Here is a 57,671-nt window from a genome sequence, read left to right on the forward strand (position 1 = left end):
GCGCCATCGTCTTTCTCAAGGTGATGGCATTCGTGAAGCGCGCCTCCGCGCGCCTGCCGGTCCCCGATTGGGCGCGTCCCGGCGTCGGCGGCCTCGCGCTCGGGCTCGTGGCGGTGCCTCTGCTCTTGCTCCTCGGCGCGCGGCACGTCCTGCCGGAGGGGCAGGGGATCGGCGTCCTCGGTGGCGGTTATGGCGCCGCGCAAGTGGCCATCACGGGCGCCTCGTGGCTCCCCGAGGGCTGGCAGGGCATCGAGCTGCTCGTCGCGCTCGCGGCGATCAAGATCGTCGCGGCCTCGCTCACCATTGGCACGGGCGGCAGCGCGGGTGATTTCGCGCCCTCGCTGGCGATCGGCGGGCTCGTCGGGGGCGCGTTCGGCCGCATCGCGGCGCTCTCGATCGGCGACCCGCGGATCGATCCCGGAGCGTTCGCGCTCGTCGGCATGGGCACGTTTTACGGGGGCGTCGCGCACGTGCCGCTCGGCTCGCTCGTCATGGTCTGCGAGCTCGCGGGCAGCTACGACCTCCTCGTCCCGCTCATGCTCGCCGAGGGCATTGCATTCGTGGCGCTGCGCGACCGCTCGCTTTATTCGGCGCAGGTCCCCACGCAGCGCGACTCCCCCGCGCATCCGCCGGGCGTGCTCGACGTGCTTCGCTCCCTCAAGGTCGCCGACGTCATGATCGCCGGCCGACCGTATGTTCGTTTCGGCCTCGCGACGCCCGTGCCCGAGGTCCTCCGCCTCGCGGCGGACACGGGCTGGCAGGACGTGTTTCCCGTGCTCGACGAGCAGGGCAAAATGGCCGGGGTCATCACGAGCGACGTCGTGCGCCTGCTCGCCACGGAGCGGGACCTCGAGGTATTGACCCTCGCGGTCGACGCCATGCAGCCGCCGGTCGCCGTGCGGCCGGACGACGATTTGAGGACGGCGACCGAGGTGCTGCTCGCGCAAGGCGTGCGGGAAGTGCCCGTCGTCGACGATTCCGGCAGGATCGTGGGTTTCCTCGACGAATCCGAGGTAGGGCGCGCTTATCTGGAGGCGACGCCGCGCGAAGAGCGGGCGGCTTGAAGCTCGTTCGACCCGGGGCGCGGAGAGGTCCGAGGGCGCCCTCGCTCCGCTTCCCTTTCGCTCTCCGAGCCTTGCGGGGTCACGATTGCTGCGCGTCACGTTCACGCGGCGAGCGGCATCGGACTCGCATGTGCGGGGCGGGAGCCTTCCGCGAAGACCGCGGCAGGCATTCAACCGGAAGGAGACGATCAATGACACGTATACTCCGGCCCCTCCTCGCCTCGCTCGCGCTCGGGCTGCTCGCGTCGCCCGCCATTGCGACGGCCGACGAACACGCCCAGTCGCTCCACGAGCAGTACAAGGACGCCAAGAAGGACGAGATCGCGTTCGCGAACCTGCCCACCGCGGCACAGAACGCCATCCGGACCTGGGCCGAAGGCGGCGAGATCAAGAAGGTCGAGCAGGTCACGCTCAAGAACGGCCAGGTTCAATACAAGGCCGAGATCAAAAAAGGGAAAGAGAAGCTCGAGGTCGCCGTGACCCCGGACGGCAAGACCGTCGCCCGCGGCGAGGACATCGATTAGCAGAGCCTCCGAGCCCCGTTGAAGCGAGCTCGCGGGACCCGCGGGCTCGCTCCCGTATGCCGGAAGTTGACTTGAACGACCAGTTGAGTCATCTTGGTCGTGATGGTCGCACGACGCAGCCAGAAGCCTCGTGATCCTGCGCGGCGCCAGCGCATCCTCGAAGCGGCGCGGCGGCACTTCACCCAGCACGGCTTCAAGGGGACGAACCTCGACGCGGTCGCGGCCGAGGCGGGCTGCGCGAAGGGCGCGCTCTACCTCGAGTTCGCCGACAAGGAGTCGCTCCTGCGCGAGGTCGTCGAGCAGGCGTTCGCGGCGATCGGCGCTCGGTATGCCGAGGAGGTCATGTCGATCGAGTCGCCGCTCGAGCGGCTCGTGGCCACGCTGCGTTTCGCGTATCGACAGCTCCTCGCCGACCCGATGTTCGGCAAGTTGCTCCGCGAGGACCCGGATTTCCGCGCGCTCGGGCTCACCTCCGATTCGCAGAAGATCGAGCAAGGCAAGGCGCAGCTCGCCATGATCCGCGGCTGGGTCGACGAGGGAATCGCGCGCGGTGAGATTCGCGCCGACATCGATCGCGACGCGGTCCCGATCGTGATCGGGGTCCTGCGCTTCGCGCCGCAGCACCTCGGCATGATCGCCGAGCTCGGCCTCTTTTCGACCGAGCGCGCGCTCGACGCGATCGTCGACGTCTTCCGCGCGGGCCTCTCCGCGCCGAAGAGCCCACCGCCCGCGAAACGCGCGGCGCCCACACCCACGAGGAGATCCAAGCGATGAACACCACGCATGCAATCGAGGTAGAGGGCCTGACGAAGCGGTTCGGCAAGGTCACGGCCGTCGACGGTGTCACGTTCGCGGTCGAGCCCGGCGAGGTCTTCGGGTTCATGGGCCACAACGGCGCGGGGAAAACCACGACGCTCCGCATGCTCCTCGGCCTCACGCCGATCACGTCCGGCGCGGCGCGCGTGCTCGGCCGGGAGGTCGGTCGCGAGACGCTCGAGGTTCGCCGGACCGCCGGGTATTTGCCGGCGAACTACACGCTCCCGCCGGACATGACGGCCCGCCAGTTCTTGCATTACGTGGGCGCCATGTTCGCGCTCCCGCGCGGCGTCGTCACGGAGCGGGCCGAGGCGCTCCTCCGGCGCTTCGACCTCGTGCGCGATGCGGATCGAGCTCTCCGCGGCTTTTCCACCGGCATGGCGCAGAAAGTGGGGCTCGCCCAGGCGCTCATCAACGAGCCGCGCGTTCTCCTGCTCGACGAGCCCACCTCGGGCCTCGATCCGCTCGGCCGCCACGAGCTTCTGGAGCTCCTCCGCGAGCTCGCGCGCGATAGGGGCGTCACCGTCGTCTTTTCATCGCACATCCTCTCCGACGTCGAGGCGCTTTGCCGGCGCGTCGCGGTCCTGCATCGCGCGCGGCTCGTCGCATTCGGCGACGTCGATCGCCTCAAAGCGCAGCACGCGGCGCGCACGATGGATGACCTCTACCTCGCGCTCGTGCGCAAGGAGGCCGCATGATCCGGCTTCTGTGGCTCGACTATCTGGCGACGCTGCGCGAGCGCAAGACGTGGCTCTCTGGGGCCATGCTGCTCTATGCGGTGCTCTCCATTCCGGTGCTCCTCGCGCGCCCGCCCGCGCACGTGGAGGACGCGATCGCCACGTGGTTCGGCCACGGCGGCCCGTTCGTGATCTTCATGTACGTGTGGATCGACCTCGCGATGAACAAGGTGATCGCGTTCCTCCCGGTCGTCCTCGCGAGCGGCATCGTCCTGCGAGAGCGTGACGTCGGCGTCCTGCCGATCCTCGCGGCGAAACCCCTCACGATGTCGCGGTATTTCGCGCTCCGCGCCGTAAGCGTGTGCGCCGTCATGGCCACGCTCCACGTGGGCGCGCAGCTCGTCGGCCTCGTTTATTTCACCGCGCGTGTGCCAGGCTTTCGTCCCTCGACCTTCCTCGCTGCGATGACCCCGCACCTCTTCGCGGCGATCTTCTCGACCGGGCTTTCGGCCGCCATTGCAGGCTGGGTGAAGCATCGTGGTGCTTCCGCGCTGATCGGGCTCGCCGTACTCGGCCTGCTCCTCGGTTTGTCCCTCGTCGGGTTTTACCAGCCCGCGTGGCGGACCCTGACGCTCGTGAATCCGATGTCGCTCGGCGCGCTCGCCCTAGGAAACCTCGATCACCTCGGCCCGGCCGACCTCGCGCCGCCGATGCTCGTGCTCTCGCTTCTCTCGGTCGCCGCGATCGCGATCGGCGCCGCCGGTGTGCGCCGCATGGAGGCTTGATCATGTCCGAGACCGCTTCGCTCCGTGATTATTTTCTCCTCGAGGCACGGCACACGCCGCGCCGCGCGCCGGTCGCGGCCGCGATCCTCGGCGCCCTCGGCGTGCTCGGCACGCACGCGATCCTCGTGCGTTTTCCCCCGCGCGCGATCCACTTCCTCGAACAGGCCTTCGACCTCCGAGGGATCGCGGCGGTCCTGCTCATCAACGACCTGATGGCCGCCTATTTCGCACCCTTTTTCGTGGGGCTCGCGGGCCTGCTCGGCGCCGTCGTCACGGCGCGGGAGGAGGATCAGCTCGAAGTCCTGCTCGCGAAGCCCATCCGCGCCCGCGTGCTCCTCGCCGCGCGCGTCTGGCCCATTCTCGGCGTCGCAACCGCGACCGGCGCGGCCGTCTCGATCGCCACGGCGCTCTCGATCGTCCCCTATCTCGCGCCGGGCGACATGGTCAGCGCGGCCGGCGCGCTCGGCGGCGGGCTCTTTCTGACCGCGTTCGCTTTGCTCCTCCTCGTGATGCTCCTGCCGCTCCTCGTGCGCATGCGCGACGCCTTCCACGCGCTGCTCGTCGGATCGCTCGTGTGGCTCGCGCCGCTCATGCCGTCCGCCGTCATGATCTATCGCCCGGATGTCTATGAAGGCCGCGCGGCCTTGCGATCCGCGATCACTCTCCCGAGCCTCGTCTGGCACGACGCCGCGGCGGCCTGGATCGGACCTTTGGCGCTCATATTGGTGGCCCCGCTCTGCGCGCTCTTCGTGCGGATCGCGGGGAGCGTTCTCGAACGGACCGACACCCGGTGACGTGACTCGACGAAATGCCCAGCCGTGGCCTTGACGTGCGCCGGCCGGTGCTGTCCGATGCGGGGCTGAACGCCCCGGACGGTCCCGGCTTCGTCGAGCCGCGGCAACGTAGGGCGGGGCGAGCATTCACCTGGTGGGAGACATGCAATCTCGAACGGTTCCACGCACGCGCGCCGCGTGCAGAAGGCTCCGCGGCGCGACGGTCGGCTGGTTTGTCCACGGCCTGATCCTCGCCGCGCTCGCAGGGTGTAGCAGCGAAGGCCGCGACGCGGGCACATCGCAAAACCCGGGCGCGAGCGCGCCGCCCGCGGCCACGACAAACCCGACCGAGGCGATCGATCTCGACACCGTCATGCGGCGGACGCATTTCGGTTATCGCGCCGAGGGCGGCGTGTTCTCGGCGGGGCACGCGACGTATGCCGTCAAGGCGAGCCCCGAGGCGCTCACGGTGTGGCCGAGCGAGAGTGACCTCGCCGCGCCGGACGAGGGCGCGACGGCGCCGTTCGTCGCGTCGCTCGAGAGCATCACCCGCGGCGGACGATCGATCGCGGAGGGGCGCGGCGGAAAGGCCGCGGTCCGGCCCGACGCGAGCCTCGGTATCCAGCGCGGCGCCGTGGTCGAGCACCTCGAGAACGACGAGGAGGGCGTCGAGCAGAGCTTCGAATTCGCCGAGCGCCCGGCGGGCGAGGGCGATCTCGAGGTCAAGATCGCCGTGACGGGCGAAGAGTTCCTCGGCGAAACCGAGGGTGGCTTGCACTTCGCGGATCCTGCGACCGGGCTCGGCGTGCGTTACGGCGTGGCCACGTGGATCGACGCGAAGGGCGTGCGCACGCACGTCGACGCGGATTTCGTGGACGGTCGCATCGTGCTGCGCGTGCCGTCTTCGGTGCTCGACGCGAGCGCGTACCCGGCGGTGCTCGATCCCGTGATCGGGCCCGAGATCGCGATCGACACGCCCGTGTATGCCCCGGCGACCCGGGACGAGTACGAAACGGCCGTCTCGTACGCGGGCGGCACCTACCTCGTCGTCTGGTCGGACACTCGGTATCTGGGCGCCGAGGATGTGTACGGCGTGCGCGTGTCGGCGGCCGGCACCGTGCTCGATACGTCGGGCATCCCGATCGCGATCGCGAAGTACTACCAATACTCGCCGGCGGTGGCATCCAACGGCACGGACTGGATGGTCACCTGGGTCGACAGTCGCACCGGCAGCGACGACATCTACGCCGCTCGCGTCACCGCGGCCGGCGTCGTGCAGGATCCGAACGGGATCGTACTGACCACGGGCGGCAGCAAGGGCCACCCGTCGATCGCGTTCGACGGCACGAACTACTTCATCGCCTACGTGCAGAGCAGCCAGGTCCGCGGCAACTTCGTCGGGACGAACGGCACCGTGAACGCGAACACGGTGAACATCGCGTCCCTCGCGTACACCGTGTACGACACGGCGGTCTCCTTCAATGGGACGAACTACCTGGTCGCGTTCGACTACTTCACGGGGGCGACGTATTACCGCCTCGCCGCCCGGCGCGTGAATCCGGCCGGCACCGTGCTCGACGCGAGCGACATCCTCGCGTGCAACAACAGCACGACGTGCCCGCGCAGCCCGATCGGAGTCGCGTCGGACGGGGTGAACTGGCTGCTCGCGTGGGACACCTCGAGCTCCTCGAACTACATCTACGGCCAGCGGATCTCGGCGGCCGGGGTCCCGATGGACGCGTCGAACGGGTTCCAGATCGGGGGCGGCGTCACTACGGCCGATCCCATGAACGTCAACGTCACGTTCGCGGGCAACGGCTACGGCGTGTTCTGGGACGACGATAACCAGGTGTTCGGCGCGCGCGTGAGCTCGGGCGCGGCGGTGCTCGTCCCGGCGACCGCGTTGACGAACGAGATGGGCAGCCGCAGCTACCCCGGCGTGGCGCACGACGGGACGAACTTCTACGTGGCCTTCCGCGATACGCGCGGCGCCACGGCGAGCAGCCCGGCCGACATCTACGGGCTGCGCGTGTCGGGCGCGCTCGTGAAGGTCGACGCCACGAGCACGCTGCTCTCCCGCACGGCGAACGACGAGCGCTCCCCGCGCGCCGCTTTCAACGGGACGAACTGGCTCGTCGTCTGGGAGGATCAGCGCCCGGGCACCACGACCGACATCTGGGGCGCGCGCCTCTCCGGCACGGGCACCGTGCTCGACCCGGCGGGCTTCGCGATCTCGCAAGGGACGAGCTCGCAGTACGTGCCTGCGGTCGCGGCGAACGGCGTCGACTGGCTCGTCGTCTGGCAGGACCGTCGCAATGGCAGCGGCAACGACGACATCTTCGCCTCGCGTGTCTCCAGTACCGGCGCCGTGCTCGACGCCGGCGGAATCCCGGTGAACGCGGGGAGCGGCACCCAGACGAACCCCGCCGTCGCCGCGGACGGGACGAACTGGTTCGTCACGTGGCGCGACGCGACGAGCACGGAGGTCTGGGGCGCGCGCATCGCGCCGTCGTCGACCGTGCTCGATCCCGCGGGCATCAAGATCTCGACCGGCGGCGGGTCGTTGCCCGCGGTCGCGTACAACGGCACGAACTACCTCGTCGCCTGGACCAAGGCGTCGAACGCGAACGACATCTTCGCGTCGCGCGTGACGCCTGCCGGCGCGGTCCTCGACGCGGGGGCGCTCGCGATCCCCGTCTCGGCCGTCGTGGGCGCGGCGGAGACGAATGCCTCGGTCGCGTCGAACGGAACAGACTGGTTCGTCGCGTGGAACGACGTCTCCGACGTGCGCGGCGCCCGCGTCAACGCCGCGGGCACGGTGCTCGACGTCGTGGGCATCAACGTGAGCAACGCGACGAACACCCAGAACTTCCCCAGCACGGTCTGGGATGGCACGCAGTACTGGGTCGCCTGGCAGGACGATCGTACGACGGTGAACTATCAAGACGTCTACGCCGCCCGCATCACGAGCACCGGCACGAACAAGGATCCGAGCGGGTTCGTCGTGTCGAACGACGTGCTCCAGCTCGAGCTCCGGCCGCAGCTCGCGGCGGGCAAGCCGCAGGAGGTCCTCGCGGCGTATCACCGGTTCGATCCGCAGCAGCCGTATGGATCGGATCGGGCCCGCGCGCGTGTCCTCTCGGACGTCTCGCCGGGCGCGAACGGCGCGTCTTGCTCGATCGGCGCGCAATGCGTGAGCGGCTTCTGCGTGGACGGCGTCTGCTGCGACGCGGCCTGCACGAGCACCTGCCAGGCGTGCACCGCGGCAAAGAAGGGCGCGGGCGCCGACGGCGTCTGTGGACCGATCAAGGTCGACACCGATCCCGACAACGAGTGCACCGACCAGGGCGCGAGCTCGTGCGGCACGAACGGCAGCTGCAACGGCGCGGCCGCGTGCAAGCTCTACCCCTCGGGCACGAGCTGCGGCGCGACCTGCAATGCCGGCTCGCTCCAGCCGCAGACCTGCGATGGCGCCGGGACGTGCGCGGCGAACGGCATGCCGACGAGCTGCGCGCCCTACGCGTGCGGGGCGAACATGTGCAAGACCTCGTGCACGACGGGCGCGGATTGCGCGTCCGGCTTCTCGTGCGTGGGCGGCGCGTGCGTGGGCCTGCTCGGCAACGGCGCGCAGTGCACGGCGAACTCCGATTGCCAGTCGGCGAACTGCGTCGACGGCGTCTGCTGCAACACGAGCTGCACGGGCACGTGCCAGGCGTGCTCGGCGGGCAAGAAGGGCGCGGGCGCGGACGGCACGTGCGGGCCGATCGTGGCCGGCGCCGATCCGGATAGCGACTGCTCGGCCGAAGCCGCCGCGACCTGCGGCCGGACGGGGCAATGCAATGGTTCCGGCGCTTGCCAGCTCCACACGGCGGGCACGTCCTGCGGCAGCCCGCTTTGCCAGGGCACGGTGCTCAAGGGTCAGGTCTGCGACGGTGTGGGCACGTGCATCCCGTCCGCGACGGGGCAAGACTGCGCGCCGTACGCGTGCTCGGGCGGCGCTTGCCAGGGCGCGTGCACGATGAACGCCGATTGCGCGGCGGGCAACGCCTGCGTCATGGGCGCGTGTGTCCCGCCGCTCGCGAACGGCGGCGCTTGCATGACGGATGCCCAGTGCGCGTCGGGCTCCTGCGTCGACGGCGTCTGTTGCAACACGGCGTGCGGCGGCCTCTGCCAGGCGTGCACCGTGGCGAAGAAGGGCAGCGGCACGGACGGCGTGTGCGGGCCGATCGCGCTCGGCGTCGATCCCGACAACGAGTGCGTGACGCAGGCGGCGTCGAGCTGCGGACAAACCGGCGTTTGCAATGGCTCGGGCGCTTGCCAGCTCCACCCGCAGGGCACCTCCTGCGGCGTGAGCACCTGCCAGGGCAGCGTGGTCACGGGCCAGATCTGCAATGGCTCGGGCCAGTGCGTGAACGACGCGATGGGGCAGGACTGCGCGCCGTATGTCTGCTCGGGCGGCACGTGCAAGAACCCCTGCACGAACAGCAACGAATGCTTGCCGGGCAACGTCTGCTCGGCCGGCGCTTGCAAGCCCGCGGGCTCGCCGGGCGCGCCTTGCTCGAACGCGTCGGAGTGCGGCTCGGGCTTCTGCGTCGACGGCGTCTGCTGCGACGCGGCGTGCAATGGCGGGTGCGAGGCTTGCTCCACGGCGAAGAAGGGCCAGGGCGCGGACGGCGCGTGCGGCCCGATCAAGAACGGCACGGATCCCGATAACGAGTGCGCGGCCCAGGTGCCCACGACCTGCGGCCAGAACGGCCAGTGCAACGGCAATGGCGCGTGCGCCCTCTACGCGTCCGGCACGCAATGCGCGTCGGGCACGTGCACCGGGACCACGCAGACGAACCCGTCCCAGTGCGACGGCAGCGGCACGTGCGTCGCGGGCACGGAGACCTCGTGCGTGCCCGGGTATGCGTGCGACGGGACGAAGTGCGCGACGAGCTGCACGACGAACAGCCAATGCGCCCCGGAGTACGAGTGTGATCCGGTCATGGAGTGGTGCGTGCCCTCGATGAGCGGCGTCGGCGGCGGCGGTGGCGCGGGCGGTGGCGGCGGCGCCGGTGGCAATGGCGGCGCCGGCGGCGCCGGTGGCAATGGCGGCGCGGGCGGCAATGGCGGCGCCGGCGGTGCCGGTGGCAATGGTGGTGCCGGCGGCGCCGGTGGTGAAGGCGGCATGGGCGGCCGTCCGGCGGGCGCCGGCGGCGGACAGACGACCGACGACGGCGGCGGCTGCGGCTGCCGGACGGCGTCGGAGCCCTCCACGGCCGGCGGCATGGGCGCTCTGCTCGTCGTCGCGGCCTTCGGCCTGCGTCGTCGCCGTCGCTCCGCCTGATTCTCCCCCTCTCGTTCTCCCTCCTCGCCGCGCCCTGACCGGGGCGCGGCCTCCCTCCCCCGAAAGCCGAGATCGAGGTCACGCCGACGCGATCGTCGCGATCTTTTGTCCTCCACGGGTAACATTAGGTAACATCCGACCACCTTGGGTAACGACGCACCTCCCCGACGGCCCGCGGCCTTGCTCACGACGAACGAGGTCGCGGCGCTGCTTCGTGTTCATCCGAAGCACGTCTACCGGCTCCTCAAACGCGGGCTCCCCGCGCGCCGCGTCGGCGACGAATGGCGTTACGACGAGGCCGATGTGCTCGCGTGGAGCCGGGGCGCGCCGGAAGCGGAGCCTGCGGAGGCGCCGGAGGCTTCCCCTCCGCCTTTGCTCGCGGCGAACGGTGACCTCGCGATCGAGGCCTTGTTCGACGAGGGCCGCGAGCGCTCGGCGCCGCTCGTGGGGTTCGTCCTCGCGGATCATGCGACGGGCCTCGTCCGGCTGGAGAGCGGCGCCGTGCTCGGCGCGGGCTGCCACGGCGACCATGCTCCGGCATCGCTCGGCGGTGAGAAGCTCGCGTGGCTCCACCTCGCCGTGCGGGAGCTCGGCATCGCGCATCGAAAGGGCCTGCGCCTGCGCAGGATCTCCGGCATCGTGGGGCGCAAGCTCGCGTCGCGGCCGAGGACCGCGGGCATTCGCCACCACGTCGACGAGGCCTTGTCCCGCGAGGGAGTCGAGCCCGAGCGCGCTTATGCGCACGCCGAGGAGTATCGATCCCACAGGGATGCGGTCATGGCCGTCGCGCGCGGGGACGCCGAGGTCGCGCTCGCGTCGCGCGCGTGGGCCGCGCACGCGGGGCTCGGGTTCACGCCCGTCGTGGCGGAGGCGTATGGCCTCGTATTTCGTGCCGGGCACCTCGGCGACCCCCGCGTCCTCGCGCTCTGCGAACTCGCGCAGAGCGGGAAATACCGCGAAAGACTCGCGCGGCATGCGGGGTACGACACGACGAGCGCCGGGCATTTGCAGTTCGGAAGGAGCAGATCTTGAAATCGATCCGACAAACCATGGTGGCAGGCGTGCTCGCGGCGCTCCTTTCGCCGCGACCGGCGCTCGCGCTGGATTGCAGTGCCCTGCCAAACCCCGTCTACATCCAGAGCGGGGACACGCAGGAGCCGCTCCTCAAGGCGCTCGGCCAGAAGCTCCGCGCCTCGCAGGCGAGCCCGATGACGCTCATCTACAAGACGAGCGGCTCGTGCACGAACATCGACGCGATGTACAAGGGCACGAAGCTCACGACGAACCCGCTTTACATCCCCTCGGTCGCCGAGGATCCGACCTGGAATCCGAGCAAGCCCGCGCCCCAGTGCACGATCGACCCGAATGGCGTCCCGCTCGACCTCGCCATCTCGGCGCTCTTCGTGAGCGCCTGCGAACCCTCGCCGCCGCCCTCCGGAATCGGCCTCTTCCGGGGGCCCGTGCAGCCGTATGTCTTCATCGTCCCGGAGGCGAGCTCGCAGCGCGCGATCACGGCGGAGGAGGCGTATTTCGTCTTTGGCTTCGGCTCTTCGGGGAAGGTCGAGCCCTGGACCGACGAGTCGCTTTCTTTCATCCGCACGACGACGAAGAGCACACTGCTCACGATGGCCGCGGCCATCGGCGTGCCGGGCGCGAAATGGAAAGGGGTGATGCTCGACAAGTCCTCCGAGGTCCTGAACGGCGTCGCCACCTCGCCGAGCCCCGAAAAGACGATCGGCATCCTCGGCGCCGAGATCTACGACGGCAACCGGGACAAGGTCGAAGCGCTCGCGTTCCAGGCCTTCAAGCAAAAACACGCCTACTACCCCGACTCCACGGCGACGTCCTTCGACAAACGCAACGTGCGGGACGGCCATTACACGATCTGGTCTCCGACAGAGTATCTCGCACCGGTCGATGCGCAGAGGACCGTGTCGAACCCCCGCGTTCGCTACCTCGTCGACATGATCCTCTCGAAGACCGTCTCTCCCGCGCCGGAGTTCGATCCGCTCGACGTCGTCATCTCGAAGGGGCTCGTCCCCGACTGCGCGATGAAAGTCACGCGTTCTTTCGAGGGCGGCGACCTCTCGCTCTACACCCCTGCCGAGCCGTGCGGGTGTTTTTACGAGAGCCGCGTGGGACAGCCGAGCGCCACGTGCAAGACGTGCGGCGGGGACGGCGAATGCGGCGGGGGCAAGTGCCGGCATGGCTTCTGCGAGGCGAAATGAGCACCAGATATTTCATGTCGAGTCTTTTCGTCCTCGTTTTGCTCGCGGGCGCGTGCGGCGAGGACAATCCGCCGGCAGACCCCTCGGGGAGCTCGTCGAGCAGCGGCGCGGGCGGGGCCGGCGGGGCCGGGCCCGAATGTTTCACCGAGCCCACGAGCCACGTGGAGATCATCAACGCCTGCACCGACGCGGAGAAGGTGGACAAGACCGTGAACCTGCCGCTCCTGAATGCCGATGGCTCGTTGCCGCCGCTTCCCTGACCGTGCATTTCGGCGGCTCGTCGCGCTCGCGAGCCTGCTCGTCGCGAGCGCGTCCGGATCCGCGCAAGCCGAGCCGAAGCCAAAGCCGCCCGCGTCGCCCGTGCGCCTTCGCCTCTCGGGCTACGTGCAGGCCGACGCCGTGGCGTATCGGCAATCGTCCCAGGACGAGATCAACCCTGCGACCGGCGCGCCGCTCAACGAGGATCGATTCACGATCACGCGGGCGCGCCTGCGCGCCGAGGCGAGCGCGGACATCGTGAGCGGCGCGCTCGAGCTCGACGCGAACACCGTCGAGGGGCCCGCCGCGCGTGTCATCGAGGCCGAGGTCTCGGCGCGCTGGCAAGGCGCGAACGCCGAGGCGCCGCCTTACGTCATGGCGACGCTCGGCCTCTTCAAGATTCCTTTCGGTGTCGAAGGACCGGAGCGCGAGCGGAGCCGCCTCTTCCTCGAACGAAGCATGACGAGCCGCGCGCTGTTTCCGGGCAACTACGACCTGGGCTTCCGCCTCTCGGGCGGATATCGTGTCTTTCGGTATGCCGTGGCCCTCATGAACGGCGAGCCGGTCGGGCAGGTGTTTTTCCCGGCGCGTGATCCGAACGGCGGCAAGGACGTCCTCGGTCGCATCGGCGTCGATACCACGCCGCTCGCGAGGCTACGCGTGCAGGGCGGTTTTTCGGCCCTCTCCGGCACGGGCCTGCACCGGGGAACACCGAGCACGAAGGACGTCCTCGTGTGGCGCGACGAGAATGAAAATGGCCTCGTGGAGGGGACCGAGATCCGCGCGATCCCCGGGACCGCGGCCACGCCCTCCGAGAACTTCGACCGCTTCGCGCTCGGCGCCGACCTGCGGCTCACGGCGAAACTCCCGGTCGTCGGCGAGTCGTGCCTCTTCGGGGAAATCGTGCGCGCGCAAAACCTCGACCGCGGCGTCGAGCCCGCCGATCCGATCGGCGCGGGCCGTGATCTGCGCGAGCTCGGCTTTCACGTCGGCATCACCCAGGAGCTCGGTCGGTATGCGATGGTCGGCGTGCGTTACGATCGGTACAACCCCGACCAGGACGCGAGCGAGCAACGCGGCAAGGACCTCGTGCCCCGAGATAGCACGTATTCCACCTTCTCGATTGCCGCCGCGCTCCGGTACACGCCGCCCACGTGGACGTTTGCCCGGGACAACCCGTTTCCCGCCCTGCGTGTCGTGGTCGAATACGATCATCGGAACAACGCGCTCGGCCGCACGGCGGGCGGGCTGCCGACCACGCTCGGGGACGACTCGTTCGCGGTCCGCGGGGAGGTGTCGTTTTGAATCGATGGCACGCGCTCGTCCTCGTTGGCCCCGTTCTCTCGGGCTGCGGCGGTGTCCCCTCCGATCCCGGGCTCTTTGCGGACATGCGCGTCGCGCCCGGCTCGTACGTGGAGGGGCCGATGCCAGAGGAGAATGGCGGGCCCGGCGTTGTCGCCGTGGACCTCGGCACGAATCGCGTGCGGGCCGGGCAGATCGACAAACCCTTGCGAGGTTCCCTCACCCCGGAGGCCACGTCGGTCGCGCTCGGCCTCGCCGGGGATACCGGGTACTGGATCGTCCCCGCGGGCTTACCCGACGTGCAATCGCCGGCATTTCCCACGTTCGACGTATCCCTCTCGTTTTCACCCGACATGCGCGCAGGTTCGCACGAGCTCCTCGTGCGCGCCGTCGACGCGGACGACCACTTCGGCCCCGCCAGCCGTCACCCGCTCGAAGCCACGGCGATCGCCGCGCCCGAGGGAGAACTCGTCGTCTCGCTTCGCTGGGATCGCGAGGCCGACCTCGATCTGCACGTCGTCGATCCCCACGGCGTGGAGATCTACAAGCGCAACATCAACTCGTACGAATTGCCGCCGCCCGGACAGCCTGTCGATCCCACGGCGTGGCAATCCGGCGCGATCCTCGATTTCGACTCCAATGCGGGATGCGTCATCGACGGCAGGCGCATGGAGAACGTCGTCTGGAAGGACGAACCGCCGTCCGGCCATTACATCGTCCGTGTCGACACGTTTTCTCTCTGCGGCGAGGCCTTCGCGAACTGGTCGGTCGACGTCCTCCGGAGCGGCGTCTCGCTCGCGCGGTCCACAGGACAGAGCGGACCCACGGACGAGGCCATGCCGCACGACAGGGGAGCGGGCGTCCTCGCGGTGGAGTTCGATCTCCCGTGAGGGGACGCGCCGCGCTCGTGATGGCGGCGCTGGCCGTGTGCTCATTTTCGAGGGCGGCCCATTCTGACGAACCTCGAGAGGTCACCGTTCGCGCGGCGCCACGCAAGCGGGATCCCGGACGCACGACGGTTCGCGCAGACGAGGCCCGGCGCGTGGCGGGGACCCGGGACGATGCGCTTCGAATCGTCGAGAGCCTGCCGGGTGTCGCGCGCGGCGGGTATTTCGGAGGAGGGCTCGTCCTCTGGGGCGCCGCACCCGGCGATAGCCGCGTCACCGTGGACGGCGTGGAGATCCCGCTCCTCTATCATGGCAATGGCCTTCGTGGTGTGCTTCCCTCGGGCCTCGTGCAGGCCATCGACCTCGCGCCGGGCGCATACGGCGCCGAGTACGGTCGCGCGCTCGGCGGCCTCGTCCGCGTGACCACGCGTGACCTTCCGGCGGAGGGTATCCACGGCTCGATCGGCGCGGATCTCCTCGATGCCGCGGGCATGGTGAGCGCTGCCGTGGGCGATCGCGTGCGCGTCGCGGCCGCGGCGCGCGCGAGCCATTTCGATCGGCTCGTCTCCGCCGTCGCGCCGCCGAGCGTCCTCGATGTCGTGCCCATCCCTCGGTATCACGATTATCAGCTCAAGGCCACGCTTGCGCTCCGGGAGGACGAGGAGCTCTCGGCGGTGCTCCTCGGCGCGGGGGACGCGCTCACGCGCGCGCAGCCGTCGTCCGACCCCGCGAAGACACGTATCGAATCGACCGAGACCTCCTTTCAACGATTCTATCTGCGTTACACGCGCGCCCTGCCTGAAGGCGCGAACGTCGTCATCGTCCCATTTTTCGGCCGGGATCGCGAGCGTCGAGACGCCTCGTTCGGCGGAGTACCACAGGCGCGGGACGCGCTCACGTGGCGGTATGGCCTGCGCGCATCGTATCGCGCCCCGATCACGGACGCCGTCGTCGTGACGGCCGGCGTGGATGCCCTCGCGTCCCGCGCGAGCCTGTTCCGACAGGGCTCGCTCACGCTGCCTCCGAGGGAAGGGGATCTTTACGTCTTTGGCCAACCGCCTGGGAGTGACGTCAATGCCGATGATTGGAGCACCAACGTCGTCGACGTCGGCCCGTTCCTCGTCGCGGAGCTGCGGTTCGGACCTTTTCTCGTTACGCCGGGGCTGCGTGCCGACCTTTTCCTGGTGGAGGGTTCCCGCAGCACCCCGCGCGTGGGACAACCTCCCGGCATTGGCTCGTCTCGCCTGTTGCCAGCGCTGGATCCGCGGCTCTCGGTGAGTGTCTCCCCCGTGCAGCACGTGACGCTCTCCGCGAGCGGCGGCCTCTACCACCAGCCGCCCGCGGCCGAGGACCTCGGCCCGGTGTTCGGCACGCCAAACCTCACGCTCGCGCGGTCCGTGCACGCGAGTGCCGGCGCGTCCGTGCGCCTGCCCGCGGGCCTCGGCGTCGAGGTGACCGGCTTTTTCGTGTCGCTTGACGACCTCGTGGTCCGCAGCCGGCTCCCCACCCCGAAGCTCGCCGCCGCCCTCACGCAGGAAGGCGAGGGTGAGAACTTCGGCGTGCAGGTCCTCGCGCGAAGGCAACTCCAGAATGGGATTTACGGATGGATCGCCTATACCGCGAGCCGTAGCGAACGGCGCTACGCGGGGGACGCGTCCTCGCGGCGCTTCGATCACGATCAGACGCACGTGCTCACGGCGACGGCCGGCTACGAATGGCGCGGATGGACCTTCGGCATCCGGTTTCGCCACGCGACAGGCGCGCCACGCACGCCCGTCGTGGGCTCGTTCGACGACGTGACGACCGGCCGCTTTCAGCCGATTTTCGGCGTGCAGAACGGAACCCGCCTCCCGAGCTTCCAGGCCCTGGATCTCCGCGTGCAAAAGGCGATCGCCGTGCGCCGCGCCTCGGTCGTCCTTTCCCTCGACGTCACGAACGCGACGAACCAGGAGAACCCCGAGGAGATCGTTTATAACTACGATTTCAGTCGCAAGAGCTTCATCTCGGGTTTGCCCGCGCTGGCCATTCTCGGTGCGAGGGTCGAGCTGTGAAGAGCCCCTTTTCGTGTTTGACGATACTTCTTGTCCTCGCGGGGTGCCTTCCCGTCGAAACCGAGCGCGAGTCGCTCGTGACAGGCCCGCGGATCCTCGCGGTGCGCAGCGAGCCGCCCGAGTCGAAGCCCGGTGAATCCGTCACGTACGAGGCGCTCGTGGTGACGCCGGACGGCGAGCCCGAGGGCGCCGCGATGCGCTGGGCTTTTTGCGCGGCGCCGAAGCCACTCACCGAAAACGGCTCGGTCAGCACCGCGTGCCTAGGAGACGCCGTCCGGCCGATCGTGGGCGCTTCCGCGAGCGTGACGGCCGCGACACCTCCCGACGCGTGCTCGCTCTTTGGTCCCGAGGCGCCGCCCGGCGATTTCCGCCCGCGGGACCCGGACGCGACGGGCGGGTTTTACCAGCCAGTCCGCGTGGAAGCCATGCAGCGGACCGCGTTCGTGCTGGAGCGGATCACGTGCAACTTGCCGAATGCGCCGCTCGACGTCGCGGTGGAGCTCGCCGAGCGCCACGTCCCCAATCGAAATCCGAAGCTCCTTCCGCTGCACGCGTTCGTGAACGGCGCGTCCGCGTCGCTCGACGCATTGCCCGCGGGCGCGGACGTTCGATTCGAGGTCGGCTGGCGCGCCGAGGACGCCGAGGTGTATCCCACCTTCGATCCGAGAAAGCAGGTGCTCGTGGATCAGCGGGAAGCCTTGCGTGTCTCCTGGTATGCGACCGCGGGGGCCTTCGAGAGCGACGTGAACGGGCGGGCGACGAACGACATGGAGACGACGGTGTCGAACGGATGGCGTGCGCCCGACGAGCCTACGCGTGTGTTTTTATGGCTCGTATTGCGGGACGGGCGCGGTGGGACCGATTTCGCGGGGTATGCCCTCGATGTGACCCCGCCGTGAAGCGGGCATCTACTCTTCCAGCGGGGGGATACGGAGCAACGCGAACGGATCGGGGACGCCATGCGGGCACTCCCAGACCTTGAACTGGAGCTCGACTTCCATCTCTCGCGCGATCGTTCGCACGGCCTGCACGCCCTCGATCAGATCACGGAAGACCACGGCAACGTGCCTGCTTCCCCATTCCCCGTGATGCCACGCCGGCTCGATCGGCGGGCGGCTATCCCCTTCGCGGCGCCTCGTCCAGGAAGGTAGCTCCTCCGCGAGCCGCGCCTCGAAGGCGTCGAGTTTCTCCCGCCGAACCTCTTTGTCCTTGTATTGTTCATGCACGATCCAGTAGGCGAACTCGATGGCGATCTCCTCGTGCGCATGGTCGAGCTCCATCTGGACGCGGCCGCCGCGCGCATAAAAAAGCTCGCCGATGACCGCCGGGATCGTCAAAGTGAACGAGGAATGGAAGAGCACCTGCAGCCCCGCGGCGACGACCTGCGGGGGATCGTCGTAGTCGGGCCAATCGTCGTAGCGGCCTGGTTTGTCGCCCCGCAAGCCCTCGCGCTGCACCAGTTCGTCGAGCGGGGAGGGGCCGTCGTCGACCCCGCAGGTACGTTCGAGCCACGCGGAATGCGCCGCGCTCACCTCCGCGAGCAAGCGCGCGACCTCCTCGGCCGTGGCCTCGTCCTTGAACGTGCCGACGAGGGTATAGCTGCCGCTGTTGTTGCTGGCGAATGCCTGGAAGAGGTAGATACGCATGGGAGTCAGCCCGTCATCGGTAATCGTCGTGGGGAGCCGTCGAGGCCATACCCTGGCGTCCGCGCGCAACCAGGCTCGCGCGCGGGTTCGGCGAGCGCGGATGCGTGCGTCTCCCAGACGCGCAGCACGTCCGCGGCGGTCTCCGCGGGAAAATGCAGATGGTGGAAGCTGCAGGGGCTCACCTGTTTGTCGCTCGTGATCACCACGAATTCGCGACCCGCGGGGCAGGGGCGCCCGCCGAAGAGACGCGGCACGGCCTCCATGCGATCGCCCCAGCACACGTCGAGCTTGAGCGTCGCGCGCCCCGCGAGCGCGCGCCCGAGCACACGCGCGACGCGGGCAAGCTCCGACGCCTCGGCAGGATCGAGGTGCAGGGCGTGATCCGGGCCATTGTAGGAGAGGAGCAGGATGTCCCGACAACCCGCTTCCACGAGATCGAGGACGAACGCCGCGAGCCCGGGGAGGCGCGCGGGCGTGACGAGCCAGTTCACGCCGAAGCGCACGCCGCTTCCGGCGAGCCGCGAAAGGATGGGCCGGTGGTCGACGTCGTCGTAGACCGAAAGTCGAATTTGCCCGACGTGCGGCGCGAGCGCCGTGATCGTCGCGTCGTCGAGTCGCGTACCGTTGGTCGTCAAACTGACCGCGAGCCGCGTCTCCGTGTCGAGGCGCCGCACGAGCGCCGCGAATCCCTTGAACACGAGCGGCTCGCCGCCCCCGAACGCGACCTCCAGCACGCCGGCACGATCGAGATCACGCAAGAGGGCGAACGCCTCCTCCGCCGTCCAGGCGCTTCGAGCCGCGATGTCGCGCGAGCAGAACGTGCAGGAGAGATTGCACGCGTTCGTGATCGCGAACTGCACGACGCGCGGCGCGCGCATGCGGAGATGCGCCGTCTCGGGCCCCTCGCAGACGGCCGTGAGCCCCGTGCGCCGATCGAAGCAGAGGAGCGCGCCGTCGAGCGCGAAACGTCGCATCGGCGCGAGCGCCCTCGGCAGCGGAATCTCGTCTTCGGGGCGCGGGAGCACGCCTCGAGGCTATCCGAACGCAGCCGCGAGGGGAAGGGGACCCGGGCGCGTGAAACGACGGCGCGTTTCGGGTAAACTTCGCCGCGCATGACGGCGCCCACGCACCTCCTCGTCGCGAACCCCATGGCCCAGAGCGGGCGTAATGCGGCGCGTATCGAGGTCGCATTGCGCCTGCTTCGTGCGGCAGGGCTCCACGCCCGACTTTTGCCGACGGAGCCCGGCGGACGCACCGTGCAGGCGGTGCGGGACGCGCTCGCGGAGGCGCCCTATCGATGCGTCATTGCCATGGGCGGAGACGGGACGTTCCGCGAGGTCGCCGAGGGGCTGCTCGAGAGCCCGCGAAGGGAGGCGGTCGCGCTCGGAATGCTGCCCGCGGGGACCGCGAACAACCATGGCCGGAGCTTCGGGTTGCGTGCGGGGGAGGGCGCGCTCGCGCGGAACGTCCGGGTCCTCGCGGCCGCCCGGGAGACGCGGCTCGACGCGGGGAAGCTCCATGCGATGGATGGCACGGGCGGAACGATCGCGCGGGCGACGTTCTTCGATTCGGTAGGTTTTGGCATCGGAGCCGCGGTGATTGCGGCGCGTAACGTGGATCGGGATCGTGTCCGGCGTTTCGGCCGGGCCTTCGCACTTTATCGCGACGAACTCGTGTACGCGGGTGCCCTGGTCCGCACGCTCGTTTCTGCGCCGAGCACCGACGTCGATTTCGTTGCCGACATCGTCGCCGATGGATCCCACGACGAGGCGCGGCTCACGGAGCTCTTGATTCGAGGGACGCGCGTCTACGCAGGCGGGTGGGTGGTCGATCCGACGTCACGCCACGACGATGGCCTCTTCGAGGTGTTCCCATTTCCCACCCGGCGCGATTGGCTCCGGCGCGCCACGCTCGGCCTCTCCGTCGGTCCCCTCGCTCGCGCCGGGCTCGTCGCCCCGGCCGCGCCGCCGGGGACGCGGAGGGCCTCACGGATCGACGTCCAATTTCGCGTCGCCGAAGGCGGCGCGCCCCCGCCTTGCCAGCTCGACGGCGAAGAATTCCCTCGCGCCGAGCGCGCTTCGATCGAGGTCCTCGCCCGCGCCTTGCGGCTGATCGTTCCGGACGAATGATTCTGATCCGTTTGAGGACAAAACATTTGACGGCGCTGCCCGATCAGGGAACGATGTCGTCGTGTTCATGGGAGGAGACGAGCAGACCCGACGTTCCTTCCTCGCGACCACGGCGGGCCTCTCGCTTTCCGCGCTGATCTCCGGCTGTCGCCGCGCCCCGTCCGCGGAGATGGACGAGGGCGAAGAACTCCCCGAGGTCCGCATGCCGCCGCCGCCCGTGCGAGGCGCCGTGCGGCATGCGGGCGCGCGGCTCGTGTTCTACGCGGAGTCCGTCGGCATCGGCGCAGCGATCGATCGCGCGCTCGCGCAGCGGTTCGCCCGGGACACGGGCGCTACCGTGGACGTGGTCCTGCGCCCGCGCGACGCGACCGAGACATATGCGAGTTATCAGCGCCTCTTCCAGGCGCGCTCCGCCGACGTGGACGTCCTCTCGCTCGACATCGTCTGGCCGGGCATCTTCGCCCCGCATTTGCTCGACCTCGGCCAGACGCTCGGGGCCCTCGCGGCCGCGCACCTCGAAGCCGCCATCCGGAACGACACCGTGCAAGGGCGGCTCGTGGCCATGCCTTATTTCACGGATTTCGGCATGCTTTATTATCGCAGCGATCTGCTGCAAAAATACGGATATGGTGCGCCCCCGACGACGTGGGACGAGCTCGAGGAGATGGCGAAGGCGATCCAGAGCGGGGAGCGCGCGCGTAGCCGCGCGTTCGCCGGCTTCGTCTGGCAGGGCAAGGCGTACGAAGGGCTCACCTGCAATGCGCTCGAGTGGATTCACTCGCACGGCGGCGGCGCGATCCTGGAGGGCCGCGAGCCCACGGTCAAAAATCCCCGGGCCGCGCAGGCGCTCGCTCGCTTCCGGCGGTTCGTCGGGACGATTTCCCCGATCGGCGTGACGGGATACGAGGAGGAGGACGCGCGCAACGTGTTTCAGGGAGGAAACGCGGCCTTCATGCGCAACTGGCCGTACGCGTACGCGGCCGGTAATACGAAGGGCTCGCGTATCGAGGGCCTTTTCGACGTCGCGCCGCTCCCGCACGAGCCGGGGTACGAGAGCAGCGCGACCCTGGGCGGGTGGACGCTCGGCATCTCGAAGTATTCGCGGTTTCCCGACGCGGCCGTCGCGTTCGTGGGGTATCTCTGCTCGCCCGAGGTGCAGCGCTTCCGGGCGCTCGTCGGGGGATACATCCCCACCATTCTCGCCGTGCAAAACGATCCGGACGTCGCCCGGGCGCTGCCTTTCCTCGAACGAGTGCGGGGAGCGACGCTCGTCGCGAGGCCCTCGAACCAGGCCGGAGCAAGGTACAACGAGGTCTCCATCGCCTTTTATCAAGGCGTGAGCAAGGCGCTTTACGGGACGGACCCCGAGAAGGCGCTGGAGCAGATCGAACGGCGTATCCGGCGCTCGCTGCGGTGAGGGACATGGGATGAGCACGACGGCGAGCGAGGCGGAAAAGCAGGGGGAGGTCGCGGGGATTCGCGCGAGGCGGCGCGCCCGGGTCGCGTGGGCGTTCCTGTCTCCGGCGCTGATTGTCACGGCCTTCGTGGCGCTCTACCCGCTCTGCGACACGCTGTATCTGAGCCTCACGAACACCCGCCTCGCCAGCGAGGAGCCCCCGCGGTTCGTGGGTTTGTCGAATTATGTCGAGCTCGTCCACGACGGGTTTTTCCTCGACGCGTTGCTCCTCACCGTGCTCTTCGCCGTGATCACCGTGATGCTGGAGCTCGCCCTCGGCCTGGGGATCGCGCTGCTCCTCGATGCTCGGTTCAAGGGCCGCTCCGCCGTGCGCGCGGCCATGCTCGTTCCCTGGGCCATCCCCACGGCCGTGTCCACGCAGATGTGGAAATGGATGTACAACGACGTGTACGGCGTCTTTAATGACGTGCTCGTGAATCGGCTGGGGCTCGTCTCCGAGCCGATCGCATTCACCGCGGACCCGAGGACCTCGCTCGCCGCGGCCGTGCTCGTCGATGTCTGGAAGACGACGCCGTTCGTCGCGTTGCTCCTGCTCGCCGGCCTGCAGCTCATCCCGCGCGAGCTTTACGAGGCCGCGCGCGTGGACGGCGCGACGCGCCTGCAGGCCTTCACGCAGATCACGTTGCCGCTCCTCCGGCCGGCCCTGCTCGTCGCGCTCGTGTTCCGGACGCTCGACGCATTGCGTGTCTTCGATGTCTTCTACGTGATGTTCGGGAGCCGGCCCGACATGCAGACCCTGGCCACGTATGCCCACGAGATCCTCGTCAGCATCTCCGACGTGGGATACGGATCGGCCGTCTCCACCGCGATTTTCCTGGTCATCGCCGTCTTCATCGTGATCTACGTGGTGCTCTTCCGACGGAGGGAAGCATGAAGGCCCGGGCCATGGCGCGGCGAGGGATCTTCGGGATGGCCGTCCTTTCCCTCGTCGTGTATCTCGTCTTTCCCTTCGGCTGGGCGCTCGTGTCCTCGTTCAAGACGAACGCCGAGCTCTTCTCGACGCCCGCGCGTTTCTGGCCCGAGCACCCCACGCTCGAACATTATCGTCACGTCCTCGCGAACGACGATTTTCTCCATGCGGCGCTGAACAGCGTCCTCGTGGCGAGCTCCGTGACGCTCGTCTCCCTCGCCATCGGCGCGCTCGCGGCCTTCGCCCTCGGCCGGTACCAATTCCGCGGCCGGAGCCTCGTGCTCTACGTCGTCCTCTCGATGACCCTGTTTCCCCAGATCGCCGTCCTCGGCGCGCTCTTCCAGCTCGTCAATGCGCTTGGCCTCTACAATCGGCTGCCGGCCCTCACCCTGACGTATCTCGTCTTCACGTTGCCGTTCACCATCTGGGTGCTCACCGGATTCCTCGAGGCCGTGCCCGTCGAGATCGAAGAGGCGGCGTACATGGACGGGGCATCTCCGCTCCAGCTCTTCACGAAAATCATGCTCCCGCTCGCGGCCCCCGGAATGGTCACGACGGGATTGCTCTCCTTCATCGCCGCATGGAACGAGCTCCTGTTCGCGCTCTCGTTCACGCAAACCCCGGACAAACGGACCGTGACCTATGCGATCCTCTCGTTTTCCGCGACGACGAGCTCTGCATTCGAGGTGCCCTGGGGTCAGATGATGGCCGCTTCCGTGCTCGTGACGATGCCGCTCGTCCTGCTCGCGCTCGTTTTCCAGAGGCGCATCATCGCGGGGCTCACCGCGGGAGCCGTGAAGGGTTGAGCGAGCCTCGCCGCCTGCGTTTTACGTGCTGAAGCGGATCCTTCACGACTGGGCGGATGATACGTGCGTGACCATCCTGAAGCATTGCAGGCGCGCGATGGCCGCGGGAGGGCGCGTGCTCGTCGTCGACGCGCTCATGCCCGCGGGGAATACGGATCACCCGAGCATGTCGCTCGATCTTTGCATGCTGACGGTCGTGCCCGGCCGCGAGCGCACCGAGGCCGAGTTCGATGCGCTTTTTCAGGCCGCCGGTTTGAAGATCGCCCGCGTGATCCCGACGAAGAACTCCGTCGCCATCCTGGAGGGCATCGCGGCCTGACGTCGTGTCGGCCCGACATCAGTCGCGACGGACAAAGTCTCTTCCGTGACGGACCAGCTCGGGAGCTCGGCTCCCTGGCATTCGAGCACGCCGGCCCAGGAATCGAGGGGTTTTCCTCCCGGTGGTCGTGACGTTCCCAGCTACCGGAATCGAGGCGTGATGTCCACTGCACAGCGATCTTGCTTGCGCTGCGGAAAACGCTCGTGGGAGCATACCCTTCATGCTGTCCCGCCTGCGAGCCCTCGGCCTCGCCGTTCCCCTCGCTCTCGCCGCGCTCACGAGCGCGCCCTCCGCCGACGCTTTTTGCGGTTTCTACGTCGCAGGCGCGGATTCCACGAAGCTTTTCAACAACGCGACCATGGTCGTGCTGATGCGCGAGGGCACCCGCACGGTGCTCTCGATGCAGAACAACTACCAGGGGCCGCCGGAGAACTTCGCGATGGTCGTGCCGGTGCCCGTGGTGCTGCAAAAAGAGAACGTCAAGACCTTGCCCATGGCGGTGTTCGACAAGGTCGACAAACTCGCGGCGCCGCGGCTCGTCGAATACTGGGAGCAGGACCCTTGCGCGCCGCTCCCGCCACCGATGCCGATGGCCGCGCCGGGCGGCGCGAGGGTCATGCGTTCGGGGCCCGCGAAATCGGGCGCGGCCGACCTCGGCGTGACGATCGAGGCCCAGTTCACCGTGGGCGAATACGAGGTCGTCATCCTGAGCGCGCGTGACTCGCTCGGGCTCGATACGTGGCTGCGCCAGGAGAAATACAAGATTCCCGCGGGCGCCGAGCCCCTGCTCCGCCCTTACGTGCAGGGCGGTAGCAAGTTCTTCGTGGCCAAGGTCGACACGAAGAAGGTGCGCTTCGAGAACGGGCAAGCCATGCTCTCGCCGCTCCGGTTCCATTACGACAGCGAAACGTTCGCGCTGCCGGTGCGGCTCGGGCTCGTGAACTCCTCGGGCACGCAGGACCTCATCGTGCACATCCTCGCGCGCGGGCAGCGGTACGAGACGGCGAATTACCCGAACGTCGCCATTCCGACGAACCTCGACGTGAAGGACAAGGTTCGTGACGATTTCGGCGCGTTTTACGCGGCGCTCTTCGATCGCACGCTCGCGAGGCAGCCGAACGCCGCGATCACCGAGTATGCGTGGGATGCGGGGTCGTGTGATCCGTGCCCCGGGCCCACGCTCGACGGCTCGGACCTTGCGACGCTCGGCGCGGACGTGATCGGCGACGCGCAGCAGGTCGCGGGACCGGCACCCGCGCCTCCAGGGCTCGGGCCCGCGCCCGCGCCGCCCATGCCGAGGCCGATGCCGCGCTGGCGTGGAGGGAGCGGGTTTGTCTTGACGCGCCTTCACCTTCGGTATGGCAAGAATGGGCTCGGGGAGGATCTCGTCTTCCGGGCTGCACCGCCGATCGTCGGCGGGCGCGAGTTCTTGACCGACGGGAAAAAGCTCGAGACGGGCGCGGTGCAGAGCGGTATCAACAACTTCCAGGGGCGGTATGCGATCCGGCACGCGTGGACCGGAGCCGTCACGTGCCCGAATCCGCGTCGCGGGATCTGGGGTGGGCCGCCCAGCGGCGTGGCGAACAAGGGCACGGAGGCCGCGCAAAAGCTCGCATTCGCGAAGCGCGGCGGGATCGAGCTCGCCGCCCTGGTTCAGCGCGACGAGAGTGAGACGCGGATCGATAGTGGTCCGCTCGTGCCCGCGCCGGCGATGTATGCAGCGGCGCCCGCCACGGATACGACGAATGCGACGCCGCTGCCTGCGGATTCGGCGACGCCCGGGGCGACGGGCGCGGGAGCGTCCGGGCCGCCGGCCGAGCCGCCGAAGGGGGGTTGTGCAGGGTGTCGCGTGGGCGAAACCGGCGGCGAGCCGGGGCCCGTCGGCGCTGGGTTCGTCGCGGCGATCGGAGCCGTCGCGCTCAGGCTCTCGCGGCGGCGAACGGCGCGTTGAGGTTTTATCCGCGCAGGCGCTCGGCGAAGAAAGCGAGCACGCGGTCGAGCGCCTGTCGCGTGGGATGACCCGCCTCGTCGACGAGGTCGTTCGTCACGACCGAATGCGCGCGCCGCGGGATGCCCCAGCGGTTGCCCGGGCCCGAGTCGATCTCGATGGTCTCGACCGCGGGGCCGAGCTCCTTGCGCAAGGACACGAAGCGCTCGCCCGGGCAAAGAGCGTCGTGCGTGAATCGCATCGCGAGCACCTGCGCGCCGGACGCGCATCGCTCCTTCACCGCGGCGAGATCACGCTCCGAGATGTGCATGCCCGCGCGGCGCGCCGCGCCGAGGCCGAACGGGAGCGACGGCTGGCTGAGCACCGGCGCCGCGACCGCGGGGTCGACCATGAGCGCGAGCGCGAAATTGCCCGTGATGCACATTCCGATCGCGCCGACGCCCTTGCCCCCGAGCTCCGCGTGCACGTGGCGGCAGAGCGCGCGCAGCCAATCGACGAGGGGGCTCGATTCGTTCGCCGCGAGCACGGCGAACTCGCGCGAGATGCAGGCGCGCGCGAGCTCGGAGAGGGCGTAGGGCATCGAGAGCGGTTTTCCCGGCGTCCCGAAGAGCTGCGGCAGGAAGACCGTGAACCCCTCGGCGGCGACGCGCTCGGCGAAACCAATCACCGAAGGCGTGATGCCGGGCATCTCGCTCATGATGACGACGCCGGGCCCGCTGCCGCGACGGTAGACGTCCTTCTCGGCGCCGTCGTGGGTGAAGGAATCTCGCTTGAAACCGTCGAGCTCGATGGCCATGGCCGCGCATGGTAGCGCGGAACGTTCGCTCAATGAAGGGACTCGACCGCCTGCTGGTGCACTTCCTTGCGCTTGCGAACGACGGAGGGGGCTTCCGAAGGCATGGGCATGGGGGTGGACATGGCGTCGTCGGAGAATTCGAAGCCGTACTCCCCGGAAGAGGCCTTCGGGGCCGGGCGATCGGCCTCCGGCATGTCCTTGGCCACCGAGGTCATGTTCGTCGCGAGCTTTTCGAGCTCGGCGCTCGGCGTGCGCTTCGATTGCGCGAGGGCCGCCGCGGCGCCTTTTTCGAGCATCCCGCGCGCGCGCACGTACGCGCCCTGCTTGCCGAGCTCGAGCGCCTGGAGCGTCGTCGCGGACGCCTCGGCGAGCGCGGCCGTGAGCTCGACCGCGGGGTTTTTCGCCTTCGCGACCTCGCCCTCGTCGAGCGTCGTCCGCGCGCCGAGGTAGAGGCGCCGCTCGAGGCGGCCGGCCTGTTCGAGCGCGTCGTCGAACGTGAGCACCGCGTCGAGCAGCTCGATCGGCACGCCCGCCTTGCGCGGCGTCACCGTCATTCGAACCACGACGTCGCGGCTGTCGCCGCGCACGATGTCGCCGAGCGGCAGGTAGGCGGCGGCGCTGCCCGGCGAGACCATTTCACCTCCAACGATCGCGTCGATGCGCACGCCGGGGCCTGGCGTCAGCGTGACCGAGGCCTGGCGGCCGTACACCGTGTCGAGGCGATCGAGCTCCTCCCGGAAGAACCCGGCGAGTTTGTCCGCGCTCTCGATGTATCGGTACCGCCCGCCGGAGAGGTCCGCGAGCTTGTTCATGAGCGTCTCGTCGTAATCGAGCCCGAGCCCGAGGGTCGTGACCGCGACGCCGCGGTCGGCGGCCCTCTTCGCGGTGTATTCGAGGTTTGCCGCCTGGTTCGGGATGCCGTCGCCGAGGAGCACGACGCGGTTCACGCCATTCGGATTGTGATTCGCGAGCACCTCGTCGAGCGCCGTCTGGAGCCCGCCCGCCATTTCGGTCGTGCCGCGCGCCTCCATGGCCGCGATGCGCCGACGCGCCTCTTCGCGGACCTCGTCGTCGAGCTCGGTCGACGGGATGAGGACCTCGGCCTTCGAATGAAACACGACGACCGCGAGCCGGTCGCCGTCCTTGAGCGAGTCGATCACCTGCAGGCTCGCGCGCCGCGCGGCCACGATTGCCTCGCCCTCCATCGAGCCCGAGGTGTCGATCGCGAGCGCGACGTTCACGGGGCCACGCTCGCGCGCGGGGCGCGGCGCGGTCGAGATACGGAGGACGGCGTAGACCGTGCTGTCCCCGTTCGCGAGGAGCATGGGCGAGCCGAGCAGCGTCTCCACGCGGACCGCGTTCGGATCCCGCGCGCCCGAGGGCGACGCGGCCGGCCCGCAGCCGAGGACGAAGAGGGCAGCGGCGAGGAGGAGGAGGATCGACGAACGAAACGCGAGATCTCTCATGGCGACTCCAGAGCCCGCTAAGACGCGCGAGGGCGCCCGAAGATTTGGCGGCGCGGTCGGAAGGGCGCGTTCGTGAATGAGGGAGGCCGCGTGGTCGCATCGCGGCAGGTGCTCGATGCGGGCGGACAAACCGTGCACGAAGAGCGCGGGTTACGGCGTGCACCTCGACACGACGCGGAGACGACCCGGCGCGTGCGGTGGAGCGTGCTCCGCCTCGTGCCCTGCGCGCGAATCGAGTAGGCTTTCGCCATGGTCTCCACCGTTCATTGCCCGAACTGCGGGGCGCCTGCGCAAGCAGGCAGCGCCACCTGTTTTTATTGCCGCGCCGTCCTCGCCTGGCCCGGCGCGCCCGGCGGCGCGGTGCAGGCGAACGGACCCGGCGGCATGCCGGCCGGGGTCGTCGAGGCGCTGCGCTCCGGCAACAAGATCGAGGCGATCCGGCTCTACCGAGAAGCGCGAAAATCCTCGCTCCTCGAAGCGAAAAACGCCGTGGAGGCCCTGGAGAAGCAGCTCGGCCTCGGGTGAGCGGGGCTTTCGCGGCCGATCTTTCGGAGAGACTTGCTCGAACGGACGGCATCCGTTATGTTGGACGACACCACGCTTTGTTGGAGGTGTCGTCCGATGAACCAGCGCAACGCTCGTGTGATCGATCTCGACGAGGTGCGAAGGAAGCGCGCAGACGAGCAGCGCCGGAAGGCCGATACGGCGCCGGTCGTGCTCGTCTGGGTGCCCGTCTGGTTCTGGGTGCCCGTCTGGCCTGCGATGTGAACGGGCAAGCGGCCCACCGCGCGGGCTACTTCGTCGTGCTGGGCATACACATCATCATCGGCATCCCCCCGCACATCATCATCAAGGGCATGCCGGCGGACATCATGCGGGCCATGGCCTCGCCGCGCTCCTTCATCATGTCCATGGACGTGCCGTCGCCGGGCGTCAATTTGCAGGTCATTCCGTCCTTCGTCATTTCATAGGTCATACGACACATCAACGGCATGATGCCCATCATGCCGGGCATCATGCCCATCATGGGCATCATGTTCATCATGCCGGGCATCATGCCCATGCCCATCATGCCAGGCATCATGTTCATCATGCCGGGCATCATGTTCATCATGCCGGGCATCATGCCGGGCATCATGCCCATCATGCCGGGCATGGGCATGCCGGACATACCGGGCATCATGTTCATCATGGGCATACCCTGCATGGGCGAGCCCATCATGGGCATCGACGAGGACATCATCGGCATCGGCATGTTCATGGCGGGCATTGCATTCGTCATGGCTCGGTCTCCTTTTCCGTCGTTCTAACGCTCTTACACGGCTGCGGTAGCAGTCGCAATGCGGGAAATCCCGCATTTTTGCGGTGCGCCCGGAACGGATTGGAATTCTCTTTTCGCTCCGTCCCAGTTGCGCGTAAGATCCGGGCCCATGCTTCGATACCCTCTCCGCCCGATTCTCGTCTCTTCCCTCTTCCTTCTCGTCGCCGCTGGTGCCGGCTCCGCCCGCGCCGCGGACACGTCGACCCTCGGCGGCCTCACGCTCCGGCCCACGATTCACGCCGTGGGTATCACGGCTGCGGTCTCGGGGGACGATGACGGGGACGCCACCGTGAAGCTCGCGTTCCGCAAAGTCGGCGACGCGAGCTTCACGCCCGGCCATCCGCTCCTCCGCACGTCCGGCGGGCGCCGCGGCAGCGCCCTCTTTCTGGAGCCCGCGACGGAATACGAGGTGCGGGTCACGCTCGACGATCCCGACAACGGCGCGCCCCAGGAGGTCACGAACACGATCCGCACGCGTGACGACGCGCCCCCGCCGCAAGGCAGCAAGCACCTTTACGTGGACGCGAAGAATGGCTCGGATGGAAACGACGGATCGCAAGGTTCGCCATTCAAGAGCATCGGCGCCGCGGCGGCCGCGGCGGGCCCGGGGACGGTCGTGCACGTCGCGGCCGGGGTCTATCGCGAGACCGTGACGGTCGACGGGAATCACGGCGGCGCCGCGGGAAACCCCGTCTGGTTCCTCGCCGAGCCGGGCGCGATCCTCGAAGGCTCCGACCCGGCGCTCGAGGACGGCTCGATGTTTCAATCGGAAGGCAATGGGATCTACTCGGCGCCTTTCTCCGGGGCATCGCAGTACGTCGCCGTGGACGATGTGCGCCTCTACGATTACAGCTCCCTCGCGGATCTGGAGTCCGCCGCCGCGGGTCTCGCCGGCGGGTTTTACGTCGACGCCGCCGCGGGCAAGATTTACTTGAAGCTCCCGGACGGCGGATCACCCGCCGGGCATGCGATTCACGTGGCCATTCGCAACGTCGGTATTCTCCTCGACACCGTCACCGACGTGGTGGTCGAGGGCTTCGAGATCCGGCATCTCGGCGCCGACGCCGAGGGGGCGGGCATCGACGTGCGCGACACGGCGCGCGCGTGGATCCGGAAAAACCACATTCACCACATGAATTCCGGCGTTCGCGTGCGCAGGCCGCTCGCGGCGGAGAACGTCATCGAGGACAACGTCGTTCGCGACACGAGCATCTGGTCGTGGCCCTGGAGCTCCGTCAAGAACCATACCCCCGAAGCGAGCGCCATCAGCATCACGGGCGGCGCTGGCAACGTCGTCCGGAAAAACCAGCTCACAGGCACGTTCAATGGGGTGTACATCGGCAGTTTCGACGATTCTTCGGAGACGGTCGCGCCGGATACGGACGTGTACGAGAACGTGCTCGTCGAGCACGGCGACGACGGGCTCGAACCCGAAGGGGCCTGCGTGAACGTCCGGCTCTGGAACAACCACATGCGCGGGGTGCTGAACGGGGTGTCGCTCGCGCCGATCGAGATCGGCCCGCTGTTCGTGGTGCGCAACGTGATCGACGGCTTCAAGGAGCACGCGCTCAAGGTGAACAACGGCTCGCAGGGCTTCATGCTCGTCTATCACACGACGAGCCGCCCGGCTGCGGAGCTAACGGAAGCGCAGGCGATTGCCCCGACGATTCCGTTCGCGAACCTGATCACGCGGAACAACATCTGGGCCTCGCACCGCTACGTCATCGAGAGCAGCATCACGCCGAGCGGGCCCGTGGACCTCGACTGGGACAATCTGTTCACGGACATCCTCGACGGGACGCCGCGGTTCGTGAAATGGCTCGACGTGAAGTATACGAGCATCGCGGAGCTCGCGGCCTCGGGCACGATCGAGAGCCACGGGGTCCAGATCGAGCCCAAGTACGAGGACGCGGAGGGCGGCGATTTCACGCCGGTGGAGGGGAGCGGGCTCGTCGACGTCGGCGTGGTGATCGAGGGCATCAACGATCGATTCGTGGTCGGCGCGGCGCCCGATCTCGGCGCATTCGAGCGGGGAGGCGTGGGGCCGCTGCCGGACGGCGGATTGCCGGACGGCGGCTCCGGGGCCTCGTCGAGCGGCGTGGGCGGAGGCGGTGGGGACGGCAATGGCGCGGGCGGCAATGGCAGCGGCGCGTCCGGGGACGAGGGCGGTTGTGGGTGCCGCCTCGGGGATGGTGCCGCGCCGGGGATCGGGCTCTATGCATTCGGCGCGCTCGCCTGGGGGCTTTCGCGGCGGCGGCGAAGGGCGGCGCGCGATGAAGCGGCGCGGAGCGCGAGGGAGCGCTATCTCCCTTAGAAGCTCATTTTCATTCCCACGGACCTCGGCCCCACGAAAAATTCCGGGCCTGCGGCGAGGTCTTCCCGCACGAGGACCTTCTGCTTGGCGACGATCCCGGCGACGAGCATGGCGACTCCGCCGGCCTGGACGAGGCCGTCGAAGATGAAGAGGGGCCTCGCGTAGTTGTCGGATCCGCTGAAATTACCCGCCCCGGCGACGATGAACGGGCCGATCACGGGCACGTACAGCGCGGCCCAAGGGGTGCGGGTCGATTCAGCCGCGGCCGCGCCTGCCGCCGAGAAGAGGTAAAACGTCCCGAAGACCACGCTGCCCCCGATGACGAGCCCCTTTCGAATGCGCTCTTCGAGCACGTATCCCGGGGGAACGAGGCCTCCCTTGTACGGCATGACGGGCTTGCGCTCCTCGGTCTCGGCAGGGGCGGCGGGGGGATAGCCATACCCGGGAGGAGGCGGCGGATACGGATACCCCGGTTGTCCGTACGGATAAGGATAGGGGTACGGGTACGGGGGCTGGCCCGGCTGCGCGCCGGGCGGCGGAGTCCCGGGCGGGAGCGGCGCCGCCGCCCCGGGGGGCGGAGGAGCCGGCGCCGGCGCTGCCGCGGCCGGGGGAGGTGGCGCAGCAGGCGCCTTCTGCGACTGCGCCGAAGGCGTGGCCGGCGCGCCGAGCAAACCGACGCCAAAAGCCACGGCGCCGAGGTGCGTCGCATATTTCCGTTTTGGCCTCGTGTATCTCGTGTGATGCAAGCTCAAGGTCGTTCCCTCCCGCCTGGACGCGTACGCCGCGCACCGAGGAGCCATCGTATCCCGGGCGCGCCGCGGGCTGCAAGCCGGATACGCGGACGCGCCGCGTCACGGCGTGGCGCCGGGCCGGAGATCCGTGCGAATGCGCAGTGATTCCGACTCGATCTGCTCCGGCTCGACGCCAATCTCCGTGAGGAGCATCTCCGCCAGCCGCACGGCGACCTCGGCTTCCTCGTAACAGACGGCCGTGGCGCGGTGCGTCTCGAGCGCCGCGCGCTCGCTCATGTAATGGGCGCGCACGAAGATCGGCAGGTCGGGCTGGAGGCTCCGCGCGACGTTGACCACCGCGGCCCGCGTCTCGGGGTTCGGCGTGGTCACGACGAGGTAATCGGCGGTCTCGATGCCCGCCGCGTGGAGGACCTCGGACCGCCTCGCGTCGCCGTACACGGCATTCCGGCCGGTGTTCATCAGCTCGGTGACGGTGTCGATGCTCAATTCCACGATCACCGAGCAGACGTTGAATCGATCCAGGATGTCCACGGCCGTACGGCCGACGGGGCCATATCCCACGACGATCGCGCGGACGTCACAAGCGCGGACCGGCTCTTTCGGGGCCTGCTCTCGGAGCGCCTCCCCGCGCGCCTCGGCGCGGCGGTTGAGCCCTCGCCAGAGGGTGGGGCGGTCGCGCAGCCATTCTTCGAGGGGATCCATGAGTCGGAAGAGCAAGGGGTTCAGGGCGATGGATGCAATCGCGCTCGCCACGAGCACGCTGCGCCCCTCCGTCGGGAAGAGGTCGACCTTGTTCGCCGCGTCGGCGAGGATGAACGAGAACTCGCCGATCTGCGCGAGGCCGATCGCGACCGTGAGCGCCGTCCGCACCGAATACCCGAGGACCACGACGACGACGAGCGCGGCGAGGGGTTTGGCGAGGAGGATGATCGCGAGCACCGAAAGGACGAGCCCGGGCTGCGCGAGGAGCGAGCGCGGATCGAACTGCATGCCGACGGTGACGAAGAAGAGCACCGCGAAGGCGTCCCGCATCGGGAGCGCATCCGCGGCGGCCTGGTGGCTGACCTTCGATTGTCCGACGACCATGCCCGCGAGGAACGCGCCGAGCGCCATCGACGCGCCGAAGATGACGGCCGAGCCCGTGGCGACGGCGAGCGCGACCGCGAGGACGGCGAGCGTGAAGAGCTCCCGGCTGCGTGAGCGCGCGACGCGCGTGAGGAACCAGGGGACGGCGCGCGCCCCGAAGACGAGCACGATCGCGATGAGCGCGCTGAGCTTCACCAATCCGATGCCGATGACTCCGACCGCCTGAAGGGGCGAGGCGTGCGCGCCCCGCAAAGACGCGAGCACCGGGACCATGAGGAGAATGACGACCGTGAAGATGTCCTCGACGATGAGCCAGCCGACGGCGACGTGCCCGTGCGGCGTTTCGAGCGCATCGTGATCGGTGAGCATGCGGATCAGCACGACCGTGCTCGCCACGGCCACGGACATCCCGAGCACGAGCCCGGCCGAGGTGGACCAGCCGAACGCGACCGCGACCGCGGCCCCGAGCGCGGTGGCGATGAGGCTCTGCACGATCGCGCCCGGTATGGCGATGCGCCGGACCTTGAGGAGATCGCCGAGGTGGAAATGCATTCCCACGCCGAACATGAGCAGGACGATGCCTACCTCGGCGAGCTGCGAGGCGAGCTCGAGGTTGGCCACGAATCCGGGGGTCCGCGGACCGACGACGACGCCGGCGAGGAGGTACCCCAGGATCGGCGAGGCGCCGAGCCGGTGTGTGAGCATGCCGAGCAGCAGCGCCGCGAGGAGCCCGCCCGTCAGCGTGAGGATGAGGTCGTAGGCATGCATTCGTCCCGAGGACGAAGAGCAGGAGGCGGACCCGGTGAGAGCGACCCGACGAGCGAGCATCTTGGGGGCGATTTCGCCCGCTCGCTCGGCGCGGAATTCACGCGATGGCGCGCACCACGCCGCCGTCCACGAGGAGCGCCGCGCCCGTGGTGGCGGACGCGCGAGCGCTGCACACGTAAGCGATCATGGAGGCGACCTCGTCCGGCGTCGCGAATCGCTGGATGATCGAGGTCGGCCGTGCGGTGGCGAAGAACTCGCGCTCGACGGTGGCGACGTCCACGCCGCGCGCCGCCGCGAGCTGGGCGACGAACGCGCCCACGCCCTCGGACGACGTCGGGCCGGGCAGGACGCTGTTCACGGTCACGCCGGTCCCGCGCAGCGTCTCGGCCAGGCCCTTCGCGACCGCGAGCTGCGCCGTCTTCGTCATGCCGTAATGGATCATCTCGGTCGGGATCTGGAGCCCCGACTCGCTCGACACGAAGACGACGCGGCCCCAGTTGCGGGCCCGCATGCCGGCCACGTAATGGCGCGAGAGCCGCACGCCGCTGAGCACGTTCGTCTCGAAGAACCGGAGCCAGTCCTCGTCCGGGATCTCTTCGAATGGTTTGGGCTCGAAGATTCCCATGTTGTTGACGAGCACGTCGACGTCGGGGAGCTTCGAGGTCAGCGCCTGGCATCCGGCCGCGGTCGAGAGGTCGGCCGAGATGCCGTCGATCGTCGCGCCGGGCAGCGCGCGCCGGAGCGCGTCCACGGCGCCTTGCACGCGGGCCTCGGTCCGTCCGTTCACCGTCACGTGCGCGCCCTCGCTCGCCAGCGCGTGCGCGGCGGCGAGGCCGATTCCCGCGGTCGAGCCCGTCACGAGCGCCCGCTTCCCCGTCAATCCGAGATCCATGTCTTCCTCCTTGCTCGGGCGGATGCTAGCGCGCGCCGCGGCCACGCGCAGCGAGCTCGACGGTTTTGCCGGATCGCCCCTCCGCGCGAGCGAGGGGTCGTGCCTCGGACCGCCCGGAGCGCAGGCGCGAAAATGGATCCCGGGGCGGCGCGCACGCCGTTTGCCGGAGTGCCCGTATGGCTACACATCCGAAACACGGGACACCCGACGATCCGCTCGCCCGACAGCCGTCCGGTGGGACGCAGGGCGATGTGCGTCGCGGCGAGCACACCCCCACGGGCCAGAGCCATTACCACGAGCTCGGCTTGAAGGAGCAAAGATCGCCGCTCGCGCCGCGAGGCGGGTCGACCGCGGACGACGCGCCGATGGTCGACAAGAGCGACGCGAGCGCGCATCAAGCCGAGGGACCTGGAGGAAAAGGGACGGGCGGCGGAGGCGGCGCGTAACGGGTTTGTCCACGCGCGTCAAAAAAAGAGCCCCGGGGAGCAGGGAGGGAGACTGCTCTCCGGGGCCGTGTTGATGTTCGTCGATTCGCCTGCGGTGTTTCAGGGCGCCGGCGGGGGCGGCGGCGCCGGCGGGGGCGGCGGCGCAGGCGGGGGGGGCGGCATCGGCGCGCCGTGCGGCATGGGGGGCATGGGAGGCATCGGAGGCATCGCCTTTCCATGTGGCCCCGGCAGCGGCTGCGGGGCGGGCGTCGCGAACGGCGCCGCATGCGGTGCCGGGGGCGCGGGCGGAGCGGGCGGCATCGGCGGCTCGGCGTGCTTGGCCTTCTTGCGCGCCTTGCGGGCCTTCTTGTGCGCCTTCATGGCCTCTTCCTCGGCCTCGCGCGCCTCTTCGCGCGCCTCTTCGCGCGCTTGCTGCAAGGCCTCGAGGGCGGTCTCCATGGCCCGGCGACGGATCTCGGGCATCTGCTCGCGCAGCTCGCGCAGCTGCTCCTGCATCTCCTCGCGCGCCTCTTCGAGCTCCTTGCGCGCGTCCTTGCGGGCCCGCTTGATCTCACGCTCGGCGCGCTTGCGCGCGGCCTTGTCGTGCACGTTGCTCCGCACGTCGGCGAGGGCGCGATCGAGCTCGGCTTCGAGTTGCTCGGCCGAGGGCAGCGAGCGCTCGATCTGCTCGAAGTCGATCTGCGGGTTGACGTCGACTTCTACGATCCGCGGCACGCGGACGCGAATTCGGCCCGGACCATGCGCGACCTCGACCTCGTTCTCGTCGTCGTCCGCGTCCTGCTCGTCCGCGTCGTCGTCGTCGTCGTCGTCGTCGTCGTCGTCGTCGTCCTCGTCATCCTGCGCGACGGGGCCGTGACGACCGTGATGCCTGCGGCCGTGCTCCTCGCCGTGACGTTTCGCCGCCTTCGCGTGGTCCTTGTCCTTCTGCTTCGGACCCTCGCAGACGGCGTCCTCGTCCGCGTCCTCGTCCTCGTCGTCCTCGTCCGCGAGGGCGGCGGGCATGGGCCTAGGCGCGGCGCCCTTCTGGGCGGCCGGCGTCGCGGGGGGCAAACCCTTCGCTTCGGCCACGCCGCAGGCGCAAGGCGCGAGCAGCGTGAGCGCGGTCAGGACGAACGCGACGATCGGAGCGGCCCAGAGCGGCTTGCGCGGCTCCGTGGTCAAACCTTCGCCCCGCACGAGGCGCTCGACGCGCTGACGCAGCTCGCTCGTCCCCGCCGCCATCGTCGGCACGGGCAGGCCCGCCATCGGGCGGTGGACCCAGCGCGCCACCTTCGTCAGGCATTCCGCGAGGTCGAGCGGGCGCGCCGTGCGCCGCGCGGCCCAATCGTCGGCGAGCAGCTCCGCGCACCCCGCGAGGCGATGCGCCGCGAGCCAGTTCAAAGGCTGGAAGAAGAACAACCTGCAAAACACGCTCGTGGCCAGTCGATACAGCGGATCCCGCCGCGCCACGTGCCCGAGCTCGTGCGCGAGCACGCTCTCCTGGGCGTCCGGGCCGAGCTCCTTGGTCACGCGCTCGGGCAGACAAATTTCAGGACGACGAATGCCGAGAGCCATGGGAACGTTCACTTTCTCGGACGCGCTGAGCAAGGGCGCCCGCATGCAAATGGGCTCGCGTGCCGCGAGCGTTGCGAGGACATCGCCGAGGGGCCCGCCTTCGAGCCTCCGCCGGCCTTCGAGGCGCTTGCGCAGGGCCATCCAGGCGCGCGCGAGCGATCCGAGCAAGAGGAGCGCGCCGAACGCCCACCCGGCCACGAGAACGTTGGACCACGAAAGAAAGGACGCGCGCGAGGTCTTCGCCGCCGGCGTCGCTTTCGCCTTGGGCAGGAAGGCCGCGGGTTTCGTGGAGGTGACGATGACGTGCGTCGCGGGGCCCATGTCCGTCGTCACGACGATCTCCGTCGCTTGGGGCATTTCGCGATCGATCTCGCGCGCGGTGGGCGCGGGCTCCGCGAGCGAAAACGTCCCGCCCACGGGGCGGACCGACGCCGCCGTTTGTACCGTGGCCGTGACGAGCCCGCCCACGAGGGCGACGCGCCACGCGAGCTCCTGCCAATCGGGTCGATTCCGCGACAAACGGTCGAAAAGCCACGCGCCCCCGAGGAGGGCCGTGCTGTGTATCAGGTACGTGACCAACCATCCCACGAGGGTGTTCATCGCTTCCCTTCCTTCTTGGCCGCGGCGATCATTCGTTCGAGCTCGGACAGCTCGTCGGCGCGTATCTCGTGGCGCGAGATCAGGTGCGACACGAGCGCCACCGGATCTCCCCGGAAGAGGCGCTCGGTCAGGTCGGAGACCATGCCTCGCGTGACCTGATCCTCGCTCACCGTGGGCCGATAAATGAATTTCCGACCCTCGGCGCGGTGCGCCACGACGCCCTTCTCCTCCATCTTCTTCAGCATGGTGGCGATGGTCGTGGGCGCGAGGCCACGCTCCGAAAGCAAGGCCTGGTGCACGTCCGTGACCGTGGCCTCGCCGAGCTCCCAGAGCACTCGCATGATCGCGAGCTGCAAATCACCGAGGTGCGTGAGCCTCTGCCCCCCCTCGGCTTCGTCCTCGAATGCGTCCTTGTCCTTGTTCGACACGTGCTCCTCGCAACTACTACTCGGGTAATACTACCTGGGTAGTTGATGGAGGGCAAGGAAGATCCTCCAAACCTGGAACGTCGGGATCCTGCTCGCGTGTCAGCCGATCGGCCGCACGACCGCGCGTGTCTCCGGCGCGATCCGGCACATCGCCCAGCTTCCGCTATCCTGCGGCCGCCCATGGCCCTGACCGCGACCATCTACCATCTGCAGGTGAATCTCTCCGACGTCGATCGTGGCGTGTACGAGGAGCTCGATCTCCGCATCGCGCGACACCCGTCGGAGAGCATGCGTTATTTGCTGACGCGTACGATTGCGTACTGCCTCAGCTACGAGGAAGGCATTACGTTCAGCAAAGAGGGTCTCTGCTCGACGGAAGAGCCGCCGGTGGTCATTCGTGATCCCACCGGGCTCCTCGTCGCCTGGATCGATATCGGATCCCCTTCGGCCGAGCGCTTGCACAAGGCCGCCAAGGCCGCGCGTCGCGTCGCGCTCTTCACGCACGCGCCGCTCGCGCTTCTTCAGCGCGAAGCGTCGTCGCGCGTCATTCACAAGGTCGAGGCGATCGAGGTGTGGCGAATCGAACCGAGTTTCCTCGATGCGCTCGAAGCCAAGGTCGATCGAAATACGAAGCTCGACCTCCTACGAGACGACGAACAGCTTTACATCACCATCGGTGACAGCGTCGTCTCCGGGACGATCACGCGCTGCTCGCTCGTCGAAAAATAACGAAACCGAATTTCGTCTCGCGCGTAGAATCCTGCTTGATGTGTGTCCCGACCAGGGGGGGTCGTCGGCACACATCGAAAAAAGGAAGGGGAGACGATGCAAAGAGCTTCGATGAGCAGGCCGGTGCGGCGTCATTTTGGTGGCGCTTTCGCAGGCATATGCGCTTTGGTTCTGGGAAGTGCCGTGACCGGGGCGGGGTGCGGCGACGATCCGGTGAACCTTCCGGGGACGACGACCTCATCGTCGAGCTCGGGCAGCGGCGGCGCAGGCGGCGGGACCGGCGGCGGGAACACCGGCGGCGGCGGCATGGGCGGGCAAGGCGGAATGGGCGGGGGCGGAATGGGCGGGCAAGGCGGCGCCGGGGGCGGCGCCGAGCTTTGCACGACGCCGGCGCCCGGCGCGACGCGCGGCGCGGCGGTCGCGATTTCAGCGGACGACTCGCTCGTCGTCGCCGTGAACCGCGACGCGGGCAGCGTGACGGTGCTGTCGGTCGAATACGACGCCGTGGACGGCCTGCCGGCGCTCACGAAAAAGGCCGAGATCGCCGTGGGCGGCGAGCCCTGGCAGGTCGCGATCGACGGCTGCGGCGACAAGGCGTACGTGGCGCTGCGCAAGGACCAGAAGGTCGTGGAGATCCGCGATCTCAAGGGAACGCCCGTCATGGGCAAGGAGGTCGCCGTCGGCTCGGAGCCCACGGCCATCGCGATCACGCCGAACAACACGGCGCTCTACGTCGCCAACTGGGTCGACGGCACGCTCTCGCACGTCGACATCGCCTCGCTCACGGTGTCGAAGACGATCGATCTGAACGGGCCGCTCGCCGGCACGGGCCTGCTCGGTCCCTCGGTCGCCGCCGACAAGGCGCGGCCGGCGCTCGCACACCCGCGCTCGCTCGCGATCACGAACGACGGCGACGCCGATGACAGCGACGAGAAGATCTACGCGACCGAGTTCTTCGCCCAGCGCACGGAGCCCGAGCAGATCAACGCGCAGGGCGTGTCGAACGTCGACACGAACTGGGCCGGCATCGTCTACAGCGTGAAAGCCGCGGACGGCGCGGTATCCACGATCACCCTGCCTTCGCTCGACGACACGGGCTTCGTCGATCACAAGGGGCAAACCACGGGCTGCTTCCCGAACCAGCTCCAGTCGATCACGATCCAGAAGGATCTCGCGTACGTCACGTCGATCTGCGCGTCGCCGGCCGGCCCCGTCGGGCCGTACCAGAAGAACGCCTGCACGACGAACGCGCAGTGCCAGGGCGTGAACCTTCTGAGCACGTGCAATGCGACCACGGGCTCCTGCACGTACAGCTGCTCGACCGACGCCGATTGCGGCGCCGACGCGCCCGCCGGGACGTGCGAGGGCGGCGGCGGGTTCGGCACCGGCTCGTGCCGCGCGATCCCGACGAACACCAAGACCGTCGTGCACCCGGTCGTGAACGTGATCGACACGAAGGCCGACATGGCCGCGGCCGTGGCGCCGACGAACCTGAACCGGTCCTTCCGCGACGCGTACGTCGCGGCGAACGTCGCCGACGACGCGAACCGTCGTTATCCGCTGGTCGCGAACGACATCGCGTTCGTCGGGGCCACGGGCGAGGCGTACGTGCCGGCAAACGGCGCAGACGCGGTGTTCCGCGTGAACTTCAACGACACGACCGGCGCCGTCACGAGCGTCGGCGCCGCGGACGAGAAGTTCATCGACCTCGCGCCGCAGACGCTCGCCGAGAGCCTGAAGGGCGTGGGCCCGATCGGCATCGCCGTGGCGAACACGCACGCGTTCGCGTTCGTGGCGAACGACATCAGTCGGAACGTGTCGGCCGTCGCGATCGATCCGGCGAAGCAGGTCGTCGCGGGCGCCGATCTCGGGTCGGCGCGTGTCGTCTCGACGGCGCCTCTGCCCGCGGACGCGGCGGGGATGTCGGTGCTGCGCGGCAAGCGGATGTTCAACACGGGGCTCGGGCGCTGGTCGCTCCGGGGCCAGGCGTGGGTCTCGTGCCAGGCGTGCCACATCGACGGCCTGAGCGACAACGTGACGTGGTACTTCGCCCGCGGCCCGCGGCAGTCGACGAGCCTCGAGGGGAGCTACGCGTCGAAGGATCCCACCGATGTGCGCATCTTCGGCTGGACGGCGTTCCAGGACGAGGCGCACGACTTCGAGAACAGCGCGCGCGGCACGCAGGGCGGCGTGGGCGCGCTCGTGACGAAGGACAGCACGCCGCCGGTGACCACGGACCGGATCAACCTCGCGGACACGGTGAAATACGCGCCCGCGGGCGCCGCGGGCCTCAACGGCTCGACGGAGGCGATCAACGACACGGACAGCGTGCGCAAGGACTGGGACGACTTCGAGGCGTACGCGCAGAGCCTCCGCTCGCCGCGCAAGCCCTCGAACCTCGACCCGGCGAAGGTCGCGGCGGGCATGACGTTGTTCATGGAGGGCGGGAGCTGCCAGGGCTGCCACGGCGGCGCGAAGTGGACGCTCTCGAAGCGCTTCTACACGCCGTCGGCCACGACGAACGAGGCGCTGCTCGCGAAGGCCTACGAGGGTGACGCGCTCATCGCCGCCGGGTTCCCTGCGGCCTTGCTTCCGGCCACCGCGGGGAACCAGTTCATGCGCGGTCCGAACCCGAAGAACGCGGGGCTCGATCAGATCCAGTGCGTGCTCCGCCCCGTGGGGACGTTCGCGATCTCGCCGGCCGCGGTGAACGTGATCGAGGTGCGCGCGGACATGGTCGCGAAGGCCCAGGGGGACGAGGCCGTCGGAAAGGGCTTCAACGTGCCTTCGCTGCTCGGCATGCAGGTCGGCGCGCCGTTCTTCCACGCCGGCAACGCACGGACGCTCGAGGAGCTGTTCTCGACCACGTTCGCCGCGCACAACAAGGCGCTCGCCGCGCCGAGCTACCTCACGGGCCCGGACGACATCGCGAACCTCGTGGCCTTCGTGCTCTCGATCGACGAGGACACGACGCTGATCGATCTGCCGGCCCAGCCCGGCGCCAAGGGCGGCGATTTCTGCGCCGCGCCTTGATCCCCGGATTCTTCCGATAGGCAAATACGCGCCCGCCCCGCGTCCTCGTCGGGGCGGGCGGCGGCCCTTCGTTCATCGATGCTGCGGCCCGCCTCGACGCGGGGCGGGCGAGGCGTCGACGTGGCGCGATCGCCGGAGCGCGTACTCCATGCCGCTCTGGAGCGTGCCCATCGTGACGAACGATTTCAGATCGACGTCGAGCGCGACGAGTGTCTGGGCGATGCGCGGCGCGATGCCCGTGAGCACCGTCTCGGCCCCGAGCAGCCGGAGCGCGGCGGCCACGTTCACCAGCATGCCCGCCACCTGCGTGTCGACGTGCTTCATGCCCGTCACGTCGAGGATCACGACCCGGGCCCCGAGGCGCTGGGCGCCGTCGAGAGCCACGCTGAGCACCAGCTCGGCGCGCTCGGTGTCCATCGTGCCGATGAGCGGCATCACCACGATGTCCTTCGTGATCGGCAAGAGCGGCGTCGATAGCTCCGCCAGGCGCTGGCGTTGCCCCGCGATGACCTGCTCGTGCAGCGCCGCGCGCTCCTGCTCGATCTGGCGGCGCTGGCCGAGCTCCTGTTCGAGCGCCCGGTTCATGTCGAACAAGCTGTCGTTGACCCGGCGCAGCTCTTCCGTCCGGTGCGCGACCTCCATCTCGAGACGCTCGTTCGCGCGCTTGACCTGCTCGTTCGCGGCGTGCGCGTTCTCGATGAGGCGCGCGATCTCGATGGCGATGGCCGCCTGCGAGGAGAGGAGCGCGAGGAGCTCCACGCGCGCCGCGTCGAAGACGCCGGCCGTCATGCGGTTTTCGAGGTAGAGCGCGCCGCTCAGCCGGCCTTGATGGAGCAGAGGCAAGCAGAGGATCGATTTCGGGGCGAACTCCTGGATGTACGGGTCGTCCGAGAACCGCGTGGCCTTGCGCGAGTTGTCGAGGACCACCGGTTCGAGGGTGCGCGTGACGTAGTGGACGACGCTCTTTGCGCAGTCCTGCACGGCTTCGAGCGGCTGTCCGCGTCCCACGTCGAGCGAGCAGCCGGCGGGCTGGAACGTCGCTTCGACGACGAGCGCACCGCCCCGCGCGAGGATGAGCGAGCCCTGGTCGGCGCCCGCGTTCTCGAGCACGAGCTTGGCGAGCCGATCGATGACCTTGGGCAGGTCGATCTCGCTCGCGATTTCCTGAGCAGCTCGGACGACGAGCGCTGCGTCGCGGAGGCTGCCGATGCTGGTTTGTCCGATGAGGGTGCGGGTCGCGAGCGAGGCGCTCGAGCCGGTGGTCGTCGCCGCCCCGCGCGTGCGGGAGACGTCGCGGAGCGAAGGCCAGATGTGCGTGGCCTCGTTCTCCAGCGCGTCGATCTTCGGCGTCGCGCCCCAGTGCTTGTAGGCGCGGTAGGCGTTCTTCATGTAGCCGCCGCCCGCGGTCGGCGCGCCGATGCTCAGGTAGAACTTGGCGCAGAGCTCACCAGTGAGCGCCTCGAGATGGGGGGCCTTGTTCTCCTGACAGAGCGTGATCGCCCGTTCGTAGAGCCGGACCGCGCCTTCGAGGTTGCCTTCCGTGCGCGCCGCCTCGGCGTTCACCATGGCATCGAAGTGCGCGAAGCTCTTCGGCGACCACGCGGCGAGCTGCGTGACCTCCGCGCGGCATTTGCGCAGGATCTCGGCCCGTCGCTCGGCCTCCTCGGGCGCCTCCGCGCGAGGCAGCCCGAGCAGCACGAGGGCGCGGAGGCAGGGGTGCACCTTCGAGGCGAGGTTTCCGCCGGTATGCGAGATCCAGTGCTCGGCGACCTCGGATGCCTTCCAGGCGTCCTCGTATCGGCCGTAAATCAGGTAGACGAGCACTTTCAAGATGGCGTGGTGCGCCCTCGTATTGCCGAAATGCTCGCCTTCGAGCCGATCGAGGTATTCTTTCTCGTTGAACGTGTCGTCGTCGAGCGAGGTGCGCTCGCGCGTCTTGCCCGCGAGGCACGCGACCGTCTGCCGCACGACCGTCATCGTGGCCAGGTTGAGGGAGTTCTTCGTGCGCCGGACGATCGCGAGGTTTTTGTCGGCTTCCTGCAAGAGCTCCTCGATGGGGTCGCCCGCGAAGACATTCCCCATCGTCTCGAGGAAGCACGCCGTCCCGAGCATGGCGAATTCGCCGCTTTCCAGGCCCTTCTGCCGCGCGATGGTCCAGCTTTTGATGGCGTCGCGCATGGGGTGCTGCATGTGCGTGCCGCTGCCCCAGGCGACGTGGAGCCGCGAGAGTTGCATGACGCTCGGAAACCGTTGGTTGATGGCACCCGCGACCTCGCAAAATGCCAGGCCCTCGGTCACGCGCCCGAACATCCCCGCGAGGACATAGCCGGCGCACGCATACGGAAATGGGCAGAGCTCCGTGGGGCCGTGTACGAGCGAGAGGTTCACGGCCCGGAAATTGATGACGGAGAAGGCGATCGCGCTGACGTAGTGCCCGCTGTCCGCAATGGCGTCGAGGATCGACAGGATGGCGCGCATCACCGGATCCGTGGCCTCGGGCTCGTCGACGAGGCTCCAGATGGGCCGCCCGCGCAGGTTGGGGGTGATCTGCGAGAGCTCCGCCACCATCACCTCGGGCGAATTCATTTCGTCGAGCGTGAGTTCGTGCCCGAGCATCGCGAGCGTCTCGCTGCCGACCCGCAGCGCCTCGAGGAATTCCCCGTACGAGGCGTGCTTGTAGATGCGCTGTCGCTGGATCTCCGCGCGTTCGAGATCCGTGCGGGCGTGGCGCAAGGCCTCGGCGAAGAGCGCCTCGGCGCGCTCGGCGTCGCCGCAAGCGAACGCGCACTGACCGCCCTCGATGTGGAGGGAATGGCAGAGATCGTAATGCTCGTCCCAGTCGGCCGCATCGAGCAGCTCGATGCCCGCGCGCGTGTAAATGGCCCCCGCGTGATACGCCGTCGCGGCTTTGGCCTTTTGCCCGGCGCGCAGGTTGATCTCCGCGAGGTCGCGCCGCTCGGCCCGATCGGTGATCGCCGAGGCGCCGAGGTTCAAATGGTGGACGAGGTCGAGCAGGTCCTCGTCGCGGGGACGCTCGCCCGATCGCTTGCGGAGCAGGCGCCCGATGGAGAGGTGGAGCTGCTTTCGTTGCTCCGGCTCCACGAGCATGTAGGCCGCCGAGAGCACGCGGTCGTGGACGAACTGGTAGCGGACATTGAAGAGCGACGACGATACCTCGCGCGCCTCGCTCCCGACCCCGGATTCGAGATACCTGTAATCGCCGTCCAGTGACACGACGAGCCCCGCGCGCAGCGCCTCCCAGAGCGCCGCGGAGACCTCGTGCACCGGCTTCTCGGCGATCGTCGCGAGCGAGCCGAAATCGAAGGAATGGCCGATGCAGGCCGCGCGCTCGAGCACGTGCTGCGTCTCCGGCGAGAGGCGGCGGAGGACGCCGACCATCAGGTCGACCACGTTGTCGGTCACGTTCGCGGCGCGGATCGCCGCGTCGTCCCATTGCCATGCGCCGCTCTCCGGGTCGAAGCGGAGCAGGCCCCGCTCGTACAATGCGACCATGAACTGGTGCGCGAAGAACGGGTTGCCCTGCGTCTTTTCATGGACGAGGTCCGCGAGCGTTCGGACCTCCTGGGGCTCGCTCGTCAGCGTGTCGGCGACGAGGCTCCCCACCATCTCACGGTCGAGCGGCGCGAGGTGGATCTTCGCCGGCTGAAAGCCCGAGCTCTCGAGCTCGGCGAGCAGGTTCGAGAGCGGATGGCCGGCCGAGACCTCGTTGTCGCGATACGCGCCGATGATGAGCAGATGCCGGCTCCACGTGTCCGTGAGGAGCAGGTGCATGAGCCGCTGCGAGGCGGGATCCATCCACTGGAGATCGTCGAGGAAGATCACCAGCGGATGCTTTTCGCTCGCGAACACGTGCAGGAAGTTCTGGAGCGTGAGCTCGAAGCGGTTTTTCGCCTGATCGGGCGGAAGATCGGAGACCTTGGGCTGCGCGCCGAGGACGAGCTCGAGCTCGGGGACGAGCTCGATGAGGATCGCGCCATTGCCGCCGAGCGCCGTGAGGAGCTCGCTCTTGTAGGCCGCGAGCGTCTCCGGCGGCTCTGTCAGGATCTGCTGGACGAGCTCCCGGAGCGCGTGCACGACGGGCGCGAGCGGGACGTCCCGCGAGATCTGGTCGAACTTGCCGGAGGCGAAATAGCCGCCGCCGTGCCGCGCGATGATCTTGTGAATCTCGCGGACCAGCGCCGATTTCCCCACGCCGGAGTAGCCGGCGACGAGGCAGAGCTCCGGGCCGCGCGCGCGCGCGCGGCCGAACGCCTGCAGGAGCGCCTCGAGGTCGCGCTCGCGGCCGTAGAGCCGCTGCGCGCGGCGGAGCTCCGGCGCCTTGTCGCGTTGCCGCAGCGGAAACGTCGCGATGGTCCCGTTCGTTTTCCATTGCCGCAGACATTCGGAGAGATCCGCCCGGACGCCGGCGTCGCTCTGGTATCGCTCCTCCGGCGTCTTCGCGAGGAGCATCATCACGAGGTCGGAGAGCGGCGCGGGCACCGCGGGCACGAGTTCGCACGGCGGCACAGGCGGGCGCGTGAGATGGCTCTGGACGATCTCCGAGAGCTCGCGCTGCGGGAATGGCACGGAGCCCGTCAGCATCTCGTAAAGGATCACGCCGAGCGAGTAGAGGTCCGCGCGTGAATCGACGGCCCGGTTCATTCGCCCCGTCTGCTCGGGCGCCATGTAGAGCAGCGTCCCTTCGAGCGACCGCGGGCCCGTCGGCGCGTGGAGCTCGCGGGAGAGGCGCGCGGAAATCCCGAAATCGATGAGGTGCGCCGTCCAGCTCGACTCCTCGATTAGGACGTTTCGCGGGGTCACATCCTTGTGGATGATGCCCTTCCGGTGGACCGCGGCGAGTGCATTCGAGATCGACAGGGCAATCGTGAGCGAGGTCTCGATATCGAGCCTCCGGCTCTCCAGGATCTCGCGCAGCGTCGGATGGCCGAGGTCGGCCATGATCAGGACGACGCCGCGGCCGTGCTCCTCGAGCGCGATCGCCTCGGGCGCGGAGTCCACGCCGAGCTCGCGCAGGATTGTGAATTCACGCCGCAGGCGGCCGACTTCCCGGACGGTGGGATATTCGTTTTTCGTCTGCTTGAGGACGACCCGCGCGCCGTCGGCGATTCTCTTGCCGCGGAACACCAGCGTCTCCGCCCCTTCGTAGATGGGGGTCAGCGCGGTGAAACCCTCGAAGGATACCCCATGGAAGTCATCGGCTGCGCGATGGTTCGGCTCGGCGGACATGACATCTCCTGGACATGTCCCCCCGTGAGAGCACGAAGCTATCCGGAGCCGCGGCCTGCAACAAGGCTTCATGCCCCTTCGCGTCGATTTTCTGCGGTACCTTCACCGTCAGCCAGCCGACGCTGGATCGTGGAGTGTTCGCCGCGCGGCGTAGGTCATGTCACACCAAACCCGCGCGGCGGTGCCGCATTCATTCGTCGCCGTCACGGACGCCGTCTTCGTCGCGATCGATGCCGATACGCTCGCCGGAGCCGGGCGGGACGGCGGTGAACGTGAGCTCGGTGTGGAGGAGGTTCGCGACGAGCACCAGCATGGCCCGCGAGAGAGGGCCGAACGACTGCTTGCTCGATACGAATTGATTCGCGCCGACATAGAGGAAGCCGATTTCCTCGAACCCGAATCGCATCTTCGCCACGACGTCGCACTCCCCCTCGTCCGCTCGCGCAAGCAGGAGGTCGACGCGCGCGCTCGCCGCGGCGCCGTTGTCGCTCGTCCACGTGACTTGCTGGCCGACGATCGGCGCGAGGTTCGAATCGAACGCGAGGATGAATTGCTCGACCTGGCGGCGCTTGATGTCGCCGTCGCCGCCGGGCCGGTCGTCGAACCCATTCGGGCTGAAGCCGCTCAGGAGGTCGAACCCCGGCGAGTGCATGAAGCGGAAGATCGTATCCTCGGCGCCGTCGTTGAGGAAGCCGAAGCCGCGGACCTGATCACCCGTGAGCTCGTTGTGGCCGGGGAGAATCGACGGCACCGCCGGCATCCCGAACATCCCGACCTTCTGATAGAGATTGCGCAGGTGCGGGATCTTCATCGGCTGCGGGACCTCGTTGAGGACGTACTGGCCGTCCGTGCCGAAGAAACCCGGGAATGGCTCGCCGTACTGGGAATTCGCGTCGGGGTCGAGGCGGTGGCAGTCCTCGCACGCGATGATGGCCGCGTCGGGCGTGAAGAAATGGTCACGCCCGGCTTGCTGGTCCGGCGTGAGCGAATTATCGAGGTGCCGGATCGGGTTCGGCGGGTACATGATCTGGAGGGCGAAATCCGTGAATGCCTCCATGTCGTCGGCCGGGATGGGCTGGGTGCGCCCGAGGAGGCCGACGAACCCGCCCTGAAACGTCGCGAAGGCCCCGCGCTCGTCGAACGTGCCGTCGTTCGGCTGGGCGCTCGGCTCGGCATTGCCCATGGTGCGGTCGCCGCGCCAGTGCATGGGGCCGTGGTTCGCCATGCCGCGCAGGCTCTGCGTGGTCATGGGGCCCTTGAGGGAGTCGAGGTTGTCGAACGTCTGGAAGAACTCCGGCAAAGCGAGGCGAACCGGCCCCGGAAGCGGGATCGTGGTCTCGTCCGGATTGCCGAGGTCCCAGGCGAGGCTGTCGAAATCGCCGAACACGTGGCAGCTCGCGCAGGACGACTCGCCGTTGCTGGAGCTGAACCGGGCGTCGTAGAGGTATTGCCGGCCCTCGGTGACGCTCGGGGGCTCGGGGTTGTACATCGGGACGCGCGCGATCACGGTCTTCGTCGCGGGGTTGACGACGGCGATCTTGTTGTCGAAGCGCGTGAGCACGTAGAGCCGATTGCGCGCTTCGTCGAGCACGAGGCCCGTCGGCCCCACGGGCTCGCCGCCGTCGTCGAGGACGATGTGGCTCGACGCGCTCGGGACGAAGGTATCGTTCTCGATCTGCGCCGTGTCGAAGATGCCGATCTTGCTCGAGCCGAGCGCCGCCACGTAGAGCTTCTGGCCGTTTTTCGTGATGGCCATCCCGACCGGGGTCGCGAGGCTCTTCGCGTTCGTGGGGTTCGGGAGCGGCGCGACGGGCGCGTTGTAATCGATGTGCTTGTTGAGGTGCCGCGGGGTCACGGTGCCATTGCCGAGGACCGTGATCCGGGACTCGTGGAGGTGGCCACGCACGGTCGAGCCGGCGAACGTCCCCGGTCCCTCGAACCGCTGGAGGTTGTTCGCCTCGGTATTCGTGACGTAGACTTTTCCGTTCGCCGGGTTGACGATCATGTTGAAGAGGATCGTGCCGACGCCGGAATAAAAGCCCGAAGAGCCCGGGAGCTGGGCCGGCGGGTTCGCGGTGGCGTCGATGACGAAGACGTCCTTGTCGGGGAGGGAGAAGTTGACGGCCGCGTCCCAGGTATCGCCTTCGTAGTCGACCCAGTGCTCGCCGTCGTATTTGATGATGAGCGCGGTGGGCGCCTGCTCCACGCCGAGGGAGTCGGTCCTCGGGGCCGGCAGACCTCCGAGCTGGGCCACGAGGTCCCTGTGAATGGACGTCGTTCGATTGCCGGTGTGAAAGCCGGCGGCGTACACGCGCGACCCGTCCGGGCTCACCGCGAGCGCGCGCGGCGTGTCGGTGAACAAAGTGATGATGTTGAGGGGAGCGCCTCCGAGTGTGTTCGGGCCGAGATTCGTCGCGTCGAAGACCCAGACGTCGGCCCGGCCGATACCGGGGGTCGTGAGCTGAGGATCAAAAGGAACGTTCTGACCGCGGTGGGCCGTCGTGATGAAGGCGCGACGTTTGCCGGGTCCGCCAAACACGATGTCGCGCGGCTCATCGCCGACGAGCAGCGTCCGCACGACGCGCGGCGCGAAGCCGGGCGTCACGTCGACCACGCTGACGCTATCGGAGAGATGATTGACCACCCACACCTCGTCATTGCTCCGCGCCGCGACCGCGACGGGCTCGAGGCCCACGGTGACGGAGCCGAGATGAACGAGGCCCAGGCTCGTGACGTGGAAAACCTCCAGACGGTTGTCGGGGGTGTTGACCGCATAGAGCCTGTTTCCGTCAGGAGAGAGAGCGAGCGGTCGTACCTGACCACTCTCGAAGAGCGCAAAGGAGGAGGAGGCCTCGGCCGCCGCCGGCGCCGCGAGCGTCGCGAGGGCGGCCGCAAAACCAAGCGTCGTCCCGAGGCGGCGACGCGGAATCAGGGTCCGCGCCTCGTTCTCCTGTGAGGGTGAATGCCGTTCGCCCGGAGAGAGCTTCGTGGACATGGCGCCTCTTTCTCGATGGGGCGATCAAGCCGAGAGCGCCGCATCGGCACAAAAGGAGGTCATTACGTTCGCCACCGGCGACCGTACGATCCGGGCACGAGTAAATTCTGAGCCCAAGTGTATCCTACAGAAATGGGTTCGCCTTTCAAGAGCAATTTGAGTCAATTGCATGAACGTCGAACTTTCGACGCGTGTACGGCATCTTCGGGGCGAACCGAGGCGCACCGAGGCAATGCGCTCGTATTGGCGGATTCTACTTGGGTTGAAATTTGTCGACAAAGAGCGGTGTCGCGCCTGCCCGGTCGTGCTCGATCGCGACGGGCGCGGGGGGGCGCTCAGTTGATGTCGATAATAAGGAGGGAGGGGAGGACGGTCTTTCGGCACCGCGTCATTTGACGCAGTCGCAGCAAAGGCCGTCGGCCACGCCGGAGAGCGCCTTGTCGAGGCCTGCGGCGTCGCTCGCCTGCAAGTAGAGGACCTCGCCATTCGGATCCTTGGCGACGAAGCCGCCGGGCCCTTCCTGGCATCCCGCCGGGAACCCCTTGGCCGTCTGCCCCGCGCAGGCCATGTCGTTGAGGAACGCGGCGCCAACGCCGCCCGGCTGAATGGCGCCCTCCGCCGAGAAGCCCACCACGAAGGTGCGGATCCCCGAAGCCGCGAGCTGCTGCACGATGGGAAGCGGGCTCGGATCGGGGCAGGACTGGTCCCAGTCCGCGCCGTCGGTCACGAGCACGACGTATTGGTCGCGGCCGGGCGTGACGCTCTTGAGGAGGTGGTCCGTGGCCGTGAAGAGGGCCTCACCCGTGGGCGTGCTGATGCAGATGCGGGTGGTGGCCGGATCGAGGTATTGCTGGATGGCCGCGCCGCTCCCGAGGGCGGGAGGCACGACGATCTCGCCGCTCTCGCAGAATGGATTCGTCGCCTGCTTCGCGTTCGTGACCCGCTCGGCGAGCGTGATGCACGTCTCGCCGCCCGGATCGCGGGGCCAGAGCTCGAGGCCGTAACGCGCGTGCTTGTCGCGGGGTGGGGCCACCATCTTCTCGATCGCGGTGACGGCCTGGTACCACTTGCTGCTCGGGTAATCGGGCCCGTCGGCGGGCGTATCGCCGTTCGGGGTCTTGTGCATCGTGAGCGTGCGGTCGAGGGCGATGAGGATTTCGGGGGGATCACACGTATCGCCGCAATTGCAGCAGAGCTTGCCGCCAATCGACTTGAGCGCGAGCGCGAGCTCGGTCGCGTTGCCGGCCTTGAGGTAGAGCGACGTGCCCGTGGGATCGGTGGCGGTGAAGTTTCCATTGCCGTCGTCGGCGCAGGGAGCGGGGAACCCCTTCGCGGTGCCGCCGGCGCAGGCCATGTTGTTGAGGAACTCGGCGCCGACGCCGCCGGGCTGGATGTCACCGGTGGCCGAGAAGCCGACGATGTACGTCCTGATGCCCTTTTTCATGAGGGCCTGCGCGATGGGCAAGGGATTCGGGTCGGGGCAGGACTGGTCCCAGTCCGCGCCGTCGGTCACGAGCACGACGTATTGCTCGCGCCCAGCGGCGGCGATTTCCTGGAGGTGCTGCTCGGCGGTGAGCAGCGCGTTGCCGGTGGGCGTCGTCGTGCAGAGCGTGGTCGTGGCCGGATCGAGGAGCGCTTGAATGGCCGTGCCTTGATCGAGCCCCGGCGAGATCAGGACCTCGCCCTCCTGGCAGGTGGGGTTCGTCGCTTGCTTCGTATCGAGCACGCGCTCGGCGAGGGTGATGCAGGTGCCGCCGCCCGGGTCTTTGGGCCAGAGCTCGACGCCGAACCGAATGCCTTTGTCGAGGGGAGGCGCGACGAGCTGCTCGATGGCCGTGATGGCCTGGAACCATTTCGAGCTCTTGTAATCAGGCCCGTCGTTGGGTGTCCCGCCCTCCGGGGTCTTGTGCATCGTGAGCGTCCTGTCGAGCACGACGAGCACGTCGGGCGGATCGCAGACCGCGGGTTCGCCGCCGCCGGAGCCGCCCGCGGCGATGAATCCGCCGACGCCGGGGTCGGCGCCCGTGCCGCCGGAGCCGCCGGATGCAGTGGCGTTCGAGGAGGCGCTGCCGGAGGAGCCGCCATTGCCGCCACATGAGGCAGCGAGGGAGACCGCGAGGAGAGGGAGAGCGAGGGAGCCAAGGAGGATGCGGGAGATCATGGCAAAGCGTACCTCGGCCCGTGGGGATTCGACTACCCCTCCTTTTTCTCGAAGGCCCCTTGACCCTCACGTCGCGTGAGGGCCTAGAGTCCGGTTCGTGACTGCGGGAGAGCGCAAAGACAAGGGCACGAAGAAGCGCACGTGGAAGGTGGGAGAGCTGGCGAAGGCCACGGGGACGTCCGTCCGGACGCTCCACTGGTACGACGAGATAGGGCTCCTCTCGCCGTCCGACCATTCACGCGCGGGATACCGGCTTTACGGGGAGGGAGACGTGGCCCGGTTGCAGCAGATTTTATCGCTGAGGCAGCTCGGCCTGTCGCTCGACGAGATCCGGGATCTCCTCGCGCGGCCCGACGTTTCGCCGCTCTCCATCGTCCGCATGCACATCACGCGTTTGCAAGAACAGATGGAGCTCACCCGAAAGCTCCTCGGTCGCCTGGAGGCGCTCGCTTCCTGGATGGCCGCGAGCGAGCGCGTATCGGCCGACGAACTTTTGAAGACGATCGAGGTGATGAACATGTTCGATAAATACTACACGAAGGAGCAGCTCGCGGAGCTCGAGGCGCGGCGGCAGGCGTTCGGCGAGGAGGCGATGCAGGCCGTGCAAGAGGAATGGCCGGCGCTCATCGCGAAGGTCCGCGCGGAAATGGAGAAGGGCACGCCGCCCGAGGACCCGGCCGTGCAGGCGCTCGCCGGGCGCTGGGCGGAGCTCATCGAGATGTTCACCGGGGGAAACCCGGGCATTCGCCAGTCGCTCGAAAACCTCTACAAGAACGAGCCCGGCTTCGCGGCGCAGCAGGGATACGACCCGGCGCTCTACGATTACGTGAACCGGGCGCAGGCCGCGCGAAAGGGAGGCTCGAGCGCATAGGACGACATCGACCTTGTCTCGGCCGCGCGACCTGCCGTACCCTGACGCGCCCTCCCGGGCGCGCGCATGGATGACGCAGGTTTTTACGAGCTCTTCGTGGGGGCCTGGCTCTTCGCCGGGCTCGTCGCGGCCGGGGCCTACGTGGGCGATCGGTTCGTCTCGTACGAAGTCGCCGCCAAGCTGTCTTCGTATGCGCGGAAGGCGCGGGGCCGCGGGTGGTTCACGACATCGAGGCTACTCCTCGCGGCATCGCGGCGGAGCCTGCCCGCGGCCTACGTGCAGGCCGAGACCGCAATGGTCCTGTACTATCAGGGCCGGATGGAGGAGGCCTCCCGCGCGATCGACGACGTCCCCGTCTTCGAGGAGCCGAGCGGCGAGTTTGCCCTCTATGTCGTGAACCTGCTCGTCTGCGTGGATGTGGCGTCCGGGCATTACGCCCGAGCACTCGCGCGCCGCGCGGCATGGTCGCTCGCGCAGAACGACGCGATTCTGTGCATCAACGAGGCCGAGGCGCTGGCGAACCTCGGCCGCTGGGAGGAGTCGCTCGCGCATGTGCGGCGGGCCCTCGAATCCGACGAGCCGCTCGCCCGCACGGGCGCAGCGCTGCACGGGACGTGGGTGCTCGCCTTGCAAGCGCGCGCCGCGGAGGCGCGTGCTCGGTTTGCCCTCGCGCGCGAGGCCGACCTCCCGGACGATTTCCGGAGCGAATACCATTTCGCCGAGGCCTTCCTGTGCCTCGCCGAGGGGGACCCTGCGGCTGCGCGGCGCGCGGTCCTCCGCGGCGACGCGGTCGCGAGACGCGCGTCGTCGCGGCGCAACGCGCTCTTTTTGCTCGGCCGCATCGACGCCCGCGAAGGGCGCTTCGAGGAGGCGCTCGCGCGGTTCGAGGAGGGCGCGCGGCACGTGTTCCGTGGGCAGGGAGGCGATGGCCTGCTCGCCTGGGGAGATACGCTCGCGTCGCTCGGGCGCGCGGAGCAGGCGGCCGTGGCGTGGCAGCTCGTGATCGAAAGAGATCCCGAGTCATACGCGGCGGCGCTCGCGCGGGAGCGCCTCGGTTGAGCGATCAACCTGATTTTCCGAAGTCGAGCCCCGGCAGTCCGTCGAGGCTCGTCGCGTTCTTTTTCTCCATGTATTCGCGCATCCCCTCCGGCCCTTTGTGCTCGGCCCAATCCGCGAGCTGGGTCCGTTCCTCGACGAACTCGTACAAAGGCACGCCGTACCCGCACGACGTCGCGATCCGCGTGGCCTCGATACGCAAAATCGCGCGCTCGCCGGGCCGCGGCGGCCCGAAGTGCTCGCGTAGGGCCGCGAATCGCGGGTCGCTGGGCTCGAAGGCCTCGGCGCGTCCGTGAATGCGGAGGATACGCGGCGGTCCTTCGAATGCGCAGAAGAGCACCACGATGCGCCCGTTCTCGCGGGCGTGCGCGATCGTCTCGACGCCGCTCCCTGCGAAATCCAGGTATCCGAGCGTGCGCGGACCGAGCACGCGCAGCGTATCGTGCCCCTTCGGCGAGAGGTTCACGAATCCGTCCCCGGCGAGCGGCGCCGTGGCGACGAAAAACATGTGTTGCCGCCCGATGAACCCGATGAGCTCCTCATCGAGGCTGTCGTAGAGTTTTCCCACGGCCGACGAGGGTAGCAGACTCCGCGCGCTCCATGGTATGTAACGGCCATGGATCCCTCCGAAACCTGGCTCCAGCGCTGGCACGACGTTCGCCCCGGGGCCACGTCGCGCGCGTTCCTCCGCGGAAAACCCTCGACCTACGAATGGCTCGCCGAGCATGCGCGGCCGGGCGATCGGGTGCTCGATCTCGCGTGCGGCGACGGGGCGCTGCTCTCGCTGCTTCGAGCCCGCGGCATCCAGGGCGCCGTGGGGATCGATATGAGCGAGGGTGAGCTCGCGGCGGCGCGCGCGCGGCTCGGGCCGGAGGCGACCCTCGTGAAGGGGCGAGCGCAGGAACTCCCCTTCGAGGATTCTTCGTTCGACCTCGTCACGTGCCACCTCGCGCTCATGTTGATGCGCCCCGTGGAGGAGGCCCTCGCCGAGGTGCGGCGCGTCTTGCGGCCCGGCGGCGCCTTCGCGGCCGTGGTGGGCGGCCGTATCGCGGGGCCGACCGACGATGCGTGGACGCTGCTCGTGCGTCGCCTCCGCGAAGAGCCCTTCGAGGGGCCGTCGATCGGTGACCTTCGGACCTACAGCGAAGAGGGGCTCCGGGAGCTGCTCCAGCCTTTCGTGAACGTGCGGATCGAGCCCATCCTCGTCGATTTGTCGGGCACGCCCGACCAGGTCCTCGCCCAGTTCCGGGAGACGTACGACATCACTCGAATGGTGCCCGCCCGCGTGTCGGCCTTTGAAGAGGCCCTTCGCGTGGATTGGCAGGCCCTCCTGCGGCCGGACGGAACGCTGCCCTGCTCCATGGGAACGAGGTGGGTCTCGGCCACGACGCAGGCGCCTCGATAACGAGATCCTTGCGCCCGCGTGAATACGCGGGCACGCTCCCGCAACGCACGGTCATCCCCTTGAGCCCTCCCGCACGCAGCCGGATTCCGCTCTCGCTGCTCGCCGCGCTCGTCCTGCACGCGGCGGGGCTCCTCGTCGTGCGCGCCCTCCCGCCCCGCCCCCTCGAGCTCTCGACGATCGGGCATGCCTTCGAGCGATCCCCCGAGCTCTGGATCGACCTCCGCCCGATCGAGCCCGCTTCCTCGTCGCCCCCGCGCGGCGCCCTGGAAACGCCTCTGCCGGCCCCCGAGCCCCCGCCCCGCGTGGCGGTCCTGCCGCGGCGCGCGACCTCGCCGTCGCCCGCGCCCGCGCCGCCCGAGTCGAATCCTGCGCCTTCCCCGAGCCCCGCGCCGGCCTCGACCGCCCCTTCCGATTACGACGGACCTCCGGACGAACTCCCGCGCGCGGGCGCCGTGCCTGCGCTCGCCGGTCCGCCGATCTGGGCGGTCCCGGGCGCCATGCCCCACGAGCCTGCGCCGTCGCCCGCGCCCATTCGACCCACGGCCCAGGCCGTCCTCGCCGGGAGCGCCGAGCAGGCGAGGTTCCCCGCGGCTGGCACCCTGGCGTCGGCGATCGCCGAAGGGGTCCGGTCGTCGAGCACGCCCCCCGAATCCGACAGCACTTTCCTCCTCACGCTCGACGCGCGCGGACAAATTGCCTCCGTCGAGGTCGTCGTGGCCAAGGGCGGCGATCGAAAAGAATGGGAGCGTATTGCGCGCGCGGTGAAAGAGAAATTCGCCGGACGGGTGTTTCCGATGCCGACTGCATTCGCGGGCGGTGGGCGCGTCTTCGTCAGCACGAGGAGCCGCCTCACCATGCCCGACGGCACGGCGCACGGCATTCCGAATCCCAAGCCGGCCCTGATCGGTGGCAACTCGAGCATCATCACGATCCCCGGCGCGCATGACGATCGATTGTCGAACCCCATGATGAACCAGAACCTGCCCCCGGACGCCATCATGATTGGCATCAAGTTCGATTTCGATGTCGCCAATATCGGAGCGAAGCGGCGGCGCGTCGTGCACACGCAGGTCCACGCCGAGCCCATCGGCGCGGCGCTGCCCCCTCCCGCCGCGCCTTGATGGCGTTTTTCAGGGGGTGGGCGTACCGAGGTTCAGGAACGTAATGAGCTTCAGCGTGCGCTTCTTGATCTTCCACGCGCCGTTGACGCGGACGACCTCGTCTTCGTAGGTGCCATTGGCCACGTCGATCGTGCCGTCCGCGAGGACGTGCGTCGCGTGCAGGTACGAGGTCATCGTGGCGTCGTCGTCGTCGATGACGTCGATGCTGATGCTGCCCATCAGGTGCTGCGTCGACGTGTAGCCGCTCGAGGTGAAGACGCCGTCGACGAAGTCGGCCCAGTCGTCCGTGCCGGTCGCGGTGCTGCTCGGCGGGCCATTGGTGGGGGTCCCCGGGAAATAGACCGCGAGCTCCGCGTCGCTCGTGAAGCAGGTTGCGTAGGTGTTCTTGCCACCCTGCAGATTGCCCCGCCCGATTGCGTCGGTCCCGAGCGCGTAACAGACCGGCAGCTTGGCGATTTCCAGCTCGGCGACGGCCTTCCACCCGTTCGTGGGATAAGAGATGAAGCCTGTGAGCAGCACGGCCGCCGCTCCGGCCGTCACGGTGAGAGCAGCTACCTTCGCGCGTCGCGATACGGCTGCGAACGAGGTCTTGGTCATAGGAGCCTCCTTCAGGGACGCATGCCCCGAATTTCCACATAGCCTCGTTTCCGTGCTCGACACAAGAACTATGAAAAGAAAGCAAGCTTCCGCTTCGTTTCTCC

At 68.6% G+C, this 57,671-nt stretch carries 46 protein-coding genes (1 of these 46 running past the window's edge); 31 read left to right on the forward strand and 15 right to left on the reverse strand.

Annotated elements, in window-relative coordinates:
- The 14 genes from QHF83_RS00950 to QHF83_RS01015 form a co-directional block, all read left to right on the forward strand.
- Positions 1-1,064, forward strand: partial view of a chloride channel protein gene (locus QHF83_RS00950; RefSeq protein ID WP_282415819.1) — the 3' portion only. Its footprint begins 850 nt before the window's first position; the window shows 1,064 of its 1,914 coding nt (coding positions 851-1,914); its start codon lies off the left edge, out of view; it ends in the stop codon at positions 1,062-1,064.
- Between the two features lie 191 nt (positions 1,065-1,255).
- On the forward strand, positions 1,256-1,588 hold the full coding sequence (locus tag QHF83_RS00955; RefSeq protein WP_282415820.1) for a hypothetical protein: 333 nt from the start codon (positions 1,256-1,258) through the stop codon (positions 1,586-1,588).
- Positions 1,589-1,690: 102 nt separating this feature from the next.
- The gene (locus QHF83_RS00960) at positions 1,691-2,362 is read left to right on the forward strand and encodes a TetR/AcrR family transcriptional regulator (RefSeq protein WP_282415821.1); all 672 of its coding nucleotides are present in this window, start codon (positions 1,691-1,693) and stop codon (positions 2,360-2,362) included.
- Positions 2,359-3,102 carry an ABC transporter ATP-binding protein gene (locus QHF83_RS00965; protein ID WP_282415822.1) on the forward strand — a complete coding sequence of 248 codons (744 nt, stop codon included), beginning with the start codon at positions 2,359-2,361 and terminating at the stop codon, positions 3,100-3,102. The genes QHF83_RS00960 and QHF83_RS00965 overlap by 4 nt, the downstream gene beginning before the upstream one ends.
- Entirely contained in the window at positions 3,099-3,866 is a 768-nt protein-coding gene (locus tag QHF83_RS00970) for a hypothetical protein (RefSeq protein ID WP_282415823.1), read from the forward strand. The genes QHF83_RS00965 and QHF83_RS00970 overlap by 4 nt, the downstream gene beginning before the upstream one ends.
- Positions 3,867-3,868: 2 nt before the next feature.
- On the forward strand, positions 3,869-4,660 hold the full coding sequence (locus QHF83_RS00975) for a hypothetical protein (RefSeq protein ID WP_282415824.1): 792 nt from the start codon (positions 3,869-3,871) through the stop codon (positions 4,658-4,660).
- A 142-nt stretch (positions 4,661-4,802) separates the two neighbouring features.
- A complete protein-coding gene (locus QHF83_RS00980) occupies positions 4,803-9,968 on the forward strand; it encodes an MYXO-CTERM sorting domain-containing protein (protein ID WP_282415825.1) in 5,166 nt (1,721 codons plus the stop codon).
- 144 nt (positions 9,969-10,112) lie between these two features.
- Complete coding sequence (locus QHF83_RS00985; protein WP_282415826.1) at positions 10,113-11,000, forward strand: helix-turn-helix transcriptional regulator; 888 nt, start codon at positions 10,113-10,115, stop codon at positions 10,998-11,000.
- Positions 10,997-12,196 carry a hypothetical protein gene (locus tag QHF83_RS00990; protein WP_282415827.1) on the forward strand — a complete coding sequence of 400 codons (1,200 nt, stop codon included), beginning with the start codon at positions 10,997-10,999 and terminating at the stop codon, positions 12,194-12,196. Before QHF83_RS00985 ends, QHF83_RS00990 begins: the two co-directional genes overlap by 4 nt.
- Positions 12,193-12,456: a hypothetical protein gene (locus QHF83_RS00995; protein ID WP_282415828.1), complete on the forward strand. Its 264-nt coding sequence runs from the start codon at positions 12,193-12,195 to the stop codon at positions 12,454-12,456. Before QHF83_RS00990 ends, QHF83_RS00995 begins: the two co-directional genes overlap by 4 nt.
- On the forward strand, positions 12,431-13,759 hold the full coding sequence (locus tag QHF83_RS01000) for a hypothetical protein (protein WP_282415829.1): 1,329 nt from the start codon (positions 12,431-12,433) through the stop codon (positions 13,757-13,759). Before QHF83_RS00995 ends, QHF83_RS01000 begins: the two co-directional genes overlap by 26 nt.
- The gene (locus tag QHF83_RS01005; protein WP_282415830.1) at positions 13,756-14,646 is read left to right on the forward strand and encodes a hypothetical protein; all 891 of its coding nucleotides are present in this window, start codon (positions 13,756-13,758) and stop codon (positions 14,644-14,646) included. The genes QHF83_RS01000 and QHF83_RS01005 overlap by 4 nt, the downstream gene beginning before the upstream one ends.
- Before the next feature lie 20 nt (positions 14,647-14,666).
- Entirely contained in the window at positions 14,667-16,694 is a 2,028-nt protein-coding gene (locus tag QHF83_RS01010; RefSeq protein ID WP_282415933.1) for a TonB-dependent receptor plug domain-containing protein, read from the forward strand.
- A 17-nt stretch (positions 16,695-16,711) separates the two neighbouring features.
- Positions 16,712-17,593 (forward strand): hypothetical protein, encoded by an 882-nt coding sequence (locus QHF83_RS01015; RefSeq protein WP_282415831.1) that lies wholly within the window; start codon positions 16,712-16,714, stop codon positions 17,591-17,593.
- 9 nt (positions 17,594-17,602) lie between these two features.
- Here QHF83_RS01015 and QHF83_RS01020 read toward each other — a convergent pair whose 3' ends face one another.
- Both QHF83_RS01020 and QHF83_RS01025 read right to left on the reverse strand, forming a co-directional pair.
- Positions 17,603-18,340, reverse strand: coding sequence for a hypothetical protein (locus QHF83_RS01020; protein ID WP_282415832.1), 738 nt, complete (start codon positions 18,338-18,340; stop codon positions 17,603-17,605).
- A 5-nt stretch (positions 18,341-18,345) separates the two neighbouring features.
- On the reverse strand, positions 18,346-19,365 hold the full coding sequence (locus tag QHF83_RS01025; protein ID WP_282415833.1) for a radical SAM protein: 1,020 nt from the start codon (positions 19,363-19,365) through the stop codon (positions 18,346-18,348).
- 87 nt (positions 19,366-19,452) lie between these two features.
- Here QHF83_RS01025 and QHF83_RS01030 point away from each other — a divergent pair, with 87 nt between their 5' ends.
- From QHF83_RS01030 to QHF83_RS01055, 6 genes are all read left to right on the forward strand, one after another.
- Positions 19,453-20,469, forward strand: coding sequence for a diacylglycerol kinase family protein (locus tag QHF83_RS01030; protein WP_282415834.1), 1,017 nt, complete (start codon positions 19,453-19,455; stop codon positions 20,467-20,469).
- 67 nt (positions 20,470-20,536) lie between these two features.
- Positions 20,537-21,886: an ABC transporter substrate-binding protein gene (locus tag QHF83_RS01035; RefSeq protein WP_282415934.1), complete on the forward strand. Its 1,350-nt coding sequence runs from the start codon at positions 20,537-20,539 to the stop codon at positions 21,884-21,886.
- Positions 21,887-21,944: 58 nt separating this feature from the next.
- Positions 21,945-22,820 carry a sugar ABC transporter permease gene (locus QHF83_RS01040; protein WP_348980416.1) on the forward strand — a complete coding sequence of 292 codons (876 nt, stop codon included), beginning with the start codon at positions 21,945-21,947 and terminating at the stop codon, positions 22,818-22,820.
- A complete protein-coding gene (locus tag QHF83_RS01045) occupies positions 22,817-23,662 on the forward strand; it encodes a carbohydrate ABC transporter permease (RefSeq protein ID WP_282415836.1) in 846 nt (281 codons plus the stop codon). The genes QHF83_RS01040 and QHF83_RS01045 overlap by 4 nt, the downstream gene beginning before the upstream one ends.
- 25 nt (positions 23,663-23,687) lie before the next feature.
- Positions 23,688-23,981 (forward strand): methyltransferase, encoded by a 294-nt coding sequence (locus tag QHF83_RS01050; protein WP_282415837.1) that lies wholly within the window; start codon positions 23,688-23,690, stop codon positions 23,979-23,981.
- A gap of 220 nt (positions 23,982-24,201) precedes the next feature.
- Positions 24,202-25,932 carry a DUF2330 domain-containing protein gene (locus QHF83_RS01055; protein WP_282415838.1) on the forward strand — a complete coding sequence of 577 codons (1,731 nt, stop codon included), beginning with the start codon at positions 24,202-24,204 and terminating at the stop codon, positions 25,930-25,932.
- A 4-nt stretch (positions 25,933-25,936) separates the two neighbouring features.
- Here the strand turns inward: QHF83_RS01055 and QHF83_RS01060 are convergent, their stop codons facing one another.
- Together QHF83_RS01060 and QHF83_RS01065 are read right to left on the reverse strand one after the other, a co-directional pair.
- Positions 25,937-26,725: a dienelactone hydrolase family protein gene (locus QHF83_RS01060; RefSeq protein ID WP_282415839.1), complete on the reverse strand. Its 789-nt coding sequence runs from the start codon at positions 26,723-26,725 to the stop codon at positions 25,937-25,939.
- A gap of 29 nt (positions 26,726-26,754) precedes the next feature.
- Entirely contained in the window at positions 26,755-28,191 is a 1,437-nt protein-coding gene (locus QHF83_RS01065) for a VWA domain-containing protein (RefSeq protein ID WP_282415840.1), read from the reverse strand.
- A gap of 90 nt (positions 28,192-28,281) precedes the next feature.
- Between QHF83_RS01065 and QHF83_RS01070 the strand changes: the two genes are divergently transcribed.
- The 3 genes from QHF83_RS01070 (at position 28,282) to QHF83_RS01080 (ending at position 28,959) form a co-directional block, all read left to right on the forward strand.
- Positions 28,282-28,431 carry a hypothetical protein gene (locus QHF83_RS01070; RefSeq protein ID WP_282415841.1) on the forward strand — a complete coding sequence of 50 codons (150 nt, stop codon included), beginning with the start codon at positions 28,282-28,284 and terminating at the stop codon, positions 28,429-28,431.
- A 9-nt stretch (positions 28,432-28,440) separates the two neighbouring features.
- Positions 28,441-28,716, forward strand: coding sequence for a zinc ribbon domain-containing protein (locus QHF83_RS01075; protein ID WP_282415842.1), 276 nt, complete (start codon positions 28,441-28,443; stop codon positions 28,714-28,716).
- 96 nt (positions 28,717-28,812) lie between these two features.
- Positions 28,813-28,959 carry a hypothetical protein gene (locus tag QHF83_RS01080; RefSeq protein WP_282415843.1) on the forward strand — a complete coding sequence of 49 codons (147 nt, stop codon included), beginning with the start codon at positions 28,813-28,815 and terminating at the stop codon, positions 28,957-28,959.
- Positions 28,960-28,984: 25 nt separating this feature from the next.
- Here QHF83_RS01080 and QHF83_RS01085 read toward each other — a convergent pair whose 3' ends face one another.
- A complete protein-coding gene (locus QHF83_RS01085; RefSeq protein WP_282415844.1) occupies positions 28,985-29,473 on the reverse strand; it encodes a hypothetical protein in 489 nt (162 codons plus the stop codon).
- 148 nt (positions 29,474-29,621) lie between these two features.
- On the opposite strand from QHF83_RS01085, the gene QHF83_RS01090 reads away from it, so the two are divergent.
- Positions 29,622-31,826: a right-handed parallel beta-helix repeat-containing protein gene (locus QHF83_RS01090; protein ID WP_282415845.1), complete on the forward strand. Its 2,205-nt coding sequence runs from the start codon at positions 29,622-29,624 to the stop codon at positions 31,824-31,826.
- Here QHF83_RS01090 and QHF83_RS01095 read toward each other — a convergent pair.
- From QHF83_RS01095 to QHF83_RS01105, 3 genes are all read right to left on the reverse strand, one after another.
- On the reverse strand, positions 31,823-32,578 hold the full coding sequence (locus QHF83_RS01095) for a hypothetical protein (protein WP_282415846.1): 756 nt from the start codon (positions 32,576-32,578) through the stop codon (positions 31,823-31,825). The two genes, QHF83_RS01090 and QHF83_RS01095, sit on opposite strands and share 4 nt — an antisense overlap.
- Positions 32,579-32,677: 99 nt before the next feature.
- The gene (locus tag QHF83_RS01100) at positions 32,678-34,432 is read right to left on the reverse strand and encodes a cation:proton antiporter (RefSeq protein ID WP_282415847.1); all 1,755 of its coding nucleotides are present in this window, start codon (positions 34,430-34,432) and stop codon (positions 32,678-32,680) included.
- Between the two features lie 97 nt (positions 34,433-34,529).
- The gene (locus QHF83_RS01105; protein WP_282415848.1) at positions 34,530-35,324 is read right to left on the reverse strand and encodes an SDR family NAD(P)-dependent oxidoreductase; all 795 of its coding nucleotides are present in this window, start codon (positions 35,322-35,324) and stop codon (positions 34,530-34,532) included.
- A gap of 176 nt (positions 35,325-35,500) precedes the next feature.
- Here QHF83_RS01105 and QHF83_RS01110 point away from each other — a divergent pair, with 176 nt between their 5' ends.
- Positions 35,501-35,770 carry a hypothetical protein gene (locus QHF83_RS01110; RefSeq protein WP_282415849.1) on the forward strand — a complete coding sequence of 90 codons (270 nt, stop codon included), beginning with the start codon at positions 35,501-35,503 and terminating at the stop codon, positions 35,768-35,770.
- A 99-nt stretch (positions 35,771-35,869) separates the two neighbouring features.
- On the opposite strand, the gene QHF83_RS01115 is transcribed toward QHF83_RS01110, so the two are convergent.
- Positions 35,870-37,924, reverse strand: a complete 2,055-nt coding sequence (locus QHF83_RS01115) for a M56 family metallopeptidase (protein ID WP_282415850.1) — start codon at positions 37,922-37,924, stop codon at positions 35,870-35,872.
- Positions 37,921-38,352 carry a BlaI/MecI/CopY family transcriptional regulator gene (locus QHF83_RS01120; protein WP_281315634.1) on the reverse strand — a complete coding sequence of 144 codons (432 nt, stop codon included), beginning with the start codon at positions 38,350-38,352 and terminating at the stop codon, positions 37,921-37,923. Before QHF83_RS01120 ends, QHF83_RS01115 begins: the two co-directional genes overlap by 4 nt.
- A gap of 180 nt (positions 38,353-38,532) precedes the next feature.
- Here QHF83_RS01120 and QHF83_RS01125 point away from each other — a divergent pair, with 180 nt between their 5' ends.
- Both QHF83_RS01125 and QHF83_RS01130 read left to right on the forward strand, forming a co-directional pair.
- Entirely contained in the window at positions 38,533-39,081 is a 549-nt protein-coding gene (locus QHF83_RS01125; RefSeq protein WP_282415851.1) for a YaeQ family protein, read from the forward strand.
- A gap of 183 nt (positions 39,082-39,264) precedes the next feature.
- Positions 39,265-42,114: a YncE family protein gene (locus QHF83_RS01130; RefSeq protein ID WP_282415852.1), complete on the forward strand. Its 2,850-nt coding sequence runs from the start codon at positions 39,265-39,267 to the stop codon at positions 42,112-42,114.
- Positions 42,115-42,186: 72 nt separating this feature from the next.
- Here QHF83_RS01130 and QHF83_RS01135 read toward each other — a convergent pair whose 3' ends face one another.
- The 3 genes from QHF83_RS01135 to QHF83_RS01145 form a co-directional block, all read right to left on the reverse strand.
- Positions 42,187-47,361 carry an AAA family ATPase gene (locus tag QHF83_RS01135; RefSeq protein WP_282415853.1) on the reverse strand — a complete coding sequence of 1,725 codons (5,175 nt, stop codon included), beginning with the start codon at positions 47,359-47,361 and terminating at the stop codon, positions 42,187-42,189.
- A 190-nt stretch (positions 47,362-47,551) separates the two neighbouring features.
- Positions 47,552-50,356 (reverse strand): hypothetical protein, encoded by a 2,805-nt coding sequence (locus QHF83_RS01140; RefSeq protein WP_282415854.1) that lies wholly within the window; start codon positions 50,354-50,356, stop codon positions 47,552-47,554.
- A 388-nt stretch (positions 50,357-50,744) separates the two neighbouring features.
- Positions 50,745-52,517, reverse strand: a complete 1,773-nt coding sequence (locus tag QHF83_RS01145) for a vWA domain-containing protein (protein ID WP_282415855.1) — start codon at positions 52,515-52,517, stop codon at positions 50,745-50,747.
- Positions 52,518-52,614: 97 nt separating this feature from the next.
- On the opposite strand from QHF83_RS01145, the gene QHF83_RS01150 reads away from it, so the two are divergent.
- Positions 52,615-53,388, forward strand: a complete 774-nt coding sequence (locus QHF83_RS01150; protein ID WP_282415856.1) for a MerR family transcriptional regulator — start codon at positions 52,615-52,617, stop codon at positions 53,386-53,388.
- Between the two features lie 66 nt (positions 53,389-53,454).
- Entirely contained in the window at positions 53,455-54,447 is a 993-nt protein-coding gene (locus QHF83_RS01155) for a hypothetical protein (RefSeq protein WP_282415857.1), read from the forward strand.
- 4 nt (positions 54,448-54,451) lie between these two features.
- On the opposite strand, the gene QHF83_RS01160 is transcribed toward QHF83_RS01155, so the two are convergent.
- Positions 54,452-55,012, reverse strand: a complete 561-nt coding sequence (locus QHF83_RS01160; RefSeq protein ID WP_282415858.1) for a pyridoxamine 5'-phosphate oxidase family protein — start codon at positions 55,010-55,012, stop codon at positions 54,452-54,454.
- Between the two features lie 48 nt (positions 55,013-55,060).
- Here QHF83_RS01160 and QHF83_RS01165 point away from each other — a divergent pair, with 48 nt between their 5' ends.
- Both QHF83_RS01165 and QHF83_RS01170 read left to right on the forward strand, forming a co-directional pair.
- Positions 55,061-55,849 carry a class I SAM-dependent methyltransferase gene (locus tag QHF83_RS01165; protein ID WP_282415859.1) on the forward strand — a complete coding sequence of 263 codons (789 nt, stop codon included), beginning with the start codon at positions 55,061-55,063 and terminating at the stop codon, positions 55,847-55,849.
- Between the two features lie 8 nt (positions 55,850-55,857).
- Positions 55,858-56,970 carry a hypothetical protein gene (locus QHF83_RS01170; protein ID WP_282415860.1) on the forward strand — a complete coding sequence of 371 codons (1,113 nt, stop codon included), beginning with the start codon at positions 55,858-55,860 and terminating at the stop codon, positions 56,968-56,970.
- A 9-nt stretch (positions 56,971-56,979) separates the two neighbouring features.
- Here the strand turns inward: QHF83_RS01170 and QHF83_RS01175 are convergent, their stop codons facing one another.
- A complete protein-coding gene (locus tag QHF83_RS01175; protein ID WP_282415861.1) occupies positions 56,980-57,567 on the reverse strand; it encodes a nuclear transport factor 2 family protein in 588 nt (195 codons plus the stop codon).
- Between the last annotated feature and the right edge of the window lie 104 nt (positions 57,568-57,671).

It is taken from the genome of Polyangium sp. 15x6, from assembly GCF_029960785.1.
In the GTDB taxonomy this organism is placed as follows: Bacteria; Myxococcota_A; Polyangia; order Polyangiales; family Polyangiaceae; genus Polyangium.

Coding starts and splice junctions, on each gene's coding strand:
- QHF83_RS00955 (WP_282415820.1), top strand. CDS start 1,256: ATGACACGTATACTCCGGCCCCTCCTCGCCTCGCTCGCGCTCGGGCTG.
- QHF83_RS00960 (WP_282415821.1), top strand. CDS start 1,691: ATGGTCGCACGACGCAGCCAGAAGCCTCGTGATCCTGCGCGGCGCCAG.
- QHF83_RS00965 (WP_282415822.1), top strand. CDS start 2,359: ATGAACACCACGCATGCAATCGAGGTAGAGGGCCTGACGAAGCGGTTC.
- QHF83_RS00970 (WP_282415823.1), top strand. CDS start 3,099: ATGATCCGGCTTCTGTGGCTCGACTATCTGGCGACGCTGCGCGAGCGC.
- QHF83_RS00975 (WP_282415824.1), top strand. CDS start 3,869: ATGTCCGAGACCGCTTCGCTCCGTGATTATTTTCTCCTCGAGGCACGG.
- QHF83_RS00980 (WP_282415825.1), top strand. CDS start 4,803: ATGCAATCTCGAACGGTTCCACGCACGCGCGCCGCGTGCAGAAGGCTC.
- QHF83_RS00995 (WP_282415828.1), top strand. CDS start 12,193: ATGAGCACCAGATATTTCATGTCGAGTCTTTTCGTCCTCGTTTTGCTC.
- QHF83_RS01000 (WP_282415829.1), top strand. CDS start 12,431: ATGGCTCGTTGCCGCCGCTTCCCTGACCGTGCATTTCGGCGGCTCGTC.
- QHF83_RS01010 (WP_282415933.1), top strand. CDS start 14,667: ATGGCGGCGCTGGCCGTGTGCTCATTTTCGAGGGCGGCCCATTCTGAC.
- QHF83_RS01020 (WP_282415832.1), bottom strand. CDS start 18,340: ATGCGTATCTACCTCTTCCAGGCATTCGCCAGCAACAACAGCGGCAGC.
- QHF83_RS01030 (WP_282415834.1), top strand. CDS start 19,453: ATGACGGCGCCCACGCACCTCCTCGTCGCGAACCCCATGGCCCAGAGC.
- QHF83_RS01035 (WP_282415934.1), top strand. CDS start 20,537: ATGGGAGGAGACGAGCAGACCCGACGTTCCTTCCTCGCGACCACGGCG.
- QHF83_RS01045 (WP_282415836.1), top strand. CDS start 22,817: ATGAAGGCCCGGGCCATGGCGCGGCGAGGGATCTTCGGGATGGCCGTC.
- QHF83_RS01055 (WP_282415838.1), top strand. CDS start 24,202: ATGCTGTCCCGCCTGCGAGCCCTCGGCCTCGCCGTTCCCCTCGCTCTC.
- QHF83_RS01060 (WP_282415839.1), bottom strand. CDS start 26,725: ATGGCCATCGAGCTCGACGGTTTCAAGCGAGATTCCTTCACCCACGAC.
- QHF83_RS01065 (WP_282415840.1), bottom strand. CDS start 28,191: ATGAGAGATCTCGCGTTTCGTTCGTCGATCCTCCTCCTCCTCGCCGCT.
- QHF83_RS01075 (WP_282415842.1), top strand. CDS start 28,441: ATGGTCTCCACCGTTCATTGCCCGAACTGCGGGGCGCCTGCGCAAGCA.
- QHF83_RS01080 (WP_282415843.1), top strand. CDS start 28,813: ATGAACCAGCGCAACGCTCGTGTGATCGATCTCGACGAGGTGCGAAGG.
- QHF83_RS01085 (WP_282415844.1), bottom strand. CDS start 29,473: ATGACGAATGCAATGCCCGCCATGAACATGCCGATGCCGATGATGTCC.
- QHF83_RS01090 (WP_282415845.1), top strand. CDS start 29,622: ATGCTTCGATACCCTCTCCGCCCGATTCTCGTCTCTTCCCTCTTCCTT.
- QHF83_RS01100 (WP_282415847.1), bottom strand. CDS start 34,432: ATGCATGCCTACGACCTCATCCTCACGCTGACGGGCGGGCTCCTCGCG.
- QHF83_RS01105 (WP_282415848.1), bottom strand. CDS start 35,324: ATGGATCTCGGATTGACGGGGAAGCGGGCGCTCGTGACGGGCTCGACC.
- QHF83_RS01110 (WP_282415849.1), top strand. CDS start 35,501: ATGGCTACACATCCGAAACACGGGACACCCGACGATCCGCTCGCCCGA.
- QHF83_RS01115 (WP_282415850.1), bottom strand. CDS start 37,924: ATGAACACCCTCGTGGGATGGTTGGTCACGTACCTGATACACAGCACG.
- QHF83_RS01125 (WP_282415851.1), top strand. CDS start 38,533: ATGGCCCTGACCGCGACCATCTACCATCTGCAGGTGAATCTCTCCGAC.
- QHF83_RS01135 (WP_282415853.1), bottom strand. CDS start 47,361: ATGTCCGCCGAGCCGAACCATCGCGCAGCCGATGACTTCCATGGGGTA.
- QHF83_RS01140 (WP_282415854.1), bottom strand. CDS start 50,356: ATGTCCACGAAGCTCTCTCCGGGCGAACGGCATTCACCCTCACAGGAG.
- QHF83_RS01145 (WP_282415855.1), bottom strand. CDS start 52,517: ATGATCTCCCGCATCCTCCTTGGCTCCCTCGCTCTCCCTCTCCTCGCG.
- QHF83_RS01155 (WP_282415857.1), top strand. CDS start 53,455: ATGGATGACGCAGGTTTTTACGAGCTCTTCGTGGGGGCCTGGCTCTTC.
- QHF83_RS01165 (WP_282415859.1), top strand. CDS start 55,061: ATGGATCCCTCCGAAACCTGGCTCCAGCGCTGGCACGACGTTCGCCCC.
- QHF83_RS01175 (WP_282415861.1), bottom strand. CDS start 57,567: ATGACCAAGACCTCGTTCGCAGCCGTATCGCGACGCGCGAAGGTAGCT.